General features: G+C 61.0%; 48 protein-coding genes and 1 pseudogene. 28 read left to right on the top strand and 21 right to left on the bottom strand.

The window, feature by feature from the left end:
- Positions 1-182 precede the first annotated feature (182 nt).
- Both BGRAMDRAFT_RS06020 and BGRAMDRAFT_RS06015 read left to right on the top strand, forming a co-directional pair.
- Entirely contained in the window at positions 183-1,436 is a 1,254-nt protein-coding gene (locus BGRAMDRAFT_RS06020) for an oligosaccharide flippase family protein (protein ID WP_006047793.1), read from the top strand.
- On the top strand, positions 1,436-2,509 hold the full coding sequence (locus BGRAMDRAFT_RS06015) for a glycosyltransferase family 4 protein (RefSeq protein ID WP_006047792.1): 1,074 nt from the start codon (positions 1,436-1,438) through the stop codon (positions 2,507-2,509). The genes BGRAMDRAFT_RS06020 and BGRAMDRAFT_RS06015 overlap by 1 nt, the downstream gene beginning before the upstream one ends.
- A gap of 18 nt (positions 2,510-2,527) precedes the next feature.
- Here BGRAMDRAFT_RS06015 and BGRAMDRAFT_RS35270 read toward each other — a convergent pair whose 3' ends face one another.
- Together BGRAMDRAFT_RS35270 and BGRAMDRAFT_RS06005 are read right to left on the bottom strand one after the other, a co-directional pair.
- The gene (locus BGRAMDRAFT_RS35270; RefSeq protein WP_232292233.1) at positions 2,528-3,013 is read right to left on the bottom strand and encodes a hypothetical protein; all 486 of its coding nucleotides are present in this window, start codon (positions 3,011-3,013) and stop codon (positions 2,528-2,530) included.
- Positions 3,014-3,733: 720 nt separating this feature from the next.
- Positions 3,734-4,390 (bottom strand): hypothetical protein, encoded by a 657-nt coding sequence (locus tag BGRAMDRAFT_RS06005; protein ID WP_006047789.1) that lies wholly within the window; start codon positions 4,388-4,390, stop codon positions 3,734-3,736.
- Between the two features lie 1,024 nt (positions 4,391-5,414).
- On the opposite strand from BGRAMDRAFT_RS06005, the gene BGRAMDRAFT_RS06000 reads away from it, so the two are divergent.
- Positions 5,415-7,685 carry a glycoside hydrolase family protein gene (locus tag BGRAMDRAFT_RS06000; protein WP_006047788.1) on the top strand — a complete coding sequence of 757 codons (2,271 nt, stop codon included), beginning with the start codon at positions 5,415-5,417 and terminating at the stop codon, positions 7,683-7,685.
- A gap of 75 nt (positions 7,686-7,760) precedes the next feature.
- Here the strand turns inward: BGRAMDRAFT_RS06000 and BGRAMDRAFT_RS05995 are convergent, their stop codons facing one another.
- The 4 genes from BGRAMDRAFT_RS05995 to BGRAMDRAFT_RS05980 form a co-directional block, all read right to left on the bottom strand.
- Positions 7,761-8,393, bottom strand: a complete 633-nt coding sequence (locus BGRAMDRAFT_RS05995) for an FMN-binding negative transcriptional regulator (RefSeq protein ID WP_006047787.1) — start codon at positions 8,391-8,393, stop codon at positions 7,761-7,763.
- A 175-nt stretch (positions 8,394-8,568) separates the two neighbouring features.
- Complete coding sequence (gene oxlT, locus BGRAMDRAFT_RS05990; RefSeq protein ID WP_006047786.1) at positions 8,569-9,906, bottom strand: oxalate/formate MFS antiporter; 1,338 nt, start codon at positions 9,904-9,906, stop codon at positions 8,569-8,571.
- 377 nt (positions 9,907-10,283) lie between these two features.
- Entirely contained in the window at positions 10,284-11,147 is an 864-nt protein-coding gene (gene ypfJ / locus BGRAMDRAFT_RS05985; protein WP_006047785.1) for a KPN_02809 family neutral zinc metallopeptidase, read from the bottom strand.
- A 211-nt stretch (positions 11,148-11,358) separates the two neighbouring features.
- Positions 11,359-12,927: a hypothetical protein gene (locus tag BGRAMDRAFT_RS05980; protein ID WP_006047784.1), complete on the bottom strand. Its 1,569-nt coding sequence runs from the start codon at positions 12,925-12,927 to the stop codon at positions 11,359-11,361.
- A 129-nt stretch (positions 12,928-13,056) separates the two neighbouring features.
- On the opposite strand from BGRAMDRAFT_RS05980, the gene BGRAMDRAFT_RS34415 reads away from it, so the two are divergent.
- Together BGRAMDRAFT_RS34415 and BGRAMDRAFT_RS05975 are read left to right on the top strand one after the other, a co-directional pair.
- Positions 13,057-13,635 (top strand): hypothetical protein, encoded by a 579-nt coding sequence (locus BGRAMDRAFT_RS34415; RefSeq protein WP_153067607.1) that lies wholly within the window; start codon positions 13,057-13,059, stop codon positions 13,633-13,635.
- A gap of 129 nt (positions 13,636-13,764) precedes the next feature.
- Entirely contained in the window at positions 13,765-14,883 is a 1,119-nt protein-coding gene (locus tag BGRAMDRAFT_RS05975) for a glycosyltransferase family protein (RefSeq protein WP_006047782.1), read from the top strand.
- A gap of 24 nt (positions 14,884-14,907) precedes the next feature.
- Here the strand turns inward: BGRAMDRAFT_RS05975 and BGRAMDRAFT_RS05970 are convergent, their stop codons facing one another.
- Positions 14,908-15,894 (bottom strand): FkbM family methyltransferase, encoded by a 987-nt coding sequence (locus BGRAMDRAFT_RS05970; protein ID WP_232292232.1) that lies wholly within the window; start codon positions 15,892-15,894, stop codon positions 14,908-14,910.
- A 222-nt stretch (positions 15,895-16,116) separates the two neighbouring features.
- Positions 16,117-17,004 carry a LysR family transcriptional regulator gene (locus tag BGRAMDRAFT_RS05965; RefSeq protein ID WP_006047780.1) on the bottom strand — a complete coding sequence of 296 codons (888 nt, stop codon included), beginning with the start codon at positions 17,002-17,004 and terminating at the stop codon, positions 16,117-16,119.
- A 97-nt stretch (positions 17,005-17,101) separates the two neighbouring features.
- Between BGRAMDRAFT_RS05965 and BGRAMDRAFT_RS05960 the strand changes: the two genes are divergently transcribed.
- Positions 17,102-18,076 (top strand): SDR family NAD(P)-dependent oxidoreductase, encoded by a 975-nt coding sequence (locus tag BGRAMDRAFT_RS05960; RefSeq protein WP_006047779.1) that lies wholly within the window; start codon positions 17,102-17,104, stop codon positions 18,074-18,076.
- Between the two features lie 68 nt (positions 18,077-18,144).
- On the opposite strand, the gene BGRAMDRAFT_RS05955 is transcribed toward BGRAMDRAFT_RS05960, so the two are convergent.
- Positions 18,145-18,909, bottom strand: a complete 765-nt coding sequence (locus BGRAMDRAFT_RS05955) for a bestrophin-like domain (RefSeq protein WP_006047778.1) — start codon at positions 18,907-18,909, stop codon at positions 18,145-18,147.
- Positions 18,910-19,362: 453 nt separating this feature from the next.
- Between BGRAMDRAFT_RS05955 and BGRAMDRAFT_RS05950 the strand changes: the two genes are divergently transcribed.
- From BGRAMDRAFT_RS05950 to dhaK, 10 genes are all read left to right on the top strand, one after another.
- Positions 19,363-20,184 (top strand): hypothetical protein, encoded by an 822-nt coding sequence (locus tag BGRAMDRAFT_RS05950; RefSeq protein ID WP_006047777.1) that lies wholly within the window; start codon positions 19,363-19,365, stop codon positions 20,182-20,184.
- 334 nt (positions 20,185-20,518) lie between these two features.
- Positions 20,519-21,538, top strand: coding sequence for a LacI family DNA-binding transcriptional regulator (locus BGRAMDRAFT_RS05945; RefSeq protein WP_006047776.1), 1,020 nt, complete (start codon positions 20,519-20,521; stop codon positions 21,536-21,538).
- A gap of 113 nt (positions 21,539-21,651) precedes the next feature.
- On the top strand, positions 21,652-22,980 hold the full coding sequence (locus BGRAMDRAFT_RS05940; RefSeq protein ID WP_006047775.1) for an ABC transporter substrate-binding protein: 1,329 nt from the start codon (positions 21,652-21,654) through the stop codon (positions 22,978-22,980).
- Positions 22,981-23,051: 71 nt separating this feature from the next.
- Positions 23,052-24,008: a carbohydrate ABC transporter permease gene (locus tag BGRAMDRAFT_RS05935; protein WP_006047774.1), complete on the top strand. Its 957-nt coding sequence runs from the start codon at positions 23,052-23,054 to the stop codon at positions 24,006-24,008.
- Positions 24,005-24,958, top strand: coding sequence for a carbohydrate ABC transporter permease (locus BGRAMDRAFT_RS05930; RefSeq protein ID WP_006047773.1), 954 nt, complete (start codon positions 24,005-24,007; stop codon positions 24,956-24,958). Before BGRAMDRAFT_RS05935 ends, BGRAMDRAFT_RS05930 begins: the two co-directional genes overlap by 4 nt.
- Entirely contained in the window at positions 24,955-25,149 is a 195-nt protein-coding gene (locus BGRAMDRAFT_RS05925) for a hypothetical protein (RefSeq protein ID WP_006047772.1), read from the top strand. The genes BGRAMDRAFT_RS05930 and BGRAMDRAFT_RS05925 overlap by 4 nt, the downstream gene beginning before the upstream one ends.
- 3 nt (positions 25,150-25,152) lie before the next feature.
- On the top strand, positions 25,153-26,256 hold the full coding sequence (locus BGRAMDRAFT_RS05920; protein WP_006047771.1) for an ABC transporter ATP-binding protein: 1,104 nt from the start codon (positions 25,153-25,155) through the stop codon (positions 26,254-26,256).
- The gene (locus tag BGRAMDRAFT_RS05915; RefSeq protein ID WP_006047770.1) at positions 26,249-27,295 is read left to right on the top strand and encodes an ABC transporter ATP-binding protein; all 1,047 of its coding nucleotides are present in this window, start codon (positions 26,249-26,251) and stop codon (positions 27,293-27,295) included. Before BGRAMDRAFT_RS05920 ends, BGRAMDRAFT_RS05915 begins: the two co-directional genes overlap by 8 nt.
- On the top strand, positions 27,292-27,930 hold the full coding sequence (gene dhaL / locus BGRAMDRAFT_RS05910) for a dihydroxyacetone kinase subunit DhaL (protein WP_006047769.1): 639 nt from the start codon (positions 27,292-27,294) through the stop codon (positions 27,928-27,930). Before BGRAMDRAFT_RS05915 ends, dhaL begins: the two co-directional genes overlap by 4 nt.
- A 14-nt stretch (positions 27,931-27,944) precedes the next feature.
- Positions 27,945-28,934, top strand: a complete 990-nt coding sequence (gene dhaK / locus BGRAMDRAFT_RS05905; RefSeq protein WP_006047768.1) for a dihydroxyacetone kinase subunit DhaK — start codon at positions 27,945-27,947, stop codon at positions 28,932-28,934.
- 51 nt (positions 28,935-28,985) lie between these two features.
- Here dhaK and BGRAMDRAFT_RS05900 read toward each other — a convergent pair whose 3' ends face one another.
- Positions 28,986-29,888 carry a LysR family transcriptional regulator gene (locus BGRAMDRAFT_RS05900; protein ID WP_006047767.1) on the bottom strand — a complete coding sequence of 301 codons (903 nt, stop codon included), beginning with the start codon at positions 29,886-29,888 and terminating at the stop codon, positions 28,986-28,988.
- Between the two features lie 116 nt (positions 29,889-30,004).
- Here BGRAMDRAFT_RS05900 and BGRAMDRAFT_RS05895 point away from each other — a divergent pair, with 116 nt between their 5' ends.
- From BGRAMDRAFT_RS05895 to BGRAMDRAFT_RS05875, 5 genes are all read left to right on the top strand, one after another.
- Complete coding sequence (locus tag BGRAMDRAFT_RS05895) at positions 30,005-30,883, top strand: alpha/beta fold hydrolase (RefSeq protein ID WP_006047766.1); 879 nt, start codon at positions 30,005-30,007, stop codon at positions 30,881-30,883.
- A gap of 3 nt (positions 30,884-30,886) precedes the next feature.
- A complete protein-coding gene (leuC, locus tag BGRAMDRAFT_RS05890) occupies positions 30,887-32,305 on the top strand; it encodes a 3-isopropylmalate dehydratase large subunit (RefSeq protein WP_006047765.1) in 1,419 nt (472 codons plus the stop codon).
- Complete coding sequence (leuD, locus tag BGRAMDRAFT_RS05885) at positions 32,302-32,916, top strand: 3-isopropylmalate dehydratase small subunit (RefSeq protein ID WP_006047764.1); 615 nt, start codon at positions 32,302-32,304, stop codon at positions 32,914-32,916. The genes leuC and leuD overlap by 4 nt, the downstream gene beginning before the upstream one ends.
- Positions 32,917-33,025: 109 nt before the next feature.
- Complete coding sequence (locus tag BGRAMDRAFT_RS05880; RefSeq protein WP_006047763.1) at positions 33,026-34,363, top strand: dicarboxylate/amino acid:cation symporter; 1,338 nt, start codon at positions 33,026-33,028, stop codon at positions 34,361-34,363.
- 575 nt (positions 34,364-34,938) lie between these two features.
- A complete protein-coding gene (locus BGRAMDRAFT_RS05875) occupies positions 34,939-35,349 on the top strand; it encodes a hypothetical protein (RefSeq protein ID WP_006047762.1) in 411 nt (136 codons plus the stop codon).
- A 950-nt stretch (positions 35,350-36,299) separates the two neighbouring features.
- Here BGRAMDRAFT_RS05875 and BGRAMDRAFT_RS05870 read toward each other — a convergent pair.
- The 7 genes from BGRAMDRAFT_RS05870 to BGRAMDRAFT_RS05840 form a co-directional block, all read right to left on the bottom strand.
- Positions 36,300-37,859 (bottom strand): phospholipase D family protein, encoded by a 1,560-nt coding sequence (locus BGRAMDRAFT_RS05870; protein WP_044020461.1) that lies wholly within the window; start codon positions 37,857-37,859, stop codon positions 36,300-36,302.
- Positions 37,860-39,115: 1,256 nt separating this feature from the next.
- Positions 39,116-39,772, bottom strand: a complete 657-nt coding sequence (locus tag BGRAMDRAFT_RS05865) for an arylsulfatase (protein ID WP_044020459.1) — start codon at positions 39,770-39,772, stop codon at positions 39,116-39,118.
- A gap of 676 nt (positions 39,773-40,448) precedes the next feature.
- Entirely contained in the window at positions 40,449-41,417 is a 969-nt protein-coding gene (gene hutG / locus BGRAMDRAFT_RS05860; RefSeq protein ID WP_006047758.1) for a formimidoylglutamase, read from the bottom strand.
- Positions 41,414-42,190 carry an amino acid ABC transporter ATP-binding protein gene (locus BGRAMDRAFT_RS05855; RefSeq protein ID WP_006047757.1) on the bottom strand — a complete coding sequence of 259 codons (777 nt, stop codon included), beginning with the start codon at positions 42,188-42,190 and terminating at the stop codon, positions 41,414-41,416. The genes hutG and BGRAMDRAFT_RS05855 overlap by 4 nt, the downstream gene beginning before the upstream one ends.
- Positions 42,187-42,855 carry an amino acid ABC transporter permease gene (locus tag BGRAMDRAFT_RS05850; protein ID WP_006047756.1) on the bottom strand — a complete coding sequence of 223 codons (669 nt, stop codon included), beginning with the start codon at positions 42,853-42,855 and terminating at the stop codon, positions 42,187-42,189. The genes BGRAMDRAFT_RS05855 and BGRAMDRAFT_RS05850 overlap by 4 nt, the downstream gene beginning before the upstream one ends.
- A 15-nt stretch (positions 42,856-42,870) precedes the next feature.
- Positions 42,871-43,626 (bottom strand): transporter substrate-binding domain-containing protein, encoded by a 756-nt coding sequence (locus BGRAMDRAFT_RS05845; RefSeq protein WP_006047755.1) that lies wholly within the window; start codon positions 43,624-43,626, stop codon positions 42,871-42,873.
- An 85-nt stretch (positions 43,627-43,711) separates the two neighbouring features.
- The gene (locus BGRAMDRAFT_RS05840) at positions 43,712-44,461 is read right to left on the bottom strand and encodes an IclR family transcriptional regulator (RefSeq protein WP_006047754.1); all 750 of its coding nucleotides are present in this window, start codon (positions 44,459-44,461) and stop codon (positions 43,712-43,714) included.
- A gap of 481 nt (positions 44,462-44,942) precedes the next feature.
- On the opposite strand from BGRAMDRAFT_RS05840, the gene BGRAMDRAFT_RS05835 reads away from it, so the two are divergent.
- Complete coding sequence (locus tag BGRAMDRAFT_RS05835) at positions 44,943-47,870, top strand: bifunctional diguanylate cyclase/phosphodiesterase (protein WP_006047753.1); 2,928 nt, start codon at positions 44,943-44,945, stop codon at positions 47,868-47,870.
- 192 nt (positions 47,871-48,062) lie between these two features.
- Here the strand turns inward: BGRAMDRAFT_RS05835 and BGRAMDRAFT_RS05830 are convergent, their stop codons facing one another.
- Positions 48,063-48,482 carry a winged helix-turn-helix transcriptional regulator gene (locus tag BGRAMDRAFT_RS05830; protein WP_006047752.1) on the bottom strand — a complete coding sequence of 140 codons (420 nt, stop codon included), beginning with the start codon at positions 48,480-48,482 and terminating at the stop codon, positions 48,063-48,065.
- Positions 48,483-48,648: 166 nt separating this feature from the next.
- Here BGRAMDRAFT_RS05830 and BGRAMDRAFT_RS05825 point away from each other — a divergent pair, with 166 nt between their 5' ends.
- The 4 genes and pseudogenes from BGRAMDRAFT_RS05825 to groL all read left to right on the top strand — a co-directional run bounded on the left by BGRAMDRAFT_RS05825 (position 48,649) and on the right by groL (position 52,342).
- Positions 48,649-49,521 (top strand): NmrA family NAD(P)-binding protein, encoded by an 873-nt coding sequence (locus BGRAMDRAFT_RS05825; protein ID WP_006047751.1) that lies wholly within the window; start codon positions 48,649-48,651, stop codon positions 49,519-49,521.
- A 79-nt stretch (positions 49,522-49,600) separates the two neighbouring features.
- A complete protein-coding gene (locus tag BGRAMDRAFT_RS05820; RefSeq protein WP_006047750.1) occupies positions 49,601-49,972 on the top strand; it encodes a DoxX family protein in 372 nt (123 codons plus the stop codon).
- Positions 49,973-50,359: 387 nt separating this feature from the next.
- Positions 50,360-50,650 (top strand): co-chaperone GroES, encoded by a 291-nt coding sequence (groES, locus tag BGRAMDRAFT_RS05815; RefSeq protein WP_006047749.1) that lies wholly within the window; start codon positions 50,360-50,362, stop codon positions 50,648-50,650.
- Between the two features lie 52 nt (positions 50,651-50,702).
- Positions 50,703-52,342 (top strand): annotated as a pseudogene (groL, locus tag BGRAMDRAFT_RS05810) (chaperonin GroEL).
- A 159-nt stretch (positions 52,343-52,501) separates the two neighbouring features.
- Here groL and cysC read toward each other — a convergent pair.
- The 3 genes from cysC to BGRAMDRAFT_RS05795 all read right to left on the bottom strand — a co-directional run bounded on the left by cysC (position 52,502) and on the right by BGRAMDRAFT_RS05795 (position 55,529).
- A complete protein-coding gene (cysC, locus tag BGRAMDRAFT_RS05805) occupies positions 52,502-53,116 on the bottom strand; it encodes an adenylyl-sulfate kinase (protein WP_006047746.1) in 615 nt (204 codons plus the stop codon).
- Between the two features lie 43 nt (positions 53,117-53,159).
- Complete coding sequence (locus tag BGRAMDRAFT_RS05800; protein ID WP_232292231.1) at positions 53,160-54,101, bottom strand: chondroitin 4-O-sulfotransferase; 942 nt, start codon at positions 54,099-54,101, stop codon at positions 53,160-53,162.
- Positions 54,102-54,668: 567 nt separating this feature from the next.
- Positions 54,669-55,529, bottom strand: a complete 861-nt coding sequence (locus BGRAMDRAFT_RS05795; RefSeq protein WP_006047744.1) for a hydroxymethylpyrimidine/phosphomethylpyrimidine kinase — start codon at positions 55,527-55,529, stop codon at positions 54,669-54,671.
- A 326-nt stretch (positions 55,530-55,855) separates the two neighbouring features.
- Here BGRAMDRAFT_RS05795 and BGRAMDRAFT_RS05790 point away from each other — a divergent pair, with 326 nt between their 5' ends.
- A complete protein-coding gene (locus tag BGRAMDRAFT_RS05790) occupies positions 55,856-56,026 on the top strand; it encodes a rubredoxin (protein ID WP_006047743.1) in 171 nt (56 codons plus the stop codon).
- A 282-nt stretch (positions 56,027-56,308) separates the two neighbouring features.
- Positions 56,309-57,495 (top strand): hypothetical protein (locus tag BGRAMDRAFT_RS05785; RefSeq protein ID WP_044020562.1); only part of this gene is annotated, 1,187 nt, incomplete at its 3' end.

The following is a 57,495-nucleotide window of genomic DNA, read 5'->3' as shown; positions in this document are numbered from 1 at the left end:
GGCCTGGTTGATGGCGGTTGACGGCGAATCTCTCGCGGTAAGGTCATGCTTACGGTTCCAGATGAACCATTGCCAGCTTGCTGGCGCGACCAATTCAATCCAATCCGGCGCGGCGGTGTTCACAGCGAGTCATGACGCGCTGCTAACCGCTCTACAGCGCTGCAATTCGACGGAGAACCAGCTTGCGGGCGATCAGGCTTCCCGCGCTCTCGATAGCGAGCAGCTTCGGCGCGAGCGCGGCGACATGGGTGTTGTTACAACAGTTCGCGGTGCGGGGACTGGTGGCGATCAAGTTTCTGGCGATTGGCCGCATGCTCGGACCGGCGGCAATCGGCAGCGTCAGCGTGGCCTTGCTTGCGGTTGCGATTGCCGAGGCGTTGTCCGACACGGGACTCGCGCAAGCGGTGATTCAGGGCGAGCATGCGCCGACGCGCCCGCAGCTCAGCGCTGTATGGACGACGCTGACGGCGCGCGGCGTGTTGATTTCGTTGCTGCTGGTTGCGTCGGCGCCGTTGTTATCGAGTCAGTTTCATCTCGACGGATCGCTCGTGCTGATTCAACTCGCTGCGTTGCTGCCGCTGTTGCGCGGGCTTGCATCGCCGGCTTATTACGTGGTGCAGCGCGAGCGGCGCTTTCAGCATATAGCGGGAGTCGAGGTGGCGGCCGCGTTTGTCGATTGTTCCGTCGGGCTCACGCTCGCTTATCTCGGCGCGGGCGCGGCGTCGGTGCTGATCGGCCTCGTTGCCGGAGAAACGTTGAAGAGCGTGCTGACGTGGGCCACCATGACGCCGCGCCCGCCGGTGCGCGCGGTGTGGTCGGGCATCGGCCAGTATGTCGGTTTCAGCCGATGGATCTGGGCAAGCAGCGTCATCAACCTGCTGCTGAATCAGTTCGACAAGGTGGTGGTCGGCAAACTGCTCGGGCCGACGCAACTCGGCGGCTATCAAATGTCGTCGCGCCTCGCGCAGATGCTGCTCGCCGATGCGGCGATCGCGATGTCGCAGTACCTGTTTCCGACTTTTGCCGCGCATCATCGGCGCAATGCGCAGGCGGCTTCCAGGCTCATCAGGATCTATCTGCTTGTGGCCGCCGTTGGGCTTGCTGCATTTGTCGAACTGCTGCGGCTCATTGCCGAGCCGATGTTCTCGTTGATTCTCGGCGCAGCCTGGCTGCCGGCAGTGCCGCTCTTCAGGATACTGGTCATCAATATGGCAATCGGTGCGTTGATCGCGGTACTCGTGTCGTATCTGCGCGCAGTCGGCGATGCGAAGGCCACCGTGCATGCGTCCGCGATTCAGGTGGTGGTGCTGCTCGTCAGCGCGCCGCTCGCGGTGCGCTGGTGGGGCGTGACCGGCATTGCATGGTCGATGACGCTGGGCCTCGGCTGCGCCGCGGCGTGGATGCTCTACAGAACCTTGAAGGCAAGGACGGCATGATGCGTGTCTTCCACCTCGTACTGGCGCCGCGTTTGTCGGGCGCCGAAGTGCTCGCGAAAGATCTCGCGATCGATCAGTGCTCCGAAGGAATGGCGGTGTGCATGGCGTCGTTGTTGCCCGCGCATGCCGATTTCGCGTCGCTCGCCGATGAATTGCATGCGCACGGCGTGGAGTGCTGGTTTCCGCCGAAGCGGCACCACGCGCTCGGCAAGCTGTGGAATCTGTTCGTCGCGGTGCGGCGGTTTCGGCCCGACGTCATCTTCGCGCATGCGACGATTCCGTCGTTCTACGCGCGCGCGTTGCCGCTCGGCGCGCCGGTCGTCTACGTGATGCATTCCGCGACCAATGACTTCGAGCGGCCGCTCTTCAGGCGCGTCGAGCATGTGCTGTCCGGCCGCGCGCGCGTCGTGATCGGCGTCTCGCAGCAAGGCGTGATGGACTATGTCCAGGCAATCGGCGTGCATCCGTCGATGACGGTCGTGCCGAACGGCGTCGACCTTGCGCGCTTCGCATTCACCGACGGTGGCGAGCGCGTGAGCAGCGTGCCGCAAATCGTGCAGATCGGCCGATATGCGTCGGTAAAAAATCAACTGCTTACCGTGCGGGCTTTTAGCGAAGTACTGACGCGGATCGAAGACGCACGACTCGTGCTCTATGGCGTGGTCGAGGACCCTGACTATCAGCGCGCGGTGGTTGCGCTTGCAACGGAGCTGGGCATCGGGGAGCGCGTCGTCGTGGCCGGTCCGCGCAGCGACGTCGCGACGGTGCTGTCGGAATCGAGCGTGTTCGTGATGCCGTCGCGCTCGGAAGGACATAGCGTGGCGTTTCTCGAGGCGTTGGCTTCGGGCGTGCCGATCGTCGCGAGCAGGATACCGGCGTTCGCATTCGCGAATAGTTTTCCTGGCGTGCAACTCGTCGACACCGACGACATTCGTTGTTACGCCGACGCGATCGTCATGGCGTTAAGCCAGGAGCGCGTGCAAAGATCGCTCGTGGGACTCACGCTGAGAGACACGGCCGAGCGATACCGCGCGATTGCACGGCAGGTGTGCCCGGCGGTATCGGCGCGTTAGGCGCTCAGCGTCGCGCGTTCAGTGATGAGCGTTGATGTCGCGTGTATCGGGCGCAGGGCTCGGCTCGGATTCCACCGCTTGCACGCTTGCGAGCGCCGACTCCTGCATCGCCAGTGTCACGAGATGCCGCGCTTCCCTGCTGCTCGAATCGATCTCCAACGCGCTGCCCGCATTGCGCGACACGCAGTCCCAACGCGCGATATAGCCGCAGCCGCGCGCGAGACTCAGCAGTGCGTCGCGCTGCTGTTCGCGCGTGTTGATGGCGGCGCGCAGGTTCTGCGCTTCACGGCTTTGAGGCTGCACCACCATGGCTGCGGCGACGCGCACCTTCGTCGCCGAGAGATTGTTGTTCTGCAGGCTCGCGCGCGCGGCGCGCAGATGCCGTGACAGATCGGCGCGTGCTTTTTCTTCCGCGGTGAGCGGAGGCGGGGCGCTGGGGACGGGTTTCGGTTGTGCGGAGGCGATTGCTATGGTCGTAGCTGCGGGCGTTGCGGCAGTTGACACGACTGGAGCCGCAGACGCGGCGCGACGCGCGGCGAGTGAGGGCGAGGCGGACGGCGACGCTGGTGCTCGCGATGCCGTGGACGACGACACGGGCAACGACCTTGGCGATGCAGCCGCCACTGCCACCGACGGCGTGGGCGCCGGCTCTCCACGCGGCGCAGCGACTTCGGCAGCCGAACGCACTGAAGATACCGGAGTAGGGCGCTCGACGGCTCCGATAGCCGGCACGACACTCGGTCTCTTAACAGCACCCGACACAGCGACAGGTTCCCCTTCGACACCCTCATCGCTACTGTGTATGAAGCCCGCATACACCGCCGACGCGACGACCAGCGCCGACGCGGCAAGCACGAGCGGCTCGCGCAGTCGCCGATAAGCGCTCTGGACCACGACCGCTTCTTCGATCGTCGCATACGGATTCGCCAGCGCACGCGACGGACTCCACACTCTGCGAGCCGGAAGCCGCCTTGGCGGCAGCGGGCGAGTTTCGTTGAGCCGCACGGTCAGAGTCGGCACCATCGCACCGTACGAAGGAGTGCTGCGCGCACGGCATGACGCGCAAGGCATCATGCGGTTGGCGAGCGGTGCTCCACATTGTTCGCATCCCGAAGTATTGATCTGGTCTGTATTCATGTCGTTATCGATGGCGAGGTTGCGGGCGTCGGATTCGCTTGCGGCAGCCGGTGCGCGGCCACCGCCAGTCATGCTTGCAGCGGACGCTTACTGGGCGACGACGTAACCGCGCGCCTGCATGCACGCGCCGTAGGCGGCCCAGTAGCGCGTCATGGGCGGCTCGGGCGCGGGCAGAGGCGGCAAGGCGGCCATGCCGGGTTGCGAGGCGCCCGGCGCGCTTGCCGTGGTAGCGGGCTCGGAGGCGCCTTTGTCCGCGATTGCCGCCGATGCCGACGCCGGCGCAGTCGCTGATGCTGCGTGCCCGGCATTCGCGGTCGCCGTCGCGGTCGCGCTGGGCGCTTCGCTCGCCGGAGCCGCGGGTGTCGCGGAAGCCGCATTGCTTGCGGCGGCGGCCGTTGCCGTACCGGGCTTCGCAGCGGAAGCCGCAGTGGGTGCTGCTGGCTCCATGCCGTCGGGAATCGCGGTGCCGGGTGGCGTCGCGGAAAAAGTACTGGGAGGCAACGGCGGACGCGATGGCGCGCCCGTCGACGATGTTTTGGTCCCAGCCGGCTTCGGCGGCGGCGTCTGGGCTTCGTGCGCCATGTTGACTTTGGTTTGCTTGTTTGCAGTCGCGTAACACATCGCGCTGTCGACGCTGCGTTGATACGCGCTTTGACTTCGAATCGGATAGATGACCGGCTGCCACGCGAAGGCCGCGTTGCTAACCGCCATCAAGGTCATCAAGGTATAGGTTTTGTATCCCATCGCAGTCGCTCCCGCAGCGATGTTGAGCCGTTCGCCGGCAATTGCGCTTCGCGGTGCGTTCTGGTTGCGTGGATCTCGCCGCACAAACGGCGGTTCACTGCCGCGAAGGCTGCTTTCCTCAGCGTACCACTGTGGTGCGCGAGGTCAGTGCGTTGCATAACGCGCGAAAACGCCATGGTGCAGTCCAATCAGGACATGCGCCGTGGGGTTCGCATGTGTTTGACGCCCTTCATAAAAGCATAGTGCAAGTAGAACGATGCGTGGCACGCGGCGTTCGCGCGGGCACTCAGTGGCGAAGTATTGCCGATGTACCGGCGAAGTAGTGGCGGAAAGCGGCGTGCGCGGCGCGCTATCGCCGTCCCCAATTCGCCTATCCGCCGACGATTACAGGTTTTACCTTTTCGCCGCGATCGCGAGGCAGGCTTTTCGCAGAGCCGCGCATTTGCGAAAGTCCGGCCTCAGCATCGGGAGCAGGGGCAGGATCGCTACTTATCGGCCCGTGAGCGCACTTCGTTGCAGTTTTGAAACGTTTATAATTCTTCCGCCAGCGCACCCGTAAGTACTACCTGTGGCGCGCGGATCGCGGTGAGTCTCAGCAAGATTTCCATCCCGGTGCCCTTGCGGTGCCGCGCAGTACTGGTAACAACGACGCCGGCCAGCATGCCTGCGTTCTTCTTACCGCTCGCTTGACGTCTGTCGCCGGGTGTGTCGCGCGTGACAGACGGTGTGTCCAACCAACAGCATTGATCGATGACGGGAAAACAACTGGCTTTCATTGTCAGTTAGCCATCCTAATGGTTGGAAGCACAACGAAAGACAAACGGTTCTGGTGGTCCTGTTTTCTAAATGAGCGCGTAAGACATAGCCGCGCTGGTCTTCGCTCGTCCCGCGTTTGACACGTTCAGACGGACCGCATTGCGTCCGGGGGGACGCTTTTTCTTTTTATCCGACAAGACAAAGACGGCACGGCCAGTCCGATGCCGTTCCATTTTCGGGGATAACTCTTCTTCGCAAGACAGGGACAATGGTTAGATATTCGAGGTTGATTGGGATCGCGGCGACAACGGCGCTGGCATCCTTTGGTGTGCAAAACGCACAAGCGCAAGCCAGCACGGTTACCGTCGCGGGTCAGCAATACAAGCTGTGCGCGCAGGAGAACGGCAAGTGCTCGTTCCTCGGCACGGCTTCGGTCGTATTCGGTGCGGTGCCGCCCAATGCGCCGTCGACGATGCTGACGAGTCCCCGCACGTTCAGCAATGGCGTGGGTTGCTATATGGGCGCCGTTTCGCCAACTGATCCGGCGTATGGCTATGACAAGGCTTGCTGGATGCGGGCGGCCGCTGCGCCTGCACCGGCACCCGCACCCGCGCCAGCACCGGCGCCTGCACCTACACCCGCGCCTGCACCTACGCCCGCACCCGCACCTACGCCTGCGCCCGCTCCGGCACCTGCACCTGCGCCAACACCAACCCCCACCCCAACCCCCACCCCCACACCGACGCAATCCGTCGCAACGAGCGCAGCGATCTCCTGCGGCACGCCGGCCCAAACCGCGGGCGGCACCGCCAACGGCATCATCAGCGCCGATACGCCGACCAGCGATGGTCTGCGCGTCTTCCCGAACAACGCCGCGTTCAAGATCGCCATCACGACGAACGCGCCGGGCGCCGACACGGTCGTCTGGTCCGTCGCGGATTCGAATGGCGCGATCAAGACGCAGGGCAGCTTCCCGGTTAGCTCAGGCGTGCAGACCAACACCCTGTCGTGCAAGTCGACGTGGGCCGGCTACGGCGCGCTGACTGCAACGTTGCGCTCCGCGGGCGGCACCCTGCCGAAAAGCGGCACCCGGCCAACTGGCATTGCAACCTTCGGCGTGCTGCCTGACCTGAGTTCGGCGATCGGCACGGTGGCCTACGCGCATCAGGACCAGCATCGCTTCGGCATGCAGGGCTTCAACGGCAACATCGCGGCGCTGCGTGCGCTCGGCATTTCGTGGACGATCGACGACCGCCAGGTATCGACGATGGAACCCAACGGGCCGTACACGTACACGCCGAGCGTGAACGATCTCGATCCTTTCTATAAGGCCAATCCCGATCAGATGCGTATCGTGCGTCTCGACGGCCTGCCCGCATGGGATTCGAAGACCGGCCAGTTCAACGACAGCTATTACGCGCCGTCGAACATGACCGAGTTCAAGGACTTCATGGCGCGCGTCGGGACCAACACGAGTTCGATCCGGTCTGCAAACTATCCGAATCAGCAGAAGAACTACTACCAGGTGACGTGGGAGCCGAGCCTCGGCTGGGCCGACAGCGACGCGAACTTCGTCGCTATGTACAAGGCCGCTTACGAAGGCATCCACTCGACCGATCCGAACGCGGTCGTGATGGGCACGGGCAACCCGTTCGCCGCCAATTGCGATACCTGCACGACCGGCTATCTGAAGAAGTTCGGCGCGCTCGGCTTGTGGAATTACATCGACGCGGTGTCGACGCACGGCTACTGGAATGCGGGCACGTATCCGGCACATCCGCCCGAGTTGCAGGACGCCGATCCGGATGCCGCGAACCAGGCCAATGCGCTCGACAATCAGATGGCGCAACTGCGTTCGGTGATGCAGGCGGGCAAGCCCAACATGAAGCTCTTCTTCACGGAAGCGGGCACGAGCTACGATCCGGGCCTCAGTTATGGCCCGAACGTGCCGTCGCAAAACCAGTTGTTTGCTCATGCGGCAGTCGGCGTGCGCTCGCACATCATCGTGCTCGGCGGCGGCGCGCAAGTGACCACGCTCTTTTACGGTCCCGACTATCCGGGCGAAGTCGGATACGGCTCTTTCTTCGATCTGAACAACGCGCAGGGTGCATTCGGCGCGACGAACCTCTCGCCGAAACCCGAGGCAATGGCGTTTGCGACGATGACGCGCGTTCTCGACGGCACCAATACGCTGGGCCGTGTGAAGGGCGCGCCGTCAGGTACGTTCGCGTACGCGTTCCAGCAGCTGGGCAACGGCAAGGTGGTGACGGCCGCGTGGGCGCACAGCAATGCGCAATGGCCGACGAGCGGCGGCGTGTACAGCCAGACGTATTCGACGAGCTATACGCTGCAGGTCGACAATGCCGGCACGTCGGGCAACGTGACGAAGATCGATGGATACGGGAACGTCAGCACGGTTCCGTATAGCAACGGTTCAGTGACGCTGACCCTTACCGAAGTGCCGCAGTACATTGTGTCCAGCAACGCGACCGTGGCGAAGAACAACTCGACGGTTCCGCTCGGCTACACGGGGCAATAAGCGCTCGTGTAATAACCTGCCGACGCCCCTCCGGAATCAAGCAAGTGTCCGGAGGGTGCCGCCACGCAGGCAGCGTTATGGCTTCTCTGCAAGGCACGCGAGCATCTGATCGCCGATCCGGTTCTCGCGTGCCTTCAATGTTTCTCCGGCGCCCTGAATATCGCGCGCGTCCTTGTTCTGGCTGAGCTTGCTCTTGCCGATGAGCCGCGTGATCTTGATCTCCACGCCGACAATCGCTTTGAGCATTGCGTCGATGTATTCGGCCGGCGCGTCACCCATCTTCCACGGCTGCGTTTCGCCTGCTTCATGCGTACGCGTGAGGCGCGCCACGACGCCGCGCACGTACTTTTCATCGTCGCGAATCGTGATGCGCCCATGCGCGTGCACGACGACGTAGTTCCATGTCGGCACCTGTCTGTGCGCTTCGTGCTTGCTCGGATACCAGGTCGGCGAAACATACGCGTCGCCGGCGCGGAACACGACCAGCGTTTCGTCGCCATTGGCCACGTCCTGCCAAAGCGGGTTATTGCGCGCCACGTGAGCGTGCAGCACGCCGAACTCACCTTCGTTGGATGCCAACTCGAACGGAATGTGATTCGCGTCGAGGCCGTTCGCGCCGTGAGTAATCAGCGTGCCGAACGGATTCTGCGCGATGAGCGTGTGCAGCACGTCTTTGCGTGCTTCGTTGAAATGGGCTGGGACGTACATGATTGCTCCGTTGAGTTCGTGCACGCAGTGTGCGCCGAAACGGGTCAATCCTGAAGAGCCAGCTTCCGTCGACTTTATTGGGCCAGAAGCTTGGGCCAGAAACTTGGGCCAAGAGCGGCGGCGCGCGCCGTTACCGACGCGCGCGATGCCGCCCGTGCGTTCGATACAACTTCCGTCAACCGCCATCGGCAGACACACGCGCCGATTCGCTGATCAATGAGCCGCCGCTATAAACGCTTTCCGTCGCAGGGCTCGCGTGCCGCGCGGCATGCGCGCGGCGCATCGGCTTGAGCACGAATAGCGCGAGCAGCGCGGCTGCGGCCGCCATGCCCGATGCAAGCATGAAGACCGCATGCCAGTTGCCGGTTGCCGCGGTGATCACGCTCGTGAACGGCACCAGCAATGCGGCCGTGCCCTTCGCGGTGTACAACAGCCCTGCGTTGGTGGCGGCGAATTTCGGGCCGTACGTATCGCCGCAGGTCGCGGGGAACAGGCTGTAAATTTCGCCCCATGCAAAGAACACGATGCCGGTCAGCACGACGAACGCGACCGGACTCTGCCCGTATTTCGACAGCGCGAGAATGCCGACCGCTTCGATCGCGAACGCAAGAAACATCGTGTTTTCGCGGCCGATGCGATCCGAGATCCAGCCGAAGAACGGCCGCGTCAGACCGTTCAATACGCGGTCGATCGTCAATGCAAACGTCAGCGCCGGCAGGGTCAGGCCGAGCAACGAAACGGGCGAATCGTGCAGGCCGAAGTCTTTTGCAATCGGCCCGAGTTGCGCGGTCGCCATCAGACCGCCTGCGGCCATCATCACGAACATCAGGTACATCACCCAGAATATTGGCGAGCTCACCACTTCGCGCGGCGTCGCGTTATAGACGACGCGCTTGAGGGCGCTCTTCGCCGACGCGAGCAGACTGGCCGGCGGCGCGAGCAGCGCAAGCCCGAGCGCGACTACAATGATTCCCTGGCCGAGACCGAACCACAGGAAAGTCGCTTCATAGCCGCTGCTTTTGATCATGTTCGAAATCGGAATGACGGTCGCCGCCGATCCCGCGCCGAAGCCCGCTGCGGTGATCCCCGCAGCGAGGCCGCGGCGGTTTGGAAACCACTTCAGCGCGTTGCCGACGCAAGTGCCGTAGACCGCGCCCGCGCCCACGCCGCCGATCGCCGCGGCAATGTAAAGCACGGGCAGCGATCCGGCGACCGAGTTGAGCGCCCACGCGATCGCGCACAGCAGGCCGCCTCCGACCACCACCGGACGCGGCCCGTATTTGTCGACGAGATAGCCTTCAACCGGCACGAGCCATGTTTCGGTCACGACGAAGATCGTGAACGCGACCTGGATCGCGGCACGGCCCCATTGGTATTTTTCGTTGATCGGATTGACGAACAAAGTCCAGCCGTACTGCATGTTGGCAATCATCGCCATGCAGATGACGCCGAACACGAGTTGCACCCACGGTGACGCTACCCACGACGCTCCCTTCTGGTGATCCGTTTCCATCGCTGTCTCCTTTGACATGCCTTGTCTTGTGATTGCGGGCGCCACGCTCCGCGGACAACCGTTGGACGTCTTTAACGCGTCTTGAAGTCGGTGGTCGAATCGATACAGTATGTGATATATCAAGTAAGTCAAGCGAAAGAAACCCGACGTTCTGACGACGTCTTTTGTGATAAGAAAGGAAAACGAAGGAATGCTGCCGACTCATTCGAAAGAGTCAAAAAAAGCCCGCCGGCAAGGCCGGCGGGCTGAGGGCAGGCAGTGAGACAAGGCTGTTCACCGCGTGCCTTGCCTTTATAGTCGAAAGTGAAATGTAATGTTAGTTTTTTGTTTGTAGGGATAGCACCGACGGGTATTTCCTGGTTAGCCGGTGCTCAAACTCATAGCGATTGCGCCGAGAAGGTATCGCATTGGCGAATGTCGCCGCTCGTCATGCCGCGCCTGAGCCACCGTTGCCGCTGCTCGCTCGTGCCGTGCGTGAATGCTTCGGGCACCACGCGTCCTTGCGATTGCCGCTGCAACCGGTCGTCGCCGATCGCGCCGGCAGCATTCAGCCCTTGCTCGAAGTCGCCCGGCTCCATCAGCTTCGCGTTCATCTGCTGTGCGACCGCGGCCCATACGCCCGCAAAACAATCGGCCTGCAATTCGAGGCGCACGGACAGCGCATTGCCCCGCGCTTGCGACATGCGTGCACGCGCGGCCTCGTACTTGTCGGAGATGCCGAGCACCTTCTGGATGTGATGCCCGACTTCATGCGCGATCACATAGGCTTGTGCGAAGTCGCCGCTTGCGCCGAAGCGGTCGCGCAACTCGCGATAGAACGACAGGTCGATGTAGACGGTGCTGTCGGGCGGACAGTAGAACGGACCCATCGCCGACTGGCCCGTGCCGCACGCCGTCGGTGTGGCGTCGCTGAACAGCACGAGCTTGGGCGCCGGATAATCCTGATTGAACTGCGTGCGGAAAATGTGCTGCCATGTACGTTCTGTGTTGCCGAGCACGCGGCGCACGAAGTGGCTGCCGGCATCGTCGGCGGGGCGCGCGTTGGTCGGTGCATTGGCCTGCGGCGCATTGCCTTGCAGCACCTGCGCGCCGTTGATGATCGTCAGCGGATTAATGCCGAAGAAATACGACGCGGCCAGCGCGATGACGATCGTCCCGATGCCGATGCCGCCGCCTACCCGCATACCGCCGCCTCGCCGGTCTTCGACGTTCTGGCTTTCCACTTCATCATCAAGGCGCATGGCGTTTCTCCGTGTTCTCTAGCGACAGGCTGTGACGCATTGCGGTCTACTGCCGCAATGGAGCAGTAAGCATACCTGCGTCGCGTGCCGGTATGCATGGGCCGCGTGTGCCGACGCTGATCTGCGCTCAGTTTCAAGCAAAAAAATAGCCTCCCGCCGGAGTGCAGCGGGAAGGCCAGCTTTGCAGTATGGATGCGACGATTTCGCCGTATCAGCTATCCACGTGGCTCGACGTGAAAGCGGTGAACGCACCATACGGCGGATTCAACGCGGTCCCATTCGTCATAATGCCGAACGTGTTGTTGCCGCTATCGAGCACGTAGTACATGACGGCCTGAATGTTGTGCGTCTTGCGCGCCGCGTAGAACGAACCCAGTTGCGAAGTGATGTAACTCGCGCGATACGACTGCGCCTGTTCGGGGCCCGTATTCCACTCGGTGATGAAGAACGGCACACCGTATCTGGCTTTGCAGTAGGCAGGCAAATTGAAGCCGGGACCGGCGCCATCGGTTCCGATGTTGAAGATGTCGCCGTAGACTTCGTAGTTGTGCCACGTCGTGATGTCCCAACGCACCTTCGGATAGCCGCCGCTGCCGTCCGGTTGCATGCCGTCCCACAGCGCATCCGACGCACCGACATCCGCGACGCAGAAGTTCACGCCGCATTTAGCGCCGGGCTGTGCGGCCTTCACGCCGTCGATCATGCCGCGCATCGCGCCACGCATCACCGGCCAGTTCGCATTGTTGAAGTCGAGCGCCTTGGTCCCTGCATTCGTCGAATCGATGATGATGGCCCTGTCGCGGGTCAATTCGTTGCCGCATTCATAGAACGTCACGCCGTATTGCTTCAGCGTATTGGCGATCGTGAAGGCGGGTCCATAAGTGGCGTTATATGCGGCGGATTCTCCGGCCAGAAGCCTGCCGCTGCTGTCGCGAAGACCAAGATCGAGCAAAACGAGCAGCGTCATGCCGGCCGACTGGAAGGCCTGCGCGAGCTTGACCACGGCATTCAGTTGAGCAGGGTCCGCCGTGCAGCCGACGCGGTAGCTGGTACAACCCAGGCCCTTCAGGATCGACACGACCTGTGCGGGCGTGTACGTGTAATCGAAGTGACCGTTCATGCCGAAGAAGCTGCCCGCGCTCGCCGCGATGGGAGTGCGCGGATCGTTGCACGGCAGCCATTGAGAGGCGACTTCCGCATTGGCGTAGAACTGTCCGCTCGTATTGCGGCAATAGATCTTGCCGCCGTACCACAGCACGAGCGACACGGCGTAGTTGTTGCCCACCACGGCGCCGTTTCTCGAGATGACGCCATTGGTGAGCGTCCACACCGCGCCGGTCTTGTCGATGATGCTGGATGCGGACGGCATCGTGGTGCCGTCCGGCGAAGTCGTGCCGAGGCGCGGGTCGCTCGAAGCCTGCCACGTCGAGCCGGTCCACTGATAGTACTGCGCGCTCGTGTTTTCAACGTAGATGTTGCCGTTGAAGCACATGGCGAGAACCACGTTGTAGTTGTTCCCGGCCTTTGCGCCATTGCGATAGGCGACGCCGCCGGAAAGCGTCCAGGTCGCGCCCGTGCCGTCGATCAGCGACGTGGCCGGCGGCATAGCCGCGCCGTTCGGAGAAGCGCTCTTTGCGGTCGCGCTCGTCTTTTGCGCGCTGGCGCCAGAAGTCGAAGTAGTTGCACCCGCATCTTCAGCGCCGCCACCACCGCAGGCGCTCAAAATCACGCTTCCGCCGAATGCGCCCAGCGCACCAATAAACTGCCGTCGTTTCAACATTATGAGTTATTCCACTATCGAGAAAGTCCCCGAATAAAGATAAAAATGTGTTCTTATGTTGGTTAATTGCTTATTGCGAAACTCGAAACGTTATTTTTATTGGCACTACTGATCGTCCAGGAAATCTGAGTGCTTTTAATGCGCTATGCTGGTTGTTTTATCCAACCAGTTAAAGCCGCCGGAATGAACGTGCGCACGAGCAGGGAACGCTCGGGCACGACGCGTGCGCCAACGGTTCAATCAACAGAGGAAATCAACCGACGTCGCCGCGCGCGGCCGAATGTGAGTACGGCGCACTCGCGCAAACGTTTGTCCGGGGATCAAGCCGACCGCGTAATTTTTTCGGACGGTTACTGCGAACGGGGTAGATCTTACCCGGAAGCGCTGCGGCTCAAAATGAAAAATAGCTGTATTCCGCCAGAAAGCAGGATCGTTTCCGATCAACGCTTCTCACCCGAAAAAATTACGCTTTCGCCTGATGTATGGGGACTGGTCGCCCTGCATTATTTGCGCTTTGACCCCAAGAGGAGCAAGTCGTTTTTTCCGCTTTCGCCGCGCGCGGATTTTCGGAGCGGCTGCGGGCTATCCGAGGTGACCTGGCGTGCGGGTCTTCGGTCCGCACTTTCGGACATCGAATCGGCGGCGCGGGCGCAAATTGGCGCGTTTTCAGGTGATTGCGGCCACACAATGCCGTTTTTTGCATGCTAAGCTGGACTGAACATACTGATTAAATCACTCGATATTCACTGGAAGCGTTCATAACGACGGGAATTCAAGACGTCGGAATTACGTTCGCGCTTATTGTTCCGCGAGTGCACTCTGACCGGAGATTGTCGAATGTCGCAGATTTCTCACGACGCCAGCAGCGCGCACGGAAACGATGAAACGAAACGGCTGCGGCAACGCGTGCTGATGTGTCCTTTTACGAATCCGACCAACCGCTATATAGAGATTCAAAAAGATCTGTACAGGTCGGTCGGCTACGATGTTGCTCCGTTGTCCATCAAGGGCTTGTTAAAGGGCGGCTTTACCGATCTGTTCAAGCCGGAAAATGTTCTCGTATTCCATTGGCTCGAGTACAGGCCGTTCAGGCGACAGAAAGGCACTGCGCAACTGAGCTTCGGCGGCTCACTGCTTTTTGCTTTCTATTGTTCTCTGATGCTGCTTGGGCGAGCCAAGGTTGTGTACTTCGTGCACGACCAGGCAGTGCACGATACGGAGGGATTCAACAGGCGCCTGTCGATGCGGATCATTGCATTCGTGCGCCGTCTTGCGGATTTCCGTGTGGTGCACGCGCCGGACTTTCAGGAGCAGTACCGCGCCCAGTATTTGCCTCATCCGCTGTATTGGGACTCGCCCGGTCATCAGCCGCACAATGCAAGGCCGGAAAGATCGGCGCCGCTCTATACGATGCTCGGCGTGATCCGTCCGTATAAGCAGATCGATGCGGTGCTCGACGTCTGGCCGCCCGATTGCAAGTTGCATATAGCGGGGCACGCCACCGACGCTTACCTTGCCACGCTGAACGAGATCATCGATAGAAGATCGTTGCGAGACGCGGTGCGCCTTGAATCGCGCTTTCTCTCCGACGCCGAGTTTGCGCAAAGCATCGCCGACAGCGATGTGCTGATTCTCCCGCACTCGGCCGACTCGATGCTGGTCAGCGGCGCGTTCTTCGAGGCTATCGGACTCGTGCCGGTTTTGATCGCGCGCTCGACGCCGTTCATGAAATGGGCAGCAAGGAAGTTCGACAACGTCATTCTCTTTAACGACGCCAGCGAACTGCCTGCAATCCTGCGCTCGGTCAACGAGTCGTGGCAGACGTATGCCAACAATGCGAGTCATCGCAAGGCACTCGACGAGTTCGGCTGGAAAACCTGCTGCCGGCGTTACGGACACTATCTGGAGACCGTCGGCGGACAGGCGGCTGCGGTGGAAAAGCCGGTAACGGAGTGAGGTTTTTGCGCGGGCGCCTGCTAGCTAGCCACCGATCGACGGCGACTTCGTGGCGTAGATGTCCACGTAATTCAGCGGATCGTCGCGCCACTGCGTGATCGTGCCGCGCAAGCGAGTTGTGATCGTTTTCATCGATTCAGTCGGGCCGTGCTTGCCCGCTTTCGCGTCGGTTTCTTCAATCCGGCCGTGACTGAAGTGGTCTTCGAGAAACGTGAGCACGATGTCCGGATTGCCGCCTAGCCGCGCCATATGATACGGCGACCATTCGACGAGAATCGCATCGGCCTCTGCAAGCGTTTTGCTGCCGCCCGCGAAGACGTAAGGCTCAGCGCCCTGCGTATCGATTTTGGCAAAGACGGGGCCGGTCAGATGAATTGGCAGATCGTCCAGCCTGACACAGCGCACCTCGATGATCTGCCGACTCTTTTCATTCTGTTTTGCCGGGAGACCGGTTTCAATGTGAAGGCGATGATCGCCCAGATTGCCGTCGGCAATTTCAAAGGGCAGTACTTCTTCGCGTTCGTGCAGCGCGAGTTGAAACGTCTCTATATTGGATGACGGGCAGTTCTCAGCAATGTTGCGCAGCAGATTGCGATAGTTGGCCGGTTCGGGCTCGAACGCGTAGCACTTCACGCGCTCGTTGCATTGCGCAATCGGAATGGTCGTCATGCCGATGTTCGCGCCGATGTCGAGGTAAGTCCCGCCGGATTCGCCAAAGAATGTCTTTAACTTCTCCGCGAGTTCGGGTGCCCAGCGGCCGGTCTCCGCGTATTTTCTCAGAATGCTCAAATCGTTGGAGCTGCTAACCATCGTGCCGTACTGTCCCGCGGCGGAGAAGCGGACAACGTTGAGCTTGCGCGAAAGGCTCGACAGGTAGAGATAGCCATACTCCCGCGTGAGCGAGCTATCCTCTAACAGGGACTTCGCCATAACATGCCGCAGCCTCAACGGAAGCATTGAAGCTACGGCGCCTGTCGCGGAGAGTATAAGTTTCTTCATGAGAAACAGCATACCGCAGCGTTATTTCACGGCGAGGTCCAAGTCTCCTCGCTTTCGGCAAAGGCATCAACGAAATCGGCCACTCGTTGCGCGAGCGTTCAGCGGCGAGTCGTTGGGGTTGTCAGGCAAGACGGGTTTTCCCTGGATGTGCGTGCCTTTATCGGATTTTCGATGTTGCGACGCAATGCCCGAACCGCGCGCAGCGTGGGCACACATGCGCGCCGACAATCCCCGTTATTGCACATAGCCCATGAGTCCTTCGACGAGCGCATCGAACGTCGCGCGGCAACGCGGACTGTTGCGCAGATCCTCGTGCATGGTCACCCACGTATCGAGGCGTAGCGCGACGAGCTTCGGCAGCACGCGAACCAGCGACTTGTCACGACGGGCAAGCGCGACCTGACAGACACCGATGCCGGCACCCGCGCGAATCAGTGCGAGCTGCGCGAGGTCGTTGTCCGTGCGGATCGACAGACCCGCACGCGAATACCCTGGAAAGGCCTTGCTGGCATCGCGAACGAACGCGCTCGGCCTGTCGTACCCGATGATCGCGTGCTGCCACAGTGCGGCGGCGTTGCGCGGCGTTCCGTGTTTCGCGAGGTAATCGCGCCGCGCATGCAGGCCGAGTTCGATGTTGCCGATGCGCCGCGCGACGAGCTGCGTCTGCTTCGGCCGCATCATGCGCACGGCGACATCGGCCTCGCGCTTGAGCAGATCTTCCACGCGGTTGGACAGCACCAGCTCGACGACAAGCTGCGGATAGCGCTCGCGAAGCGCCGCAATGATAGGCGGCAGCACTTCCGCGCCGACGACCTCGCTCGCCGCCACGCGCACCGCGCCTTGCACCTGGGCAGCGTCGCTTCTCGCCGCGCGCTCCAGTGATGCCGCCGTGCTCTGCATCGTCTCCGCGTGCGGGCGCAGGGCGAGGGCGATGTCGGTGGGCTGCAAACCCGTTTGTGAGCGCGTGAATAGAGATACTTTCAGCGCGCGTTCGAGCGCTTCGATATGACGGCCCGCCGTGGGCTGCGTGATGCCGAGCGCGCGCGCAGCGCCTGACAGTGAGCCCTCTTGCAGCACCGCAAGCAGCGTGCGATACAGTTCCCAACCAATGTTGTCTGCCATACAAATTCGTATATCCGGTCAACGGGGTTCGCTACTTTTATTGTGCCAGTAAAAGTCGCAGAATGGCTGCATCGAAATACGAAATGGAGCAACTGACGTGGCAGATGAAACGGTACTCGTACTTGGCGCGACCGGCGGCATCGGTGGGGAACTTGCGCGGCAACTGGTTGCGGCAGGCTGGCATGTACGGGCGATGCAGCGCTCGTCGAGTGCGTCAAGTGCATTGAGTCCGCGCGCGGACGGCATCGAATGGGTGCAGGGCGACGCGATGAACCATGCCGACGTTGTACGCGCGGCGCAAGGCGCGTCGGTCATCGTGCATGCGGTCAATCCACCGGGCTACAGGCGCTGGGAACAGATTGTCCTGCCGATGCTGGATAACACCATCGCAGCAGCGAAAGCGGTAGGCGCAACGATCGTGCTGCCGGGCACGGTGTACAACTTCGGTCCGGACGCGTTTGCGCTGCTCGATGAAGATGCGCCTCAACATCCGGTGACAAAGAAAGGCGCAATCCGCGTGCAAATGGAGGCTCTGCTGCAACGCGCGACCACAGAAGGGTTGCGCGCGTTGATTGTGCGAGCGGGTGATTTCTTCGGCCCGCGAGCGCGCAATAACTGGTTTTCGCAGGGTCTCGTCAAACCGGGAAAGCCCGTCGCAAAGATCAGTTATCCGGGCGCGCGCGGGGTTGGCCATCAGTGGTCTTATTTGCCTGACGTAGCTCATACGATGCTCGAGCTGCTTGCGCGGCGCGACACGCTGGAGCCTTTCGCGCGCTTTCATATGGGTGGCCACTGGGACGAGGACGGTACTCAACTCGTGGCGGCCATTCGCAGAGTCGTGGCGCGGCGCACGGGGCGAGAACCGGGGGTCGGCGCATTTCCGTGGGCGCTCGTCAAGCTCGCGTCACCGTTTAATGCGACGTTTCGCGAATTGGGCGAGATGCGCTATTTGTGGCAAACGCCTGTCCGGATGCAAAACACCCGATTGATCGCTACGTTAGGGCACGAGCCGAATACGCCAATCGACGAGGCAGTGGAAGCGACGCTTTCAGGTTTAGGCTGCATTAGCTAATAGCATGATCAAGCGGTACTACTTGTCGCGCATTCCAATGTGAATAAGCAGGCTGTCAGAACCAGCCATTACTTTTCCAGCGACTGGAGAAGCCTCGCCAGGTTCTGCGGTTGCACGCGGATGATCCCGCCGCGCGGACTGTCTATGTCGGCAATCAGGGCGAGTGACAATGAGATCGTCACGGGCAGAATAGTCATGAGCAGTGCAGTACGGCGCTTCCCTTTGGCGCCATAACCCTGAACCGCACATCCGAAAACCGCGATCACGATCATCAAAACCCATGCGCCGAGCGGAATATGATTGATTCTTGCGGCCTCTGAATAGTCCTGCGAATTGAGCACATCATTCATTCCCGCAACGACGAGCGCCCCGATGGGCGTGGGCTGATTTTTTCCAACGTGGGTTGCCTGCAGCCACAATCTCGACTGTAGCGCTGCGAGTTCACCGTCGAGTTGTTTGCGCTCGGCGTGATCGCGGGTCCGAAACTCTGTCAGCCTCAAGCGGGTGTATTGGAGCAATGCCGCCTTCATCTCGTCACGGACGCCAGGCTCCGTCAAATCGGCCCTCGCGAATTCCGTACCGATCGCGTTAGCCTCCGCTTCTTCAAGGACTTTTCGCTGGTCATAGCGGTTCACCGCCATGGAAATACTGAAACCGATCAATAAAGCCAACAACGTGAGCGTGGCGCCCTGGACAGCGCTGAAATCGTCGCGTTCGTCTTCATGCAATGGAGATAGACGGCGCAAGACAAACACCCCGAATGCAACTGCCGCAATGAATAAAACAAAGAGAACCAGAAACAAAATCGCCGGATGATCGACGAATGCTGCCATTGGATATCTCCTATTGAGAAGGCTGTTTAGCACGCACGTTCTTTCGATCTTAGATCACATCGCGGGGTATCGCTAATAAAAGAGCGTGTCGGCGCGCAATACTTTGCGCGAATATGCCGAGCGATTCGGGCGGCGTGTGGCGAGAACCGAAAGAGCTATGAACGGAATTCACATCCGCCACTATTGTCGGCTTCAGGAGCCCGGATCTCATTCCCCTCGTGCATAACATCGGTGCCGGCTATCCGGTAGCGCAAGGTGCGGGAATGCTCCTGGCAAGCAACCTTCAGCACACGGGCGCACAACTAGTCGCAGAACGCGATGTCCTTTAACGTGAACCGCCATATGCTCCGCCGCACATAACTCATAGTCGGTGCATGACACACTGTAGGCAAAATTGGACGATTCGGAAAAAACACGACGTATCTATCCTGCGACAACCTTGTGTGAGGAATCATGGAAAGTCCGCCCGATCAAATTCTGGACTCCAGATTGAAGCAGGTGACCGATGAAAGCCTCGACGCATTGAGCCGTGAGATGGACGCGGTCGGCATAAGCGCACTTCACGATGTCCTTTCACCCGTTGAACTTGCAATGGCGAGCGATTATGTCCAGCGCGAACTGGACAAGCATCAGCGCCAGCATTTCATCTATGCCGGCCATCCCTGGCTCGACGCCTCGCCGCTCGCGGCATTCGGTGATTCGCCTGATCTGCGCCGGATACTCGCCGGACTGTACCGGCGCGGCACCGGGCGAGCCGTGCCCGACATCGATATCGTCTCCGCGCTTCGGGTGCTGTCGGGTGATCTCGGACTCAAGGCATCAAACCTGTTCCACTACGACACCTACGTCGTCACCGCGCTCTTGCCGCTGATCATTCCAAACGGCCCGAACGAGCCGCGCGGCGACCTCGTGATGTATCCGAACCTGCGCAAGATCCGCTCTTCATCGGTGATCAACCTTGTCGAGAAAGCGGTAGTGCAAAACTCGCTGGTGCGCCGGGTACTTGCAGCCGAAAGCGTGCAGCGCGCGCTCGGCGCACGCGTCGTACCGCTCGAGCCAGGCAACATGTATTTTTTCTGGGGAATGCGATCGCTCCACGCGAATCAGGCTTGTCTGCCGCATAGCGTCAGGTCGACCGTCCTGTTTCACTTTGCTAACCCGCATTCAGGCGGCGCACTGGATAAGCTGCGCGAGTGGGCTCATCACAGGAATTCCGCGCCGTCCGACCGTGTCGGACGTCCGGTTCGCGAAGTTCGAAATGGCTCCGGCGATTAAAAGCCTAAAGGCAGGATCAGTTGTGACTCACGACCGAGGGCTTCTCTTTTTCTAAGCACCCACCCAATACCCATACCGCGGTCGACACGACAGTTGGCCGGGGTTCTCCTCGGGCGCTAATAGCCGCCGCACGCCATCGACTCTCCCTGCGATCCCCGATCTGTAGGCCCGCTGCGTCGTCCGTCGCACTTGCTGGCGCTACCGGGCACCACCGTGTTTTATGTCCATCAAAACAATGACGCTTTTTCCGCGGCGAAAAAGCTTGCATTTTTCGTGGGAAAAACTACCTTCAGTAAAACAAAATAATTCTTTCGCTCGGCACCGGAGGAGACCCATGCCGGCTACTCGTACGATGATTGCGCGTCGGGCTGGCGTCAGCGTGGCCACGGTCGATCGTGTCCTGCGCGACGATCAGGCTGTGCGTCCGGAAACGGCCGAACGCGTGCATCTTGCACTCGCGAATCTGCGTGACGAGCGGGCGAGCCGTGGCCGGCCGGCAAAGGTCAGTTCGTTCCGGGTCGCGTTCGTGCTGCCGCAAGTGAACTCCCGCTTCCTCGATCACGTCGAGCGCGATATTGCGCTGTCGGCCAGCTTCTTTCGCGAGCACCGCATCATCCCCTCGTTTTACCGCTGCGATTTTTCCAGCCAACGCGAGACCGCGGCGTTCGCCGCCGAAGTGATCGACTACGACGCGCTCGTGCTCGCGCCTCTGGACTATCCGTGGGTCGAGCGTTTCATCGAAGAGATGAGCGACGCTCAGGTGCCGGTCGTCACCGTGTTCTCCGATTTGCCTGCGAGCCGGCGCGCCGCGTATGTGGGTGTCGACAACCGGATTGCCGGACGCACGGCAGGACTACTGATGGGGCGCTTCCTTTGCGCGAAGCTCGGCACGGTTGCCGTGCTATCGGGATCGTCGCGTCTGCATGATCAGGTGGAACGCCGCACTGGCTTTTCGCAAGTGCTGGAGGAGGACTTCCGCAACCTGCGCTGGATCGCCGAACCGGACTTCGCCGAAGACGACGATGGTGCGGGCCTCGCCGTACAGGGCCTACGTGCGCGCCATGCGGATCTGGTCGGCGTGTATGTGACGGGCGGCGGCATCTCCGGCATTGCAGCGGCATTGCAGGAGTCCGGCGACAAGGCTCACCTCGTCCTGATTGGCCACGAATGCACTGCGGAGACCCGCAGCCAACTCTCGGAACGCGCGATCGACGTGATACTCGGTCAGGACGTGCGCGGCATTGTTCATTGGGCTGGGCTCGCCGCGATTAATTTTCTTAACGACGTTCGGGGGGCGCTTGCCATCCCCACGCCGGAAACCCGGATTTATCTTCGTGAGAATGCGCATGCCTGACGCTCGCGACACGCGGATCGACTTCTGATCTGCCAGAGCCGAAATGCGGTGCCCGGCGCATGGGCGCTGAATGTCATGAGGTTGGAGACGCGAGAAAGACAAGGAGAAGAGACATGGTACGTCTAACGTCAGCGAGGGTAGTGGCGGCAACCCTCATATCGCTGGGGCTCGGCACTGCAACGGGCGCGCAGGCACAGGATAAGCAGTTGACACTTTGCTGGGCGGCATGGGATCCCGCCAATGCACTGGTCGAACTGTCGAAGGATTTCACGACGAAGACCGGCATCAAGATGAAGTTCGAGTTCGTACCGTGGACCAGTTACGCTGACCGCTTCATCAATGAACTCAATTCGCACGGCAAGCTGTGCGATCTCATCATTGGCGACAGTCAGTGGATTGGCGGCGCGGCGGTCAATGGACACTACGTGAAGCTCAACGACTTCTTCACGAAGAACAAGATTTCCATGAACGACTTCGTGCCTGCAACGGTGGTGGGATATTCGGAGTGGCCAAAGAATACGCCGAACTATTGGGCTTTACCTGCGATGGCTGACGCAGTCGGATGGACGTACCGCAAGGACTGGTTTGCGCGCCCGGAACTTCGCGCGGAATTCAAGCAGAAGTACAACCGTGAGCTTGCGCCGCCCACTACGCTCGACGAACTCAAGCAGACTGCGCAATTCTTCCAGGGTCGAAAGATCGACGGCAAGACGGTCTATGGCGTGTATATCTTCACGGAGCGTGGCTCCGAGGGAATCACGATGGGCGCGACGAATGCCTTATACAACTTCGGCTTTGAGTATCAGGATCCCAAGAACCCCTATCACCTCGACGGCTTCGTGAACTCGCCAGGCGCGGTGAAGGGGCTCGAGTACTACAAGGCGCTCTATAAATGTTGCACGGCGCCAGGCATGACCAACGCCTACATGCAGGAGGGGCTCGACGCGTTCAAGTCGGGTCAGGTGGCAATGCAGATGAACTGGTTTGCGTTCTTCCCAGGGCTTTATAAAGACCCGAATGTCGGTGGCGAGAAGATCGGCTTCTTCGTCAATCCGCGTGAGACGAAGCAATACACTCAGCTGGGCGGGCAGGGGATCTCGGTCGTCTCGTACTCGGACCATAAAGAAGACGCGCTCGAATATATCAAGTGGTTCGCGCAACCCGACGTGCAGAAGAAATGGTGGCAACTGGGTGGCTATTCGGCAGCCAAATCGGTGGTGGACGCACCGGACTTCCCTAATAGCGCGCCGTTCGCACCCGCGTTCCTGAAGTCGATGGCAATCGTCAAAGACTTCTGGGCAGAGCCGGCTTATGCCGAGCTGTTGCTCGACATGCAAAAGCGTGTGCACGACTACGTCGTGGCCGATAAAGGCACGGCCAAAGATGCGCTGGATCTGCTGGTGAAAGACTGGACCAAGGTCTTCAAGCAAGAAGGAAAGTAGTTTTTAGCTGGGCTTGACTGGACCGGCGGCGGCCGAACGGCCTGTCTCCGGTCCGCTTAAAGGAGCCAGGCATGTTGGCAGATAAGCCTTTTTCTCCCACGAGTCTCGAAGCGGGAGCGTCGACGCGCATAGCGAAGCGGTTAAGCGGACTGTCGGATCGGACCATCGCGTGGCTCTTCATCCTCCCGACCATTCTGCTGCTTCTCGCGATCAACATCTTTCCGTTGATCTGGGCGCTTCGCCTGTCGTTCACCAACTTCAAGTCGAACATGCCGAGCGTGCCGGCGCGTTTTGTCGGCATCGACAATTATGTCGACATCCTGACTGACGAAGATATCTGGTACGCGATGCAGGTGACCGCGCGTTTCGTGTTCTGGTCGGTCGGGCTGGAGGTGCTGCTGGGATTCGGGCTTGCCTTGCTGATCAACCGGCAGTTCCGCGGACATAGCTTCTGGACCACGCTCATCCTGCTGCCGATGATGCTTTCGCCTGCTGTAGTGGGCAACTTCTGGACGTTCCTGCTGCAACCGCAGACGGGGCTTTTCAACGATATCGTCAGCTTCTTCACCGGCATCGCGCCGGCGTCGTTCCAGATGATCGGCGACGTGGCGCTCGCGCCGTGGACCATTGTGATGGTCGATACGTGGATGTGGACGCCGTACGTCATGCTCATCTGCCTCGCGGGTCTGCGCTCAATTCCCGACTATATCTACGAAGCAGCGGAAGTGGACCGAGCGACGCCGTGGCGTCAGTTCTGGTCGATCACGTTGCCTATGACCATGCCGTTCCTGATGCTGGCGGTACTGTTTCGCGGCATCGAAAACTTCAAGATGTTCGATATGGTGAACCTGCTCACATCGGGCGGCCCGGGCTCGGTTACCGAAACGGTATCGATCACGCTCAAGCGCGCCGCCTTCGAAAAGTGGCAGACAGGTTATTCGTCCGCGCTCGCAATTATTCTGTTCGTGACGGTATTCGGTGCGGCGAATATTTATGTGAAGGCACTTAACCGGATCAAACAGCGATGAGACCGACTGCGACACAACATTCCGTGGTGGCGTCGTCTCCGCGCGCCAGGCGCTTCGCGGCTGCGGTTGTCATCACGTATGCGCTGATTGCTACGTTACCGATGGTCTGGATCTTCCTGACGAGCTTCAAGACGCAGGAAGATGCGATAGCGTATCCGCCCGTCGTGCTGTTTCAGCCTTCCATGGAAGGCTATGTGAACCTGCTTACGATCCGGTCGCGGCAGACGCCCGAGTTCATTGCGAGCCTGCCGCCTGCGCGGACCTGGTATGAGCGCGAGGTGCGCAAGCGCAACATGGTGATCGCCGGACCTTCGAAGGTTGTGCCGCGCTTTATGAATTCGCTTGTCATTGGGTTCGGTTCGACGTTTCTTGCGGTATTTCTCGGCACGCTCGCGGCATACGCGTTTTCGCGCTTCAAGGTGCCGCTGTCCGACGATCTGCTGTTCTTCATTCTTTCCACACGGATGATGCCGCCCATTGCCGTCGCCATTCCGATCTACCTGATGTATCGCGCGCTGGGTTTGAGCGACAGCTATGTCGGCATGATCGTGCTGTACACGGCGGTGAACGTCTCACTGGCGGTATGGCTGCTTAAAGGTTTCATGGACGAGATCCCGCGCGAGTATGAAGAAGCCGCGCTAGTGGATGGCTACACGCGTTTGCAGGCCTTCGTGAAAGTGGTGTTGCCGCAAGCGACGACGGGCATTGCCGCTACAGCGATCTTCTGCCTGATCTTCGCATGGAACGAATACGCATTTGCTTCGCTGCTGACAAGCGGCGATGCGCAGACCATGCCGCCATTCATTCCATTCATCATCGGAGAAGGCGGTCAGGACTGGCCGGCCGTTGCGGCTGCAACAACATTATTCGTGCTGCCGATTCTCTTTTTCACCGTTCTGCTGCGCAAACATCTGTTACGCGGCATCACCTTCGGAGCCGTGCGCAAATGAAACGCGAAGACATTGCTCCGCATCGCTGGCTGTTACGTCGCAGGTACAGCGAGGGTGCATCGACGGTACTGATCGGCTTGGGTGCGGCGATGCTCGTGCAGCCGTTTTCGCTCGCGCTCTTCACCTGGTCGTTTCCGGTGCTTCTGGTGGGCGCGCTCGCGTTCGTCGTCACCAGCCATTTTCCAGACTGAATCATGTCCACGATCGTTCTCGCTCATCTTCAGAAGCGCTTCGACGATTTTGTCGCGGTGCGCGACACCAGCCTGACCATCGGCGCCGGACGCTTCGTCGTGCTGCTCGGACCGTCAGGCTGCGGCAAGACCACAACGCTGCGGATGATCGCGGGGCTCGAGTTGCCGACTTCCGGGCAGATCCTGATCGACGGTGAGGATGTCACTGCGTTGCGCGCCCGGCAACGCGATATTGCTTTCGTGTTCCAGATGTTTGCGCTGTATCCACACATGACGGTGCGCAATAACATCGCGTTTCCGCTGAAGAACGAACATGTGTCACGCAGCGAGATTGCCGCGCGGGTCGATGCAGCGGCGCATATGCTGCGCATCGAGAACATTCTCGATCGTAAGACCGGCGGCCTGTCTGGTGGCGACCGGCAACGCGTGGCGCTCGGTCGCGCGATCGTGCGGCAACCGAAAGCATTCCTGATGGACGAACCGCTCGGCACACTCGATGCCGACTTTCGTGAACTGATGTGCCTGGAATTACGCAAACTGCACAACGCGCTCGCTGCCACCACGGTCTACGTCACACACGATCAGAGTGAGGCGATGGCCATGGCGGACGATATCGTCGTGATGAATCAGGGCGAAGTGTTGCAGGCGGCCTCGCCCCATGAGATTTATCACTTCCCCGCGACAGTGTTCGTCGGCAACTTCATCGGCAGTCCGCCCATGAATTTCTTGCCCGTCGACGACGCGGTGACGGCAGGTCAGGAGCAGGTGAGTCTGCATGGCGCACCGGTTTGCGTGCCGCGTTGCGATGCCGCTGCCGCACGCGTATTGCTGGGGATCAGACCCGAGCACGTCGTGATCGACGAGCACGGGCCGCTGCGCGGTCGCGTGATCGCCGACGAATACCTCGGCTCGCACCAGGTGTTGGCGGTTGAAACGGCGCTCGGCGTCGTGCGCGTGCGCGTCAGCAAAGACGATGGTGTTGCCGCGGGCACGAGCGTCGGTCTGTCGTTTCGGAAAGAACGCACGCTGCTTTATGACGCCACCACTGAGCGCCTGCTGCTGGGCGCTGCTTCCACGCTTTCTGTCAACGGAGTCGGTCATGGCTGAAGTCCAGCTACGCAATGTATCGAAGCGCTTCGGCAACATCGTTGCGGTGGACGACCTGTCGATCGACGTGAAAGACGGCGAATTCGTCGTGCTGCTCGGACCGAGCGGCGCGGGCAAAACCACGACGCTGCGCCTCATTGCAGGACTGGAAGGTCCCGATGCCGGCGACGTGCTGATCGACGGCGCGCTCGCCACCGGCGTGCATCCTTCCGATCGTGATGTCGCGTTTATCTTTCAGCAATACTCGTTGTATCCGCATCTGAGTGTGTTTGGCAATCTCGCGTTTCCGCTGCGTTCGCCCCGTCGTCGCAGCAGCGAGGAACAGGTGCGCGCGCGGGTGCATGCGGTCGCGCAGATGCTGCACATGGAGGCGAAGCTCGACAACATGGCAACGCATTTGTCGGGCGGCGAAATGCAGCGCGTCGCGATCGGGCGTGCGCTCGTGCGCGAGCCGAAAGTCTTTCTGATGGACGAACCGCTGTCATCGCTCGATGCAAAACTGCGTGAGGAATTGCGTATCGAGTTGAAGCGCCTGCATCGTAAGATTGGCGCGACGATTCTCTATGTCACGCATGATCAGGTGGAAGCCACCACACTGGCCGACCGCATCGGCATTCTTGAACACGGCCGTCTGGTGCAGCTCGGCACACCGCGCGAGGTCTACGGTAATCCGGTTTCATTGAGCGCGGCGCAGCGGCTCGGCTCGCCGCCGATCAACCTGTTGCCGCCAACGCTGTTCAATTCGGCAGCGGTGCCGACCGGTACGGCCACCGTGGCGATTCGTCCTGAAGACGTGCTGCTGCACGAGGGCAACGCGCGTGATGCACCCGGCGCCCCTCATCCACGTGACGCACTCGACCTGAAGGTGCTCGAGTACTCGCCGCTGCGTCATCTGTTGATTCTGGAGCATGCAGGAACCGCGGTTGTGGCGACCACGATGGTCGAACGCAATTTCAGCCCGGGGCAGTCCGTGGGCGTGTCGCTGCCCGCACGCAGCCTCTTATATTTCCGTGCAGACGGCAGGAGGATCCCGACATGAACGGCAAAACGGTCATGGAGTGTATCGACGCCGCATATGCAGCGCTCAAGGAACACACGGACGAAATAGCCGTGCTCGACCAGCAGATCGGCGATGGCGATCACATCTTCAATCTGCTGCGCGGCATGGAGGCCTTGCTTGCCTTGCGTGCGGACATCGAAGGGAAAACATTTGGGGCCGCGTTGGAACTCGCGGCGAACAAGGTGCTGTCGACGGTCGGCGGCTCGTCCGGGCCGCTGTTCTTTTCGCTGCTGCACGGGATGGCGAAAGCATCGGCGAACACTCCACTGGATGTTGCGGGCACCGCGCTCATGTTTGCGGCGGGCGTCGAAGCGGTCGCGCAGCGGGGTAAGACGGGCGTAGGCAGCAAGACGATGATGGACGTGCTGATTCCCGTTGCCGCGCGCTTTAAGGAGCTTGCGGCCGTCGAATCACCTGCGTTGCGAAAAGCGGTGCTGGATGAATTGCCGCAGGTGGCCGAGCAGAACATGCTTGCCACCCGCGATATGCTCGCGACCAAAGGGCGGGCGTCGTTTCTGGGCGAACGCTCGCGCGGTCATATCGACCCTGGTGCGCGTTCCAGTCAGACCATGATTACAGCCGTATGCGCGCATCTGGCGCGCAACCCGGTGTGAAAGGAGGCCAGACCGTGAAAAAATTCATCAACCACGTCGACGATTTCCTCGCCGAAAGTCTGGCGGGATTTGCATCCGCGCATAACGATCTCGTCGTACTCAACAACGAGCCTGTGTACGTGCGTCGCAAGACGCTCAAACCGGGCAAAGTGGCGTTGATATCGGGTGGCGGTTCGGGGCATGAGCCGTTGCACTCCGGTTTCGTGGGCTATGGAATGCTCGACGCAGCCTGCCCCGGCCAGGTCTTCACATCTCCTACGCCGGATCAGATGATGGCCGCTGCCGACGCTGTCGATACCGGTGCGGGCGTGCTATTCATCGTGAAGAATTATTCCGGTGACCTGATGAATTTCGAAATGGCGTCGGAGATGTCGGAGGTCCCGAACGCGATGGTGCTGATCAACGATGATGTGGCAGTCGAAAACTCCAGTTACACCACCGGGCGGCGTGGTGTCGCTGGCGCAGTGATCGTTGAGAAGCTGGTGGGCAGCATGGCCGAAAGCGGCGCCGGCCTTGAACAGTGCAAGGCGTTCGGTGACCGGATCAACAAGCGCGCCGCTTCGATGGGTGTTGCGTTCAGCAGTTGCACCGTGCCGGCCGCAGGAACGCTGACGTTCAAGATCGGCGATGACGAAATCGAAGTGGGCGTGGGTATTCACGGCGAGCCGGGGCGGCGCCGCGCAAAGTTCGCAGGCGCCGACGCGATTGCGGGAGAACTGCTCAAAGCGATCGTCGATGACCTCGCGCCTCAACCCGGAGCTGAATTGCTGGTGCTCATCAACGGCCTCGGCGGAACACCGCTTGGCGAGCTTTACCTGCTCTTTAACTCGACGCGTGCATGGCTTGAGCAACGCGACCTGAAGGTTGGCCGGGCCCAGGTGGGGGCGCTGACGACTTCGCTCGAGATGGCGGGCGCGTCGATTACGCTATGTATGCTGGACGACGAAATGACACGCCACTGGGACAGCCCGGTTCATACGCCGTCGTTGCGTTGGGGGATGTAGGGCACGCTGAGTGCGAGAATGGTTTCGGTGCGGCTTTCCTTCTCGACGTAGCTACATCAAGCCGCCCGGCCTGCGCAGAAACTCGCCGAGAAAGTCGACAAAGGCCCTGAGCCTGACCGAGAGCTGATTGCGCTCCAGATAGATCGCGTGAATATTGGCGTCCGGTAACGCCCAGTCGTCCAGCAGCGTCACGAGTTCGCCGCGCGCCAGATGCCGTTCCACTTCCCACTGCGAACGCACGACAATCCCGCGGCCTTCGAGCGCCCAATGCAGGACGACGCCGCCGTCGTTGCTGGATAGGGCGCCGTCGACCTTGACCGTTTCCGAGCGTTTGCCGCGCGAAAAATGCCACGTGCCGTAGGCCGATTCGTTCTCGCGCAAGACGATGCAGGCGTGCCGCGTCAGATCGTGCGGCACGGACGGTCGGCCATGCCGCGCCACATAGCCGGGCGATGCGCACACCATGCGCCGGTTTTCGAGCAGGAGCCGCGCGTTGATGCGCGCATCCGGCACTTCGCCGAAGCGAATGCCGAGATCGAAACCTTCGTCCTGAAGACTCATCGGACGGTCCGTCAGATGCAGCAGGATTTTTATCGCGGGATAACGCGTGACGAATTCCGATACCGCCGGCGCGATGCGGGCCCGCCCAAATCCAAACGAAGCGTTCACGCGCAGCAGGCCGGTAGGCTCGCCCCGGCTCTGCATGACGAGATGCTCCAGTTCCGACAACTCGTCCAGAATGCGCGAGCCGTTCGACAGATAAAGCTCGCCTTCGGGCGTGAGGCTCAGCCTCCGCGTCGTGCGATTCATCAGCCGCACGCCGAGGCGCCGTTCCAGTTGCGCCAGCCGTTTGCTGACCGCGGGTGGCGTCACGCCCAACTCGCGCGCGGCCGCCGCCAGATTGCGATGCCGCGCCACGAGCGCGAACAGATTCAGATCCGAAAAGCTATCCATCCCGAGCTCCGTTTTGTTCGGTCGATTCGTTCCTGTGAGTTACTGCCGGAATGCTTTTCAGGAAACCCAATCGCATGAGTCATCAATTAGACTCGGATTGCGATCAGGAGACAACCATGTTCGAAGGCTTCAGCGACGCATCGGCAACCGTCGATCGCGTGCGCATTCATGCAATTCAGGGCGGGCGCGGTCCCGCGCTTTTGCTCTTGCACGGGCATCCGCAAACGCACGCGATCTGGCATAAAGTCGCGCCCGCGCTGGCGGAGCGTTTCACGGTGGTCGCGGCGGATCTGCGCGGTTACGGCGACAGCGGCAAGCCGCCCGGCGACCCGGCTCACGCCAACTATGCGAAGCGGCGCATGGCGCTCGATCAGGTCGAGCTGATGCGCGGTCTCGGCCACGAGAGCTTCGCGGTGATCGGTCACGATCGCGGCGGCCGGGTCGCGGCGCGCATGGCGCTCGATCATCCGCAAGTCGTGACGCGCCTGGTGACGCTCGATGTCGCGCCCACACTCGCCATGTACGAACAGACCTCGTTCGAGTTCGCGCGCGCCTACTGGCACTGGTTCATGCTGGTGCGCCCCGCGCCGTTTCCTGAGACGCTGATCCGCGCCAACCCCGATCTCTATCTGAAGCAGACCATCGGCGCGCGCAGCGCCGGCCTCGCGCCGTTCACGCCGGCGGCTTACGCGGAATATCTGCGCTGCCTATCCGATCCGGCGACGGCGCACGGCATCTGCGAAGACTATCGCGCGAGCGTGACGATCGACCTTGAACACGATCGCGCGACGCTGGCCTCGCAGCAGCGGATTGACTGCCCATTCATGGCGTTGTGGGGCGCGCAGGGTGTGATCGAGCAGTGCTTCGATCCGCTTGCCGAGTGGCGGGCGTACGCGCCGGACGTGCAGGGCGAGGCCCTGCCTTGCGGCCACTACATTCCCGAAGAAGCGCCACAGCGGCTGCTCGAGCGCGTGCTGCCTTTTCTCAGCGAGTAAGTCATGTCAGACCAGACCCTCTACCGGAAGCTCGTCGATTCGCACAGCGTAGCGCGTATCGACGAACACAACGTGCTGCTGTACGCCAATCTGCATCTGATGAACGAGTACACCAGCCCGCAAGCGTTCAGCGGGCTCGATGCCCGCGGCCGCGCGGTGCGCCGTCCGCGCCAGCAACTCGCGGTCGTGAGCCACATCATTCCGACGCATGCGGAGTCGCCGCGCGTGATTCGCGATGCGGCGTCGCTGTTGCAGGCGCAGAACTTGGCGCGTAACTGCAAACGCGCCGGCATACGCCTTCTCGCCGCCGACGATCCGCTGCAAGGCATCGAACATATCGTCGCGCCGGAGCTCGGATTGATTCGTCCCGGCATGGTCGTGCTGTGCGGCGACAGCCATACCACGACATACGGCGCACTCGGTGCGCTCGGCTTCGGCATCGGCACGTCGGAAGTCGAGCACGTTCTGGCGACGCAGACGCTCGTGTACCGGCTCGCAGAGACCATGCGCATCACGATCGACGGCGCGCTTGCCTATGGCACGTCGTCGAAGGATCTCGTTATCTGGATCATCAGCAGGATCGGCGCACAGGGCGCGCGCGGCTACGCGGTGGAATTCGCCGGTTCGACGATCGCATCGCTGTCGGCCGAGGCGCGCATGACCTTGTGCAACATGACCGTCGAAGCCGGTGCGCGCGCCGCGCTGATCGCGCCGGACGCGACCACGTTCGACTACGTGCGCGCCCACGCGCCGTCGCTCGACGATGCGGCATGGCAAGCGGCGCTCGCGGACTGGCGCGGCCTGCATTCCGACGCCGACGCGCGTTTCGATGCCGAGCATTGCTTCGACGCGGGCGACATTGCGCCGTTCGTCACCTGGGGCACGAGCCCCGATCAGGCCGTCGCCATCGATCAGCCGATTCCCGCCGAGGCCGCGCAAGCGACGCCCGAGGCCGCCGCATCGCTGCGCCGCGCGCTGGACTACATGGGACTTGCCGCCGGGCGGCCGATTGCCGGCACGCGCGTCGACCGCGTGTTCATCGGCTCGTGTACCAACGGACGCATCGAAGATTTGCGCATCGTGGCCGGCATCGTGCGCGGCAAGCAGGTTGCGCCCGGCGTGCGCGCGATGGTCGTGCCGGGGTCGGGCAGCGTGCGGCGGGCCGCCGAACAGGAAGGCATCGCGCGGACACTGATCGATGCGGGCTTCGAGTGGCGCGAGCCGGGCTGCTCGATGTGCCTCGCGATGAACGACGACGTGCTCGACGCCGGAGAGCGCTGCGCATCCACCACCAACCGCAATTTCGAAGGCCGTCAGGGACGCGGCGGTCGCACGCATCTGATGAGCCCGGCGATGGCAGCGGCCGCCGCGCTGACCGGCTGCATCACCGATGTCCGCACGCTGGAGGCGCACACATCATGACCCGACTCACGACCATTCGCGGCAGCGCCGCGCCGCTGCCCATCGACAACCTCGACACCGACCAGATCATGCCGAAGCAGTTCCTGCGCATCATCGACAAGGCGGGTCTCGCCGACGGTCTGCTGTACGACCTGCGCTTCGACGAGCGCGGCGCGCCGCGCGACGACTGCGTGCTGAACCAGCGCGCGTATGCGAACGCGACCGTGCTGATCGGCGGTGCGAACTTCGGCTGCGGATCGAGCCGCGAGCATGCGGTGTGGGGCTTGCAGCAATACGGTTTTCAGGCGGTGATTGCGCCGAGCTTCGCGGAAATCTTCTATTCGAACGCGATGAACAACCGCCTCTTGCTCGTGCAACTGGAGCGCGACGCGATCGATGCCCTGACGCGCGAGGCAAGCGAAACGCCAGGCACTTTGTTGTCGATCGATCTCGAACGGCAAACGGTGACATCCGGCTCGGACAACCGGTTCGATTATGCGATCGGCGCGCGCCACAAGCGCATGGTGATCGAAGGCATGGATACCGTCGATCTGACGCTCGACTCGCTCGCCGCGATCGAAGCCTTCGAACAGCGGCATTTCGCCAGGCATCCCTGGGCGCAGGTGATGTAAGCACCCATCCGCCGCGCGACGCGGCGGCTTTCCTTGTTTCAAACCCGCCAATTCCCCTCCGATCGAAGAAGGGAAGGGCGTCCCTTTGCCTCGAAAACGGAGGAGACACATGAAACGCAAGCCGATCTACCAGATTCTCTATGTTCAGGTGCTCGCGGCCATCGCCGCCGGCGTGCTGCTCGGACATTTCGCACCGCAAACGGCGGTCGCGCTCAAGCTGCTCGGCGATCTGTTCATCAAGCTCGTGCGCATGATCATCGGCCCGGTGATCTTTTGCACAGTCGTAACCGGCATCGCGGGCATGCAGGACATGAAGAAGGTCGGACGCGTCGGCGGCAAGGCGTTGCTCTATTTCGAAGCCGCATCCACGTTCGCGCTGGCGATCGGCTTGCTTGCCGCGCACGTGCTCGCGCCCGGCGCGGGCTTCAATGTCGATCCGTCCACGCTCGACGCGCGCGCCGTGTCGGGTTATGCGGCGCAGGCGGCGCATGGCGAGGGCATCACCGGATTTATCGCGCATGTGATCCCAGAGACGTTTCTCGGCGCGCTGGTTCAGGGCGATATCCTTCCCGTGCTGCTGATCGCGATGCTGTTCGGCACCGCGCTCGCGCTGATGGGTGCGCCCGCCGCGCCGGTCACGCAACTGGTCGAGACACTTTCGAAAGCGTTCTTTCGCATTGTGCGGATGGTCACCAGTCTTGCGCCGATCGGCGCCTTCGGCGCGATGGCCTTCACGATCGGCCGATACGGCATCGTCTCGCTGGTGCCGATGCTCAAGCTCATCGGCGCTTTTTATCTCACCGCATTTCTGTTCGTGGCGGTCGGGCTCGGCATCGTCGCGCGCTTGTGCGGCTTTAGTCTGTGGCGCTTTCTCGCCTACATCCGCGACGAATTGCTGATCGTGCTCGGCACCTCGACGTCCGAAGCGGCCTTGCCGCAGTTGATGGACAAGCTCGAACGGCTGGGCTGCCCGCGCGGCGTCGTCGGGCTCGTCGTGCCGACCGGTTACTCGTTCAACTTCGACGGCACCAACATCTACATGACGCTCGCCGTGCTGTTCCTCGCGCAGGCGACCAACACGCACTTGTCGTTCGCGCAGGAAATCACCTTGCTCCTCGTCACCATGTTGACCTCGAAGGGATCGACCGGCGTAACCGGCGCGGGCTTCATCACGCTCGCCGCGAGCCTGTCGGTCGTGCCGACGGTTCCCGTGAGCGCGATGGTGCTGATCCTCGGCATCGACCGCTTCATGTCCGAATGCCGGGCTTTGACCAATATCGTCGGCAATGGGGTGGCGGCGATCGTGGTGTCGGCGTGGGAAGGCGGACTCGATCGAAAGAAGCTCGAGACGGCGTTAGGCGGTGGAGAGCGGGTGGAAGGCGGTTCGCGGTCAGCGGTGGTCAGAACGACGGCCGCTTTGGATCGCAAACCTGTTATCGACAAATGAGTTGATGTGGTGAGCGCTTCGGGGCGATCACGACGGCATGATTAAGCTTCGATTTTCCATGGAGGCGCCGGCTTCGCAGCAACAATAGATTTTTGCTCTTACCGAGACGCAAGAGTTCGGCCGTGCCTTGTACGAGTTCCCTCGTTCATCCACAGATGAAGTGGTGTCTGAGAACGGCTCCAGTGCCGCGAATTCATACAGTCGGCTGGTTCTCCGCGCGTTTGCTTTTGACAGCGTTGAGCATTCGGCGCTTGAGGTCGAGTGTCAAAGAATCGGTACACGTCTTGTTAGCGCACGATCTCGCTTCGCAGTTGAGCTCGAGCCAGCAACGCTCAATTGGCTAGGCCTTGGACTCGCGAGTGGGGCGTCGCGGGTCAGCGAACTCTCGTTTGTGTTTGACTCCGACGAGAGATAGGCGGTCGTGGCCGCGAACGGTAACAGACGGCCAGAACCGGATGCTCGACATGTCAGGCGAGATTGCTGACAATTCGGCCAAGACTGAGGGAGAATCAATGCACTGCGTGTGAGCGTCACTCGGCGCGTTGCACCGGGCTCCTTCAAGATGGAGATCAAGAGTGTCTTTGCATAACGTCGCGTCGCTTCCATTCACCTTACTGAATCGCGGTCAGCTTGGTGCCGCAGGCGTGCTTTTCTTCTTCTACGCGGTCATCCTCGCCGGCATGGCGAAAGCAATATTCGAAATTGCCAACTTTGCGGGAGTGAAGGCGCGAACCGGAAGCGCCACGGTCATAGCAAAGCGGATTGTGCCCGCTCATTGGGAGTGGGAAACTGGTGGACGCTATTTGACACGTGCCTATGTGAAGGAATTCGAGATACTGGATTTAATTATCGAGGGCCGAAAGATGACATATCGACCCATTCCGTGGATTATGGAGCGAACTACAGCAAACTCGACGGAGCCAGTTCAGTTCAAGGCTGCCCGGTTCAATAGCAAAATATACATCACAAAATTCAAGTACCTTTAAATAGAGTAGAACAGCCCATCATGATGGCTGTGCCCACCTACGGGTCTATGTCAAGGATCGACGCGTCTCCGAACGGCCGCTCAGGGGTCGACAAGGGAAATTCGCGGCGAGGCGGAGCTGGTCACTGGCCGGTTCATGCCGAACTTCCTGGTTCGGCCACAATCAGTCATTCGAGATCGGGCTTAGGATCGTCGACGATTTGCCGACTGAGTGCCGCAGCACTCCTGATCGGCGAACCCAAGGTTGAATGGCCGGCGTGGTATGCGTCATGAAAGTATGACTACTGCTCTCTCCAGTCGCCGGAGTAAAGGTCATAGACCACCATGTGCTGTAGCGCCTCTCGAATCTTGTCTTCTCCAACGGCGTCAAACAAGCGAGTCGGGAGTAGGTCCGTGACCACTGTCACACGGACAGATGCTTTCGTACTTTGCCTTTGTTTTTCGGGCGGCGTGACGTTTCACGTAGAGGCGGACCACGAACCCTCGTGGCCAGAAGCATTTGACTTCATTGGTCGAAGTCACTACTGGCGCCATGAGCTAAACGGCTGACTTGCCGTGTCGAACGTCCGCTCCGAAAAAATACCAGCGGCGCTTGTGGGTCGGTTTGGTTCGTCCGCCGTTGACCCGAATCTGGTGCAGGCGACGAACGCGTATAGTCGGCCAAGAACGGTCCTCCGCACTCTGTTGCTGAACGTCTGTTGACGAGCGACGAACCGCCATTTTGCAAAGCGACGACGACCGATGATTCGGCAGACGGGCCATACGCCCGACGGGGATTTTTATTTGAGCGATCAGGGCCTGGTGTCACCAGAGCAAACAGTGAGATTGTTTTTTTATGATCGACCCGTATGCGATAGAGGACTTTATCGTATATAGGACGACGAGTTCGCGTCCGTCGCTCATCGACCAGCAACCGGCTCCATGGCGTTCGACTTCCAGCCAGAACAGAATTCATAGCTGCGACTCGATCGGCAGAATGCCGAGAAACCAGATGCCTGCGCGGCGCAGCGCCGATACTTCCGGCTCGGAATCTAATACCGTGACGGTGCCGTCCTCGGCCGTATCGTTCCAGACGATATGGCTCGCGCCGGTCACGTCGGTGCGTAGTTCGAGCCGCCACGCTCCGCGGGTGAGGCTCGACTCCACGTGGTCGGTCACCTGCCGGGCGGCACGCTCGCTTTCGCAGTAGATACCTATCTCGGTGTTTAACTCGACCGAACGTGGGTCGAAATTCATCGAGCCGATGAAGACACTTTTGCGGTCGAACACATACGTTTTCGCGTGCAATGACGCTTTTGACGAGCCCAACACTGACTTGTTCTTGTCGACAGTGCCGCTGGTTGTCGCAACGGGTTTCAGTTCGTACAGTTGCACGCCTGCTTCCAGCAATGGCTTCCGGTAACGCTGATAGCCCGCATGCACCGCGGCGACATCCGTTGCCGCCAGCGAGTTCGTCAGCACCGTCACGTGCACGCCGTGTTGCGTCAGGCCGCTCAACCATGCCACGCCGCGCTTTCCGGGCACGAAATACGGCGAGACGATCAGCAAGTGCTGGGTCGGCTCCAGCTTCAACGCCCTGAACTGCGAGATCAGATGTCCTTCAGCGTCGCTGGGCGTGCGCGTGATTTTAGACGGGTCGTCATAGAGCAGCGTCGCCTTGCCCCATGAAAACTCGGCATCGCGTGACTGGATCACCTGCGTCAGCCGCGCTTTCGCCTGCCGCACATACGCACCGTTTTCGTTGGAGGCAAGCCAGGCATCCAGCTTCGCGCGGCCAGCCTCTAGCGCCGATGGATCGGCCTGACGGCCGAGGAGGTTCTCGATCGGATACGACGCGTCCGAATTCCAGTACTCGTCGAACGCCGTCGAAACATTCCGTACGATGGGCCCGTGCACCAGCACGTCGAGATCGCCAAACGCGACGGTGCTCGACGCGCCGAAGTATTCGTCGCCGATGTTGCGCCCGCCGAGAATTGCGCCCTGGTTGTCGGCGATCAACGCCTTGTTATGCATACGCCGGTTGACGCGAGCAAACTCGGTGGCCGTGCCGAGCGTCTTGAACCGGCGGTTTGCGACAGGATTGAAGAGCCGGATCTCAATGTTCGGATGCGAACTGAGCACCAGCAGCATCTGGTCGTCCGCATTCGTGCCCAGATCGTCGAGCAGGACGCGCACGCGCACACCGCGGTCTGCCGCTCTCAGCAAGGCCGCGGCGAGTTCACGGCCGGTCAGGTCGGCGTGCCAGATGTAATACTGAAGGTCGAGCGAGCGGTCAGCATATTCCATCAACACAACGCGCGCGACGAGCGCGTCGACAGAGTCGGGCAGCAGGTGAAACGCGCTTTCTCCCGGATGCTGCTGGTCTCGCGGTGTGAACGCTGCGCCGAGGCGCGTGGCCTGCGTATCGGTGAGCGCGTGGGTGGACACGCGGCCGGCTTGCGGTGGAAGGCTTGCGCACGAAGTCAGCAGGACGACGACGATCGCCGCAACAAGACTTCGGAGGTTCATCATGTCGCTCTCCGCAGATTCGAAGATGGACCAGACAAGCGAGCGACGCCAGCGGTTTCAAGTCGCGCGCTGTGACGCGCCACTGACTGGGGCGATACATTGCACCGTGCTCGCGGCCCCGGACGACCTTGGCAACGCTGCCAGCCGCCTGACGACCATCGACAGAACGGCTGACCTCAAACGCACGGCATCCAAGCCGCCGCGGCGCAGATCGTCGTAGTCACCGCAGGATCAAAAGGGCGTATAGGCGTGAATGGGGGCGACGCCGTGGTCCCCGATTCACGCGAGCCCTTCGCGACCGCGAGACACGGTATCGAGTGCTGCTTCGAGCGGAACCGCTTGCATTTGTCGTGCATCGTGGGCGGACGAAGGGTGACATGCAGGTACACCCGGATCGTGATCGTCTGACGACGATCTTACGCGAAGGCGACAAGGCGCGCGCTCCCGGATTTTCCCGGGAGTAATCTACCCGGCGTAGCCGGGGCAGACCCGAGCAGCAGTTTGTTACTGGCCCGCCAACATCATGAATGTTTTGGTCAGCTTCATTGTTCTTTCCAAGTCGGCTACGACAGATCGTTGAAGGACCGCGGTCCACGATGCGGGCTGTTCGCGCAGCATTCCAGTTGCGCTAGTCCTAACTGCTCACAGATGAACGGACATGCACCGAGTTGAATGCGCACCATCCCAATATAATCTGTTCCAGCTTTACCTAGACGCAATAGGACCATGGTCTGATTGGTGAAAAGCTCCCGCTGCCGATAGAGCGCTTTCGGCTACTGCAGCTGCTCGAGAAATGCCAAGAGCAATTTGTTGCCCCGCCGCTGAGCACCCGGTTGTGCGACCTAACACGGTTGCCATGCAGGACAACTTCAGGTTCAGCAGTACTCAGTCGCTGACTGCGGCAATGCGCCAGGAAAGACGCTTCTTCGCGCCACCCTCCGGGCGCCCTCTGGCCTGGAAGCGAACGGTTTCCTCCAGCGTTCCCAGGCACCAGCCCTTCAGGGACAGGCGGGCGTGGCCAGAAGCATTTGACTTCATTGGTCGAAATCACTACTGGCACCATGAGCTAAACGGCTGGCTCGCCGTGTCGAACGTCCGCTCCGAAAAAAATACCAGCGGCGCTTGTGGGTCGGTTTGGTTCGTCCGCCGTTGACGCGAATCTGGTGCAGGCGACGAACGCGTACAGTCGGCCACTTTGAGACATTCAAAGGTGCGGCGAAGATCGTCAACAATCCAACAATCGGCACCACCGTCGGATGTCAGAAGCCGAGCGAAGGGTCACCGCCTCGCTGCATCACGGCGCGCAACGCAGCCTGGGGACTATCAAGCGGCTGCCTTCCTCTGCGCGCGAGGTTCACCGCCGGGGCCATCCAGGGATGAGCGTATGCAACAAGAGTTGCGCCTTCTTCATATGCTTGATCCGCCGATGCCGCGATAGCAGCGAAGCATTCGTCGACGTCGCCATTCTGGAACAGCGTCCACACACCTTCAACGTGGATGACGTCCAATGACGTAACAGAGTGGCTAGCATACCGCGCGAAAAGGCGTCTCGTAGGCTCGACGGAAGCCTCAACCGCACACAGCACGGCGGTCTTTCCACCAATCTTGCCTGCCGCCGCGGCTAACGCGACATCTGCTCTCACAATCGGAACGGACGTGCTTTCAATTCCTTCCACAGCCGGTCCAAGCGTCGCACAAGTCAGGATGACGGCATCTGCGTCCGCCGCAAGAGCCAGAAGACAACGTTTCGTCTCCTCCTTCACGCTGGCTGGGAATGCACCCGCTTGTTGAACAGCCTCACGAAGATCCGACCGGACTTCATGGCGGAGGTTATCGGTCCGCAAACCAAGATTTATTGCCGCGTCCTCGAATATGCGTTGGTTGTCATTGATCGTATGCAAAAACGAGATGCGCATCGCCAGTTCCCTCGTGAATTGAACGCGTCTGTTTCGTCGCTTCCCTGACCGGGATCGAGCCCGTTGACTCACAAGCATTGTTTCAACGTCACGGCCAACCAACAAGGCAACACATCCTACTGGTATGTCTGATACCTCCTTCGACATTTGTCACTAGCATATTCAGAGACCGTGAGTATCAATGGCCACCGCTTGCGGTGACGTCGTCAGTCCGTTCCGGCTTGTTCATGCCGGCGCACGAAACGCGGGCCTCGCAGACGCGGCCCTCTCGGACCTGGGACGCAGTGCGGCCACGAGCCGCCATTGGTCGGTGGGCACTAGCCGGCCAGAACTGGACATTCGACGCCAACGCCTGGATCGTGGACAATTTCCGGCCAGTTGCAGCCGTTTGCCTTCGTGTTCAGCGGGCCATTCAAACGGCAGATGCGCACCAAACAACGGACGTTCGTACTGGGATGGGGGCTAAATAGTTATCGGCCCGCAGCAGACGTTCGCGCATTGGCTTGCATGCGTCGGCAAGCGCATCGAGCTCAAACTGAAACGCCGGAGTCCCGTGCGATACAGAACTCAGCCCCATCGGGCCCACTCGGGAACTGTTGAACTCGGTCGGTCCAGTTCGGGAATCCGGCGAGCCGTTTTTTCTGCTCACGCGATACGGTGAGCGCGATGACCTGATTTAAAGCAACCGGTACGCTAGTCGGGCGGCCGCTCTCGCGGTGCGCCTGTCCTGATCGAGCGCCGGGTTGTACTCCGCGATATCCGCCGCGCGCAGCTTGCCCGAAGCCCGCACGCGCAGCACCATCGCTTCGACCACCGATAGCGGTACGCCCAGCGCAGCGGGCGCCGACACACCCGGCGCCGTGGCGGCCGGCAACACGTCGAGATCGATCGTCAGATAGACGTCGTCCGCCGCGTCCAGCAACTTCTGAAGCTCATTCAGGCGCTGCGGCAGTTGCGTTTCCTGCATATCGACGTCCAACACATAGCGCACGCCGAGTCGCTCCGCATGCGCGAAAAGCGAAGCGGTATTGCCGAGATCGCTGATACCGAAGCACGCATAGTTGAATGGCACCCCTCGTTCCGCACAGTCAAGCGCGATCTGATCGAACGGCGTGCCGGAATTCGCGGGACGCTTCTGGCGCAGATCGAAATGAGCGTCGAAGTTAATGATCAGCAAACTGCGCAATGCCAATGGCGTTGCTGCATTGTCGGTTTCACGCTGCTGATGCAGCCGCAAACCGCTATACGTACCCCACGCGACCTCATGACCGCCGCCGAACACCAACGGCCGCCCACCGCTCGCCAGTACTTCGCTAACCACTTGGGCCAGTTCCACTTGCGCGGCTTCGAGGTCGCCGTCGTCGCACACCACGTCGCCTGCGTCGGCAAGTGCCGCCATCGCCGATTTGGCCGGCAAACCCGCGAGCGCACGGCGCAATTCCTTCGGAGCATGCGCTGCGCCAATCCGACCTTGATTGCGGCGCACGCCTTCATCGGAGCCGAAGCCGACGATCACGGGCGCATCGCGCTGCACGTCCACAGCGTTACCGAATGGCATCACCTGATTGAAAACACGTCGTGTGTCGCCGGGTTCGCCGTCGTCGGAACGGCCTGCCCACACCTTGTCATCGAATGGGACTCTCATGCGCGCGACAACACCGCCTGCAGGAATGCGCGTGTGCGCGGCTGTGATGGCGCAGTGAAAATCTCCGCGGGCGGCCCCGCTTCGACGATCATACCGCCGTCCATGACTACCACCACATTGGCCACTTCCTTCGCGAAGCCCATTTCGTGTGTGACGACCACCATCGTCATGCCTTCGCTCGCGAGCAGCTTCATCACTTGCAGCACTTCGCCTACCAGTTCGGGATCGAGAGCGGACGTCGGCTCGTCGAACAGCATCACCCGTGGCTGCATCGCTAGCGCGCGAGCAATCGCAACCCGTTGCTTCTGACCACCCGAGAGACTCGCCGGCATCACATGCGCCTTGTGCGCGAGCCCGACCTTCTCCAGCAACGCCATCGCAGCCGCTTCGGCCTGCGCCTTGCTGGCGCCACGCAACATGCGCGGTCCCACGGTGATGTTATGCAGCACCGACAGGTGCGGAAACAGATTGAACGACTGAAACACCATGCCGACTTCGGTGCGCAGAGCATTCAGCGAACGCTCTTTGAGCATCTCGCCGTGGTCGACTAACCGATGCCCGCAAATGTCGATCGTGCCGCCTTCTGCCTGTTCGAGTCCATTACAGCAGCGGAGAAAGGTACTCTTGCCCGACCCGCTCGGCCCGATCACCACCACGACCTGCTGCGGTTGAATGTCGAAATCGATGCCGTTGAGCACGGTATGCGAGCCGAACGATTTCGTCAGACCGCGAATGCTAACGATAGGCTCGTTGATTTTGGCCACGGTATTCATTGCACCATTCCTCCCACACGCAAACGACGTTCAACGCGATGCAGCGCGAAATTGGTCACCTGCGTCAATACCAGATACACCAGCGCGATAGCGAGATACACTTCAAGCGAACGATAGGACACGCTGATGATCTTCTGGCCTTCATGCATCAGATCGTCGATCGTGAGCAGCGACACCAGCGCCGAGTTCTTGATCAACGCGATGAATTCGTTGCCGAGCGGGGGGATCATCCGCACGATGGCCTGCGGCAGAATGATTGCGCGCATCGCCTGCCCTGACGACATGCCGATCGAACGCGCCGCTTCCATCTGCCCGCGATCGACCGACTGAATCGCGCCGCGGACGATCTCCGATACGTAAGCCGCCGAATACAGACCGAGCCCCAGCATGCCGCACAAGAACGCCGGCAGCAGGATGCCGAATTGCGGCAGGCCGAAGAACAGCAGGAAGAGTTGTACAAGCAACGGCGTGCCGCGGAAGAACGTCAGGTAAGCGGTGCAGAAACCGTACACGATGCGCCGCTGCGGCGTCAGCCGGCCGATGCCGATCAACAGGCCAAGCGCGCAACTGAGCGCGAGTGACGCGGCGGTCACTTCGACCGTCACTAACGCGCCTTGCATGATGTCTGGCCAACCGGCAATCACCGGCGAGAAATCAAGTTCCATTTCGTGTCCAGCCGTTTATTGCGCACTCGCGCCGAACCACTTCTTGACGATCGCCGCATACGTGCCGTCAGCTTTGATCCTGGCGAGCGCGGTGTTGAAGGCTGCCTTCAGCTGCGGCTCGTCTTTGCGCACGGCGATGCCGTACGCTTCGGTCGTCAGCGTTTTGTCGAGTACACGGAAGCCGGTGCGCGTTTTCGCAACTTGATAGGCGGCCGGCTTACCCGTCACAGCAGCGTCTGCACGGCCGATGCCAACCAGGTCGAACATTTCCTGGTTCTTCTCGACCTCGACGCGATTGATCTGCGGGAAGTTATCGCGTAGGAAGTTCACGGACTTCGTGCCCACCTGGACTGAGACTTTTTTGCCGTTCAGATCGGTCACCGTCTTGATCGGTGAATCGCTTTTGACCAGCACGGCCAGCCCACCCGCGTAGTAGGAATCGGTGAAGTCGATCACTTTCGCGCGCTCGTCAGTGATGTAGATGCCGGAGATCGCAGCGTCGAAACGATGCGCGATCAGACCTGGAATCAGTCCTTTAAAGTCAATGTCGGTCCATTGCACGCGTTTGCCCATCACTTTCGCGAGCGCATTCATGAGATCGACGTCGAAGCCGGTGCGCGCGCCGTTCTCGGTGTACTCCATCGGCGGGAAAGTGGCGTCGGTGGCGACGTTCAGCACTTCCGGCGTTTGTGCTGACGCCGCGCCGGAAAATCCGCCAAACGTCACGGCGAACGTCACGCATGCGAGGGACAACAGTCGTTGCAGCTTCATGGGGTAGGCTCCTTGCGGTTCTATCAAGTGATGCGGTTAATTTGAGCGCCCAATTTACGGATGAAATTGAAAAAGATTCGTCCCGCTAATCGGTTTGCATATGCTCGGAAATGGCGCGGGCCGTACGTAGCGTCCCGTCGATTAATTGGCTTTCTCGTCCGATGGCGCGCGTTGATGGCGCCATCAACGTGATCGACGCGCTGCTGCCGGCGCTGCGTCCACTGTGATGAAAGATCGGAGCGCTGACTCCCCACACGCCCAGGTCGACTTCGCTGTCGCTAACGGCGTAGCCCTGGGCTCGAATCTGTTCAAGTTCTGCTTCGATCGCGGCACGGCCGACGGGGTCGTTGCCAAACACGCTGTCGAGCACTTCGGCGCGCGCCCTGTCGCCCATGAATGCCAATAGGGATTTCGCCGACGCGCCCGCCTTGAGCGGCACGGCGCGGCCTTTCTCGAACGAGCAGCGCAACGATTGCTGGCTGTCGACCATCTCAAGGCACATCACCTGATGCCTGACCGCGACCACCAGCCCAATGCTTTCCTGCGACGCGCGCGCGAGCTGCTGCATCTCCGTGCGGCTCGCTTCGACGAGCAGAGAATTCACATCGAAGTCAAGCGCGAGTTGCAAGCTGATCGGACCGGGCGCGTAGTAACCGGCGTTTTCGGCGACGAAACCCCAGCGCTTGAGCAGCGCGATCTGACGGTACAGTGTGCTTTGCGCAAGCCCGGTCACGGCTAGCAGATCTTTGACCGACATCGCCTTGCCATGACTGGCGAGCGCGGCCAGCACCAGCAACACCCGTTCGGCCCCTGTCACACCCTGTTCCACATTCACGATCACGCTATCCACGATCCATCAAGAGCGCAGAATGCCAGACCATTCTCGAATTTCAAAAATCATATTCCCGCTCAATGGGAATAAAAGGGCAGGGATTTCCCTTGAACGGGACATCGGGAGCACGGAGAGTCCTGGCACTGGACTGCCCGGGGCGTTGAAAAGGAAACGATATCCAGAATGGACGGGGTTATTGCCCTGAACCTTTTTCCACTCAATTAATTATCGGACGCGCTCAAGTGCCCGGTCGTCGCGAACGGCCGAAGTGGCCGAGGTTTTACGGTGAGGCGTTGCCTGGAGCTGCACTTGTACCGCGGTGTCCTTAAAACCGCTGCCGACATTGAAATGATGTCGCCATAAAGGAAAACCCCCCAGTTGCCGTTAAGCGAGTGTCGGCAGCCAAATTCTAAAAAAGCTCCGACGCCATAGAGATCGTTACTGGATGTGGAGGCATGCAAGACCAATATTGCATGGAGCGTCGATGAATATCGTTTCCGGGGACCATCGCGGCTTGACAGGAGTGAAGGACGACAATCCGACGACAGTTGCCGGAAGTCCAGCGATGCACCTGTCTGCGTCAACAGAGGCGACAGCATCGATCGATAACCTCCTTCGAGCGTCGGGCGACCTTCTGCGCGGGAGAGAATGGGCATGGTATCGCGCGGGACAAAAACTACATCTGGCGGCGCATGCCCGCACACACCGGGTATGGCCGGAAGTTCTGGCCAACAATAAACTCAGCGAGTTTTGCGAGGCGGAAGCTCTGCATTGCTGGCCGACGGGACCCAGCGACCGCGCTTTCGGATGGCTCCTTGCACCGCCTGCCCAGCCGCATGAGGCGGCCCTTGCCGCATTCGCGAATGCGCTGGGAGTGCAACTGCTTGCCGACGCGCTCGCGCGCGCGCAGAAGACGCAGCAGGTACTGTACGAGATCGCCTACATAGCCAGCACTGTGCGCGAGCGCTCGGCTTTCCTGCTCGCGGTGCACCGGCAGCTCGCGACGATAATCGACGCGGAAAACTTCTATCTCGCGCTGTATGAACAGGCAAGCGGACGCATCACCTATCCGTATTACGTCGATGTTATCGACGTTGAGGCGCTCGAGCCGGAAAGCTACGACGTCGTCGACCCGGACCGCCTGTCATTGACAGGCCACGTGCTGACCAGTGGACAGCCGTTGCTGATCGACGCTGCGGGGATTATCGAGGCTGAAAAGCAGGGACGTTTCTATTGCGTTGGCGACCGCCCGGAGTTCTGGATGGGCGCCCCGCTAAAAAATGCATCGGATGAAGTATTCGGCATGCTTGCCATGCAGGTGTACGACGTGTCGCGCAGTTATAGCGCCGAAGACCGCGCGTTGTTTCTCGTAGTCGCGGGTCACGTTGCAATGGCCTTGGACCGGATTCTTCATCGCGCCAATCTGGAAGAAACCGTCACCCGGCGAACATCCGAACTGTCAGAACTCAACACTGCGTTGCGTCAGGAGGTGGTGGAGCGCAAACGCGCGGAACATTTGCAAGGTGCGCTTTTCAAAATCGCCGAGCTGTCTAGCGCGCCGGGAGATATGGTCGGGTTCTTCCGCAATCTGCATGGCATCCTCGGAGAACTGCTCGACGCGCATAACTTCTACATCGCGCTTTACGATGAGAATACCGAAACGGTTTCGTTTCCTTACTACGCCGATGAACTCGTTCACCATCAGCCGGCTCCGCGACGTCGCAAACGAGGTTTCACGGAATACGTGATCTCGCTGCGTCGGCCGTGTCTACTGAATCGCGCCGATGCAGAATGCCTGATTCGCGAAGGAAAGGTGGAACTTGAGCACGATCAGCTCAAGCTGCGTTCCTGGCTCGGTATCCCGCTTTTCGAAGGCGGCAACGTGCGGGGCATGCTTGCAGTGCAAAGCTACTCCCCGGACGTCCACTACACCCCGCGCGATCAGGAGCTGCTGACCTTCGTTTCACGTCACATCGACACTGCGTTGTCACGACGCAGCGCCGCCGATGCACTACATGCTGCCAACGTCGAGCTGGAAGCACGCGTTCAGGAACGCACGCGGGAGCTCGACGAGGCAAACGCGCAACTGTGGCACGAGAACTTTCATGACGCACTGACCGGTCTGCCTAATCGCCGTTATTTGCTCGAGCGGCTTGGTGCGGAATGGACGAGGCACCGCGACGCCGGGCAGCAACTGGTAGTAATGTTTCTCGACCTCGATCGCTTCAAAGTCGTGAACGACAGTCTGGGTCACCATTTCGGCGATCAGTTGCTGGTGTCGGCGGCCACGCGGCTGCGTGATTGTCTCGCGGATAAATGCATGCTTGCGCGCCTCGGCGGAGATGAATTCGCGATCCTCTCCGCCGAGGCTTCCGTCGAAGACGCTATCGAGCTCGCCGAGCGGATACTGTCAGCATTCGACGTGCCGTTTTCTATCGGCGATCACGTGGTTTTTTCGTCATGCAGTATCGGCATTGTCTCCGCTGACGATGACTTTCACGGCGAACCGGCGGACCTGCTGCGCGATGCCGATACGGCGATGTACCGGGCAAAAAACGGCGGGCGTGACAGTTACGTGGTGTTCAATCAGGAATTGCGACGCCAGGTTTCGGATCAGATGCAACAGGAAGGCAGCTTGCGCGCTGCGCTAAAAAAAGACGATGAACTCGCGCCTTTCTTTCAGCCGATCGTCTGTACCGCCACTGGTCGTCTGACTGCGCTCGAAGCTCTGATTCGCTGGCGCCAGCCAGACGGCCGCGTGCTCACCCCTGGAGAATTTCTGCCTGCGATGGAAGGACTCCGGGTCATGGGCCGGCTCGATCTATACATGCTCAATCGTATCGCAGTGATACTCGCCCAGCCGGGGCTCGCCGGCTGGCCGCCCGTACATGTGAACTGTTCCAGTTACAGCATGACTCGCGAGGATTTTGCGGACGACGTCTTCGCGCTCCTCCAGCAGCACGGAGTCGCGCCGTCGCGCATCTGTCTGGAATTAACAGAGGGCGCGCTGATTGCGGAGCCAGAGATAGCACGGCGTACGATGCAGCGCTTGGCCGACAACGGCGTGTCCGTGGTACTGGACGATTTCGGGACGGGCTTTTCGTCACTCAGCTACGTCCACGAGTATCGCTTTAGCGGCCTCAAGGTCGACAAGTCGTTCACCTTCGGCCTATCGTCGAATCCGCGCACGCGGGCTATTGTTCGGGCGATCGTGCGCATGGCGGAATCGCTTGACCTGCGTGTAGTCGCGGAAGGTGTCGAAGATGCGATGACGCTCGCTGCGTTGCGCGAAATCGGCGCGGGGCAAGCCCAAGGTTATTACATCGCCAAGCCAATGCCGCTCGCCGCGCTGGTGGAAGCCCTGGATTCGGGCAAGGCGACGCAATGGGTCGCGCCGTCAGAGAAAATGTGATGGCCTCCGCGGTATAACCGCGTCGGCGCCAACGTGCTTCGCGCGCCTGCTACGAGTTCTCAATGCGGTTTTCGCCTCGGCGTCCCAAGTCGAGTACTAAACGAGTGATGCGTCCTACCGCGCCATCTGCGAAGCCCAACATAAGCTGACCGCTTCAGGCTTTCGCCATCACCCTCACATCAGGCCAGGCATCTAGCGCGGGACATCACCGGGTGCGTCGTCAAAGCGGACGCGCGCGGCATGGATCTCCGGATAACGACGATCGGCCCAATCGATGAGCGCCGCCATCGGTTCCAACAGGGATTGGCCTAGTGCGGCTAAACGATATTCGACGGTCGGCGGCCTCGTTGAAAAAACATGGCGGGTGACGAGTCCGTCGCGCTCGAGATCGCGCAGTGTCTGGGTCAGCATGCGCTTGGAAATGTCCGGTATGGCCCGGTGAAGCTCACTGAAGCGCTGCGATCGCGTCGCGAGTTCCATGACCATGAGCATGCTCCATTTGTCGCCGATGCGGTCGAGCACGTCGCGAACCGCGCAGTGTGCCGGCTGGGCGTCGGCCAATTGACGGTGATATCGGCTGAATCTGTCGATCGCATTCTGGGACGTGCTCATTCGGGTTCCCTTTAACTCTTCTGGTAACAAAAAACTGCCTCCTTACGATGGAAGGCAGAGGTCTCTATGATAGACCTGCCCTCAAACAAAGACCGTTCATCACTCCTACGGACCTCTGGGCCGGGCGTGTGGTGGAGTCGCAGGATACTAATTTCAGGAGAAGTACATGTTTCTGGTTATGGGAATCACGGGACACGTAGGCGGCGCAACGGCGCAACATCTTTTGGCGCAAGGCAGGAAAGTCCGGGCGCTGGTCCGCAATCGCGAGAAGGCGGCCAATTGGGCGGATCAAGGTGTGGAACTGGTCGACGGCGACTGGAATGACGCGGCCGCCGTAGAGAGGGCGCTCGAAGGAGTCGACGGTGCATTTGTCATGCTGCCGGCGGTCTGGGCACCGTCGCCGGATTTCAGGGAAGCAAAGAACGTGATCGCGAACTATGTCGCGGCGCTGGCCAGGGCAGTGCCGCCGCGGGTGGTTGTGCTGTCGTCGATGGGTGCGAACAGAACGAGCGGGCTGGGAATGATCACGGCCCTGTCGCTTCTTGAGGAGGGACTGCGCCACCTGACGTTGCCGATCGCCTATGTGCGAGCCGGCGGGTTTTTCGAAAACTTCCTTTACGGCTTGCATGTTGCCAAGGACGGCACGCTACCCGTCTACTACAACCCGACGAGCCGGAAGTCGACCATGATCGCGACCGACGATATCGGCGCCCAGGTGGTGACGCTGCTGACCGGGCCGACGTGGTCCGGGCATCGCGTTGTCGAGCTTGGCTCGATGGTCAGCGCCGACGAAGTCGCCGCCCAACTGGGCAAAGTCTTGCAGCGCGACGTCAAGGCCTTTGCCATCCCGCGGGCCGGGTGGGCGGCAGCGTTCGAACAGCTCGGCGTTCCGAAGGGCCACACCGGACCCGCCGAAGCGATGTTCGATGCCGTCAACGCGGGCTGGATGGATCTCGGCGTTGCGGGCACCGAGCACGTCGCGGGCACGACATCGCCTCGCGATGTCTTTGCGGCGGCCTACAAGGCCACCACGGCATGAACAGCGCAGTTCGTATCGGCTCGTCGACAGGCGGCCACACTGATGCTCGGCAGCGCCCTCATCGGAGAAGGTAGAACGAATGTCCAAGTTTTCCTGGCGCCAGATATTACCTTTGGTTCTCGCGGCTTTTTTCGTCGTGGGATCACTCAGCAACATCGTCGCCCCGCGATCCATCTTCGAGGAATACCTGAAGTGGGGATACCCGCACTGGTTCCATTTCGTGACCGGTTCGCTGGAACTTATGACCGCCGTTCTGCTGGCGCGAGCACGGACACGGCTGTGGGGCGCGGCGCTCGGCTGCACCGTGATGTTGGCCGCGCTGGCAACCGTGACAGTGCACGGCGAATACGGACATGGGGTGGCGCCGCTTGTCGTGGCGATACTATCGATTGTTGTCGGCTGGATTGCCTGGCGCAAGCGGCTCGCTGCGGGTTCCGTGGTTGCCGCCTAAACCTTATGCGGCCCTCAAGAGCTTCAAGCAGCGTAGCTTGAAGCTCCGGGTAGTAAGGGTTTTTACCGACCTTGCGTGGATTGCCTCGCACATCGAATCTGGCGCGCCAAACGTAAAGGTTGCCGCGTCGGATTACGGCGATTCGTGACCGTAAGCCCTTGTATGTACAAGGGTAATTTGTCCTGCTGCGCACGCTCGCGGCTCAAGCTGAAGTAAACAGCTTCAAAGTTGGACGAAACTCGCCAACGATCCCTCCCTTCTTGAATTTGTCACCACCTGTCCATATAATTAGCACTCGTCGCACGAGAGTGCTAACAACTTCGCCGGTTGGCTCGGCCAGCCGGGTTTTCCAAGCGTTCTTCAGTCTCAATCAAGAGAGGAGTATGTATGAACCTTCGTCCTTTGCATGATCGCGTGATCGTCAAGCGTCTGGATCAAGAAACCAAGACCGCGTCGGGCATCGTGATCCCCGAAGCCGCAGCAGAAAAGCCGGATCAGGGCGAAATCCTGGCCGTCGGCCCGGGCAAGCGTGACGATAAGGGCGCACAAATCGCCCTCGACGTGAAGGTTGGCGACCGCGTTCTGTTCGGCAAGTACGCAGGCCAGACCGTCAAGGTCGACGGCAACGAACTGCTGGTCATGCGCGAAGAAGACATCATGGCCGTGGTCAACAAGTAAGCGCAAAGCGCTACTTACACGGTTATATCCAGAGAATTCAAGGAGTTAGAAGATGGCAGCTAAAGACGTCGTATTCGGTGATTCCGCCCGTGCCAAGATGGTCGAAGGCGTGAACATCCTCGCGAATGCTGTGAAGGTCACGCTGGGTCCGAAGGGCCGCAACGTTGTCCTGGAACGCAGCTTCGGCGGCCCGACGGTCACCAAGGACGGTGTGTCGGTCGCAAAAGAGATCGAACTGAAAGACAAGCTCCAGAACATGGGCGCGCAAATGGTCAAGGAAGTGGCTTCCAAGACCAGCGACAACGCAGGTGACGGCACCACGACCGCAACGGTCCTAGCTCAGTCGATCGTCCGCGAAGGCATGAAGTACGTCGCATCGGGCATGAACCCGATGGACTGAAGCGCGGTATCGACAAGGCTGTTACGGCCGCAATCGAAGAACTGCGCAAGATCAGCAAGCCGTGCACGACCAACAAGGAAATCGCACAAGTTGGCGCGATTTCGGCAAACAGCGACTCGTCGATCGGCGACCGCATTGCTGAAGCAATGGACAAGGTCGGCAAGGAAGGCGTGATTACCGTCGAAGACGGCAAGTCGCTGCAAGACGAGCTTGACGTCGTCGAAGGTATGCAATTCGACCGCGGCTACCTGTCGCCGTACTTCATCAACAACCCGGACAAGCAAGTTGCCGTGCTCGAGAACCCGTTCGTGCTGCTGCACGACAAGAAGGTCTCGAACATCCGTGATCTGCTGCCGGTTCTGGAACAGGTCGCCAAGGCTGGCCGTCCGCTGCTGATCATCGCAGAAGACGTCGAAGGCGAAGCACTGGCAACGCTGGTGGTGAACAACATCCGCGGCATTCTGAAGACGGTTGCTGTGAAGGCTCCGGGCTTCGGCGATCGCCGTAAGGCCATGCTGGAAGACATCGCGATCCTGACCGGCGGCCAGGTCATCGCTGAAGAAACCGGCCTGACGCTCGAAAAGGCAACGCTGGCAGAACTGGGCCAGGCGAAGCGTATCGAAGTGGGCAAGGAAAACACGACGATCATCGACGGCGCTGGCGAAGGTGCGAACATCGAAGCGCGCGTCAAGCAAGTGCGCAAGCAGATCGAAGAAGCAACGTCGGACTACGACCGTGAAAAGCTGCAAGAGCGCGTTGCCAAGCTGGCAGGCGGCGTTGCAGTGATCAAGGTCGGCGCTGCGACCGAAGTCGAAATGAAGGAAAAGAAGGCACGTGTCGAAGACGCACTGCACGCAACGCGCGCAGCTGTGGAAGAAGGCATCGTTGCTGGCGGCGGCGTCGCGCTGATCCGCGCACGTACGGCGATCGCCGGCCTGAAGGGCGCTAACGCCGATCAGGACGCAGGTATCAAGATCGTTCTGCGCGCAATGGAAGAGCCGCTGCGCCAGATCGTCACGAACGGCGGCGAAAAAGCCAGCGTCGTGGTGGCGGCAGTTGCTGCTGGCCAGGGCAACTACGGCTACAACGCAGCGACCGGCGAGTACGTCGACCTGGTCGACGCCGGTGTCGTGGACCCGACGAAGGTCACGCGCACGGCACTGCAAAACGCAGCATCGGTGGCAGGTCTCCTGCTGACGACCGACGCAGCGGTTTGCGAACTGCCGAAGGAAGATGCACCGATGCCTGGCGGCATGCCCGGCGGCATGGGCGGCATGGGCATGGACATGTAATTTCGTGTCCGCTCCCCGGTTGGGCCTGGCCTACAGGCTCGGTCGGGAGCTCATGCGAAAGCGCACCGCGAGGTGCGCCTTGCCAAAGAAAAACCCGCAGAAATGCGGGTTTTTCTTTGGCTTTGCGCTTTGCAGCGCTTCGGAAAACTATGCGTGTGCCTATGCCGCAACCGCGAGCGAATGCTGGCGCAAGTAGCTGAAGATGCGGGCCACGCTGTCGCTCAGCGTCAACGAAGCGGTATCGATGACGAGTTCCGGATTGACTGGCGTTTCATACGGCGCCGAAATGCCGGTGAACGCGGGAATCTCGCCCGCGAGCGCCTTCGCGTACAGTCCTTTCGGATCGCGGCCGGCGCAGGTGGCGAGCGATGCGGACACGTACGTCTCGATGAAACTGCCGGCGCCGATGATGCCGCGCGCCATCGCGCGGTCCGCGTGCATCGGCGAAATAAGCGCCGCAATGACGATGAGGCCCGCGTCGTTCATCAACTGTGCGACGTGCGCGACGCGGCGAATATTTTCATGGCGGTCGCGCGGATCGAAGCCCAGATCGCTGCCGAGACCGTGGCGAACGTTGTCGCCGTCGAGTACATAGCACGCGTGGCCTTGCGCGACGAGTTGCCGTTCGAGTTCGAATGCGATGGTCGACTTGCCTGCTCCCGACAGGCCCGTGAGCCAGATCGTGACCGGCTTCTGGCGGTGCATGCGCATTCTGTCCTCGAGCGTGATCGTGCCGCCGCGAAAGCGTTGCACTGGACTGCAGGGCTCTTCCATTCTCATGTTCCTGAAGGACTAAACACAGAGACCAACACAGGGACTAAGCGCAGTGCCAACCCCGCCGCCAAACGCCCGCGTTGTGCAAGCGCTCGGCGGAATCGGCGACAGCGACGTGGAAGCCGTCGGGCGCGTCCGGCGGCAAAGCAATCGAAAAGCCGGCGTGCGCGCTCGGGTATCCCGCGCTGGCTACATCCGGCCGTTGCTCGCCGGTCCAGCCGCTCGCAATCACGTCGCTGCCGACGCGCACTTCGAGCAGCACCTTCTGTTCCGGGCGACTGAGGTTCACGGCCCAGCCCGACACGACGCCGTCGTGCACGGAGTCGACGAAGCCGTCGTACATATCCGCAAGCGGTTGCGTTTCGCTTTGCGCAAACCGCACGTATTCCTCGATTGGCGCGAGGTCGAAACGGCCGATTACGCCGTGTACTTTCGCGAGAAACGCTTCGTCGAAGCCGAACACCACCGAGCTATGAAGATGCGGATTCTCGAGCCGATCGATCTCCGCCTGGATCGTCTCGACCAGTTCCAGCGCTTTGCTGAACACGCTGCCGGACTTGCGCGTCTTGCTCTCAATCTCGTTCTTTGCGTGCTCGAAAATCCTGTAATCGAGCTGATTGTCTTCGATAAATTTCTGCCTGGACTTTTCGCTTAACTGGCCTATGGCTTTCGGAGAACCGCTCGTGATGTTCGTCTGAAAATAAAACGGTAATTTCAATCCGGTCTTGGCGCAGAGACGCAGTAAAAATTCACTCATGTTCTCGCAAAGGCCGACGGCGCTGAAATGATGCCGAAGGTTGGCTTTCGCAATTTCCAGGCTGAGTTCTTCCGGCGCCGAATGGCCGGTCAGCATTTGCACAAAGATGTTTTTGCCGCCGAGGGACTCGCTGACCCACTCGTCGAGCGAAAGTGTACCGCGCAGTACGAGCGCCTCGGTGGCCGACACGCTCGCGCCGTGGGCGATTTCGCCATTTTTGCCATTCAATGCATAGCGGTAATGCGATATTTGCCGCGCTAAAGGATCGCGCAGAATGGTGCAATAGGAGAGAGGGGTTTTGAGGCTTCTATGAATGCCATACGGCTGATGACCGCCGCCGATAAGTGTCTCAAGCAGTCTCGCCCGGCACTTGTCCCAGCCTTCTCTATCCCATTCGAACACGACGAATTGGTCTTTACCTTTATTCAGGTCGAAAAATGAAATAACCGTCGATCCCCCGCTCTTGGGCGGGTGAATAAAAAATGTGGGCGCGGACATATAACGTTATGACGATTCACGATTTGCCAGTGTAACGTCTGGACCTGGCGCCCGTTGTAACGTTTGATTACAACAACGACATCTGCATAGGCAGCGCACGGGACGTCGTTGGATCAAAGTGCGCGGCAGAAAAAAGTGGAGACAGCGCGAAAGGCGCCTGTCCGCGCGGAGTTGCATCACGAACGGGTACAGATTGCGACGGCGGGCACCCCATCAAGCGGGCGGCTGACGCGCAACGGCGTCAGCGACATGCTCCGTGCGCCGAGTTCGCAAGTTGCGATACCGACCGCGCGCGAGTCAGTGTCTTGCTTCGCCTGGCGCCGCGTCCTTGCCGGCGGCCGGCGGCGTTTCGTCGTCGCTGCCGCGGGCCCAGAAGAAGCGGTCCGGCATATACGCGCCCATGCCCGGCCGGAACGCGCTGCGTATAGCCTGATACAGATACTCCTGCGCCTCGCGAACTGCCTCGGCAGGCTCCTGACCATTGGCGAGCAGCGCGGCGATCGCCGAGCCGAGCGTGTCGGTGATGCCCATGATCCGGTTGCTGCCGCGGTCCCACATGTCCTGACGCAACTGGCCGTCTTCGCTGAAAAGCGTGTTGACGAGCCGGTGCGTGCCCGTTTCCGTCGACAGAATGTATTCGCAGCCGTGCGACAGCAGATGCGAGATCGCCGCGTCTAGGCTCGGCGCTTCGGCGTCGCCGTCCGGTTGAGCAAGGGCGAGCAGCGTGGCGGAATCGGCGACCAGCAAGGTGGTTTGCGGCGCGAGCAGATCGGCGATGGCCTCGCGCAGTTCGTCGGCGGCGAGCACGTGTTCGTCGTCGAGCGTGAAGTCCGGGGCGAGAATCAGCGGAATGTCGTCGTAATCCGCCACAACCTCGGCGATCGCGCTCACGACTTCGGCGCGCGTGCAGGCGCCGACCTTGAACGCCGCAATCGGCATGTCTTCGAGAAGCATGCGCGCCTGGGTGGCGACCACTTCAGGATCGAGTCCGTTGACCTCGTCGCAGGTTGCGGAATCGCGCACGGTGTAGCCGGTGAGCACGGAGACGCCATGACAACCCATGCTGGCAAGGGTCATCAGGTCGGCTTGCAGGCCTGAGCCGCCGGTGGGATCGGAAAGACCGAAGGTGAGGACGATCGGAGGCGTGTCGCTGGGCATGAAGATTTACGAGGAGCAGTATTTTCGGCGCATCAGGTGCGCAATTGGCTCAATTATGCGTCCTAAACCGGCGCGGGGGCGTTTTTTCGCACAGGGCCGTTCCCTGTCGCTTGCTGCCGCTCCCTGTTGCTTCCCGCCTGCCGCTTCCTGCCGCAACGCGCGCCCGCCGTGTGGCGCGGCGCCACATGTTGCGCCGCGTGATCCGCCCAGCGCTGCCCGCCGTCGTGAGCCGCCTGCATTGGGCGTTTGCCATTGCTAGGCATTGGGGCGGCAACACGGTACCATCATGGCTCCCGTTTCCCCGGACTTCACGACGCGACACAAGAATGGAATATCAAAGCTGGATGTGCCTGATTTGCGGCTGGATTTACGACGAAGAAGCCGGTTTGCCGGACGAAGGCATTGCGCCGGGCACGCGCTGGGAAGACGTCCCAATTAACTGGACGTGCCCGGAATGCGGCGCGCGCAAGGAAGACTTCGAGATGGTCCAGATCTGACATCGAAGTCGGCCGGCGGCGCTCGGCCAGAGTGTGGCGTCGCGCCGGAACGTCGCCGTGCCGGCGGTGTCGCAATCACAAGCTGATATCGCCGGTATTGCACGGGGCATTGGCTCTTCAGCATTTGTCACTGGGCACGCATCGCCGCGCATTGTGGTTGCGCATTGTCGTTGCGCGTTTGTCATTGCGCATTTGTCACTGTTCAGTCGCCGGTTCGCGCGTTAGGCGCTCAGTCTGCGCGCAGCGCCAAGCGGCGGCCCGCCGACTTTCCGTCGCCAACTCATGACTCTTCGATCCGCAGCTCCCGTTTCCTTCGACGCATTGCCCAACCCGCGCGGCGGCGCCGTACGCCCCGCGGAGCTGGCGCTCGCTGAAGCGCTGCTGGCGTTCGAGCAGCACACCGGTTGCACGACCGCCCTAGTGCGCGTCTCGCACGCGTTGCGCAGCGCCGGCTGGCTGAGCGCCACGCGTTTCGCCGATGTGCTGGTGCGCCTTTCGCCGCTCGCGGCCGGCGATCCGGCCGAGGCCGAGAGCGTGCGGCCGGGCTTCGGCGCGGCGCTGCGCGATTTCCGGGCGGCGCTCGAGCGTCACAATCTGCGCGAACTCGCCTGTTCGCCGACGCTCTTCGATCACTACCGCGCGCTGTGCGCCCATCTCGGCGAGCACAGCGCCGCGTCGCCCGTTGCGTACGAAGATCTCGCGTTGACCGCGCGCCCCGTGCCGCCTGTGTCGTTTCACGCGCAGCCGGCCGAGCAGTTGGCGCATCTGCGGGCGCGCTATGAGCGCGCGCTGCTGCCGGTGCTGCGCTCGCAGCCGGACACAGGCAGCGCGGCGGCGCGCGCAGCGACGCAAGCCGCACTGGACGAACTCGACGCCGTATTCACCGAGCTGGCCGGTCCCGATCCGTACGATTTCTGGCGCCTCGCCAAGGCCTGCGCGCGCGCGTTGCGCGTCAGCGGGCGCGCGGCCGGCGAGCCCGACGCGCGGCGCTTCTACGCACGCTGCAACCTCGCGCTTGCGGACCACGCGCGCGGCATCGAACGCGCGCAGCGCTCGCTCGTGCGGGCCACGCTCGCGCTGCTGTGGCGCGACTACGCGCTGTTCGGCGCCGCCGCCGAAGACGCCGACCAGGTCGAGGTGCTGCACGATTACGGCTTGACGGTCGACTGGCACGTCGCGGGCACTCAGGCATCGGAAATGCTTTGGGAAGCCGGCGCGGTCGAGGCGCAATCGTTCAGCGCGCAAACGTCGATGACGCGCGACCTCGGCGTGCTGAGCGTCAATGCCCATGCCTACGAAGACTTTTTGCAGACGGCGGACGCCGCCATCTCCGCGCTCGCGGAACACGCGCGTGCCGCGGACCAGCCGGAAAAGGCCGACCCGAGCGAAGCACTGCAAGCCGGCGACGCCGCGTACCGGCTCGGGTCCGCGGCTTGCGCATTGGGCCTTGGCCACGTCGCGCTGCTCGC

The organism is Paraburkholderia graminis C4D1M (genome assembly GCF_000172415.1).
Taxonomy (GTDB): Bacteria; Pseudomonadota; Gammaproteobacteria; order Burkholderiales; family Burkholderiaceae; genus Paraburkholderia; species Paraburkholderia graminis.
This window is presented reverse-complemented; position numbering and strand designations above follow the sequence as displayed.

What these genes read in the sequence shown, in the direction of transcription:
- BGRAMDRAFT_RS06015 (WP_006047792.1), top strand. Translation starts at nt 1,436, where the DNA reads ATGCGTGTCTTCCACCTCGTACTGGCGCCGCGTTTGTCGGGCGCCGAA.
- BGRAMDRAFT_RS06005 (WP_006047789.1), bottom strand. Translation starts at nt 4,390, where the DNA reads ATGGGATACAAAACCTATACCTTGATGACCTTGATGGCGGTTAGCAAC.
- BGRAMDRAFT_RS06000 (WP_006047788.1), top strand. Translation starts at nt 5,415, where the DNA reads ATGGTTAGATATTCGAGGTTGATTGGGATCGCGGCGACAACGGCGCTG.
- BGRAMDRAFT_RS05995 (WP_006047787.1), bottom strand. Translation starts at nt 8,393, where the DNA reads ATGTACGTCCCAGCCCATTTCAACGAAGCACGCAAAGACGTGCTGCAC.
- oxlT (WP_006047786.1), bottom strand. Translation starts at nt 9,906, where the DNA reads ATGGAAACGGATCACCAGAAGGGAGCGTCGTGGGTAGCGTCACCGTGG.
- ypfJ (WP_006047785.1), bottom strand. Translation starts at nt 11,147, where the DNA reads ATGCGCCTTGATGATGAAGTGGAAAGCCAGAACGTCGAAGACCGGCGA.
- BGRAMDRAFT_RS05980 (WP_006047784.1), bottom strand. Translation starts at nt 12,927, where the DNA reads ATGTTGAAACGACGGCAGTTTATTGGTGCGCTGGGCGCATTCGGCGGA.
- BGRAMDRAFT_RS05975 (WP_006047782.1), top strand. Translation starts at nt 13,765, where the DNA reads ATGTCGCAGATTTCTCACGACGCCAGCAGCGCGCACGGAAACGATGAA.
- BGRAMDRAFT_RS05970 (WP_232292232.1), bottom strand. Translation starts at nt 15,894, where the DNA reads ATGCTGTTTCTCATGAAGAAACTTATACTCTCCGCGACAGGCGCCGTA.
- BGRAMDRAFT_RS05965 (WP_006047780.1), bottom strand. Translation starts at nt 17,004, where the DNA reads ATGGCAGACAACATTGGTTGGGAACTGTATCGCACGCTGCTTGCGGTG.
- BGRAMDRAFT_RS05955 (WP_006047778.1), bottom strand. Translation starts at nt 18,909, where the DNA reads ATGGCAGCATTCGTCGATCATCCGGCGATTTTGTTTCTGGTTCTCTTT.
- BGRAMDRAFT_RS05950 (WP_006047777.1), top strand. Translation starts at nt 19,363, where the DNA reads ATGGAAAGTCCGCCCGATCAAATTCTGGACTCCAGATTGAAGCAGGTG.
- BGRAMDRAFT_RS05945 (WP_006047776.1), top strand. Translation starts at nt 20,519, where the DNA reads ATGCCGGCTACTCGTACGATGATTGCGCGTCGGGCTGGCGTCAGCGTG.
- BGRAMDRAFT_RS05940 (WP_006047775.1), top strand. Translation starts at nt 21,652, where the DNA reads ATGGTACGTCTAACGTCAGCGAGGGTAGTGGCGGCAACCCTCATATCG.
- BGRAMDRAFT_RS05935 (WP_006047774.1), top strand. Translation starts at nt 23,052, where the DNA reads ATGTTGGCAGATAAGCCTTTTTCTCCCACGAGTCTCGAAGCGGGAGCG.
- BGRAMDRAFT_RS05930 (WP_006047773.1), top strand. Translation starts at nt 24,005, where the DNA reads ATGAGACCGACTGCGACACAACATTCCGTGGTGGCGTCGTCTCCGCGC.
- BGRAMDRAFT_RS05925 (WP_006047772.1), top strand. Translation starts at nt 24,955, where the DNA reads ATGAAACGCGAAGACATTGCTCCGCATCGCTGGCTGTTACGTCGCAGG.
- BGRAMDRAFT_RS05920 (WP_006047771.1), top strand. Translation starts at nt 25,153, where the DNA reads ATGTCCACGATCGTTCTCGCTCATCTTCAGAAGCGCTTCGACGATTTT.
- BGRAMDRAFT_RS05915 (WP_006047770.1), top strand. Translation starts at nt 26,249, where the DNA reads ATGGCTGAAGTCCAGCTACGCAATGTATCGAAGCGCTTCGGCAACATC.
- dhaL (WP_006047769.1), top strand. Translation starts at nt 27,292, where the DNA reads ATGAACGGCAAAACGGTCATGGAGTGTATCGACGCCGCATATGCAGCG.
- BGRAMDRAFT_RS05900 (WP_006047767.1), bottom strand. Translation starts at nt 29,888, where the DNA reads ATGGATAGCTTTTCGGATCTGAATCTGTTCGCGCTCGTGGCGCGGCAT.
- BGRAMDRAFT_RS05895 (WP_006047766.1), top strand. Translation starts at nt 30,005, where the DNA reads ATGTTCGAAGGCTTCAGCGACGCATCGGCAACCGTCGATCGCGTGCGC.
- leuC (WP_006047765.1), top strand. Translation starts at nt 30,887, where the DNA reads ATGTCAGACCAGACCCTCTACCGGAAGCTCGTCGATTCGCACAGCGTA.
- leuD (WP_006047764.1), top strand. Translation starts at nt 32,302, where the DNA reads ATGACCCGACTCACGACCATTCGCGGCAGCGCCGCGCCGCTGCCCATC.
- BGRAMDRAFT_RS05880 (WP_006047763.1), top strand. Translation starts at nt 33,026, where the DNA reads ATGAAACGCAAGCCGATCTACCAGATTCTCTATGTTCAGGTGCTCGCG.
- BGRAMDRAFT_RS05870 (WP_044020461.1), bottom strand. Translation starts at nt 37,859, where the DNA reads ATGATGAACCTCCGAAGTCTTGTTGCGGCGATCGTCGTCGTCCTGCTG.
- BGRAMDRAFT_RS05865 (WP_044020459.1), bottom strand. Translation starts at nt 39,772, where the DNA reads ATGCGCATCTCGTTTTTGCATACGATCAATGACAACCAACGCATATTC.
- hutG (WP_006047758.1), bottom strand. Translation starts at nt 41,417, where the DNA reads ATGAGAGTCCCATTCGATGACAAGGTGTGGGCAGGCCGTTCCGACGAC.
- BGRAMDRAFT_RS05855 (WP_006047757.1), bottom strand. Translation starts at nt 42,190, where the DNA reads ATGAATACCGTGGCCAAAATCAACGAGCCTATCGTTAGCATTCGCGGT.
- BGRAMDRAFT_RS05850 (WP_006047756.1), bottom strand. Translation starts at nt 42,855, where the DNA reads ATGGAACTTGATTTCTCGCCGGTGATTGCCGGTTGGCCAGACATCATG.
- BGRAMDRAFT_RS05845 (WP_006047755.1), bottom strand. Translation starts at nt 43,626, where the DNA reads ATGAAGCTGCAACGACTGTTGTCCCTCGCATGCGTGACGTTCGCCGTG.
- BGRAMDRAFT_RS05835 (WP_006047753.1), top strand. Translation starts at nt 44,943, where the DNA reads ATGAATATCGTTTCCGGGGACCATCGCGGCTTGACAGGAGTGAAGGAC.
- BGRAMDRAFT_RS05830 (WP_006047752.1), bottom strand. Translation starts at nt 48,482, where the DNA reads ATGAGCACGTCCCAGAATGCGATCGACAGATTCAGCCGATATCACCGT.
- BGRAMDRAFT_RS05825 (WP_006047751.1), top strand. Translation starts at nt 48,649, where the DNA reads ATGTTTCTGGTTATGGGAATCACGGGACACGTAGGCGGCGCAACGGCG.
- BGRAMDRAFT_RS05820 (WP_006047750.1), top strand. Translation starts at nt 49,601, where the DNA reads ATGTCCAAGTTTTCCTGGCGCCAGATATTACCTTTGGTTCTCGCGGCT.
- groES (WP_006047749.1), top strand. Translation starts at nt 50,360, where the DNA reads ATGAACCTTCGTCCTTTGCATGATCGCGTGATCGTCAAGCGTCTGGAT.
- cysC (WP_006047746.1), bottom strand. Translation starts at nt 53,116, where the DNA reads ATGGAAGAGCCCTGCAGTCCAGTGCAACGCTTTCGCGGCGGCACGATC.
- BGRAMDRAFT_RS05795 (WP_006047744.1), bottom strand. Translation starts at nt 55,529, where the DNA reads ATGCCCAGCGACACGCCTCCGATCGTCCTCACCTTCGGTCTTTCCGAT.
- BGRAMDRAFT_RS05790 (WP_006047743.1), top strand. Translation starts at nt 55,856, where the DNA reads ATGGAATATCAAAGCTGGATGTGCCTGATTTGCGGCTGGATTTACGAC.